Annotated in this window: 58 protein-coding genes (1 of these 58 only partly in view); 14 read left to right on the forward strand and 44 right to left on the reverse strand. The window is 59.7% G+C overall.

The features are described from left to right. Positions 1-56: 56 nt before the first annotated feature. The 16 genes from lipA to RAC79_RS02455 form a co-directional block, all read right to left on the reverse strand. On the reverse strand, positions 57-1,028 hold the full coding sequence (gene lipA / locus RAC79_RS02380; RefSeq protein ID WP_078053954.1) for a lipoyl synthase: 972 nt from the start codon (positions 1,026-1,028) through the stop codon (positions 57-59). Between the two features lie 103 nt (positions 1,029-1,131). Further along, on the reverse strand, positions 1,132-1,380 hold the full coding sequence (locus RAC79_RS02385; RefSeq protein ID WP_042619429.1) for a GlsB/YeaQ/YmgE family stress response membrane protein: 249 nt from the start codon (positions 1,378-1,380) through the stop codon (positions 1,132-1,134). 99 nt (positions 1,381-1,479) lie between these two features. Further along, positions 1,480-2,925, reverse strand: coding sequence for a dihydrolipoyl dehydrogenase (gene lpdA, locus RAC79_RS02390; protein WP_374996854.1), 1,446 nt, complete (start codon positions 2,923-2,925; stop codon positions 1,480-1,482). 56 nt (positions 2,926-2,981) lie between these two features. Beyond that, complete coding sequence (locus RAC79_RS02395) at positions 2,982-3,626, reverse strand: SGNH/GDSL hydrolase family protein (protein ID WP_142845823.1); 645 nt, start codon at positions 3,624-3,626, stop codon at positions 2,982-2,984. Positions 3,627-3,638: 12 nt separating this feature from the next. After that, positions 3,639-4,997, reverse strand: a complete 1,359-nt coding sequence (locus tag RAC79_RS02400; protein WP_142845822.1) for a pyruvate dehydrogenase complex dihydrolipoamide acetyltransferase — start codon at positions 4,995-4,997, stop codon at positions 3,639-3,641. Between the two features lie 14 nt (positions 4,998-5,011). After that, complete coding sequence (locus RAC79_RS02405; RefSeq protein ID WP_142845821.1) at positions 5,012-6,433, reverse strand: pyruvate dehydrogenase complex E1 component subunit beta; 1,422 nt, start codon at positions 6,431-6,433, stop codon at positions 5,012-5,014. A gap of 17 nt (positions 6,434-6,450) precedes the next feature. Next, the gene (pdhA, locus tag RAC79_RS02410; protein WP_065653902.1) at positions 6,451-7,494 is read right to left on the reverse strand and encodes a pyruvate dehydrogenase (acetyl-transferring) E1 component subunit alpha; all 1,044 of its coding nucleotides are present in this window, start codon (positions 7,492-7,494) and stop codon (positions 6,451-6,453) included. A 153-nt stretch (positions 7,495-7,647) separates the two neighbouring features. Then, a complete protein-coding gene (locus RAC79_RS02415; protein ID WP_003502598.1) occupies positions 7,648-7,965 on the reverse strand; it encodes a septum formation initiator family protein in 318 nt (105 codons plus the stop codon). Between the two features lie 339 nt (positions 7,966-8,304). Continuing rightward, positions 8,305-9,579: a phosphopyruvate hydratase gene (eno, locus tag RAC79_RS02420; protein ID WP_174039117.1), complete on the reverse strand. Its 1,275-nt coding sequence runs from the start codon at positions 9,577-9,579 to the stop codon at positions 8,305-8,307. 149 nt (positions 9,580-9,728) lie between these two features. Next, entirely contained in the window at positions 9,729-10,574 is an 846-nt protein-coding gene (gene kdsA, locus RAC79_RS02425; protein ID WP_080856313.1) for a 3-deoxy-8-phosphooctulonate synthase, read from the reverse strand. After that, a complete protein-coding gene (locus tag RAC79_RS02430) occupies positions 10,574-11,443 on the reverse strand; it encodes a VOC family protein (protein WP_174039116.1) in 870 nt (289 codons plus the stop codon). The genes kdsA and RAC79_RS02430 overlap by 1 nt, the downstream gene beginning before the upstream one ends. Positions 11,444-11,547: 104 nt before the next feature. Beyond that, positions 11,548-11,985 (reverse strand): RpiB/LacA/LacB family sugar-phosphate isomerase, encoded by a 438-nt coding sequence (locus RAC79_RS02435; protein WP_080856311.1) that lies wholly within the window; start codon positions 11,983-11,985, stop codon positions 11,548-11,550. Positions 11,986-12,045: 60 nt separating this feature from the next. Continuing rightward, positions 12,046-12,690, reverse strand: a complete 645-nt coding sequence (gene dhaL / locus RAC79_RS02440; RefSeq protein ID WP_142845817.1) for a dihydroxyacetone kinase subunit DhaL — start codon at positions 12,688-12,690, stop codon at positions 12,046-12,048. A gap of 11 nt (positions 12,691-12,701) precedes the next feature. Next, a complete protein-coding gene (locus tag RAC79_RS02445) occupies positions 12,702-13,694 on the reverse strand; it encodes a dihydroxyacetone kinase subunit DhaK (RefSeq protein ID WP_125146998.1) in 993 nt (330 codons plus the stop codon). A gap of 21 nt (positions 13,695-13,715) precedes the next feature. Further along, positions 13,716-14,594 carry a sugar phosphate isomerase/epimerase gene (locus RAC79_RS02450; protein WP_174039115.1) on the reverse strand — a complete coding sequence of 293 codons (879 nt, stop codon included), beginning with the start codon at positions 14,592-14,594 and terminating at the stop codon, positions 13,716-13,718. 151 nt (positions 14,595-14,745) lie between these two features. Then, positions 14,746-15,633, reverse strand: coding sequence for a LysR substrate-binding domain-containing protein (locus tag RAC79_RS02455; protein ID WP_174039114.1), 888 nt, complete (start codon positions 15,631-15,633; stop codon positions 14,746-14,748). Between the two features lie 169 nt (positions 15,634-15,802). Between RAC79_RS02455 and RAC79_RS02460 the strand changes: the two genes are divergently transcribed. The 8 genes from RAC79_RS02460 to RAC79_RS02495 all read left to right on the forward strand — a co-directional run bounded on the left by RAC79_RS02460 (position 15,803) and on the right by RAC79_RS02495 (position 23,485). Further along, the gene (locus tag RAC79_RS02460; RefSeq protein ID WP_035262426.1) at positions 15,803-16,564 is read left to right on the forward strand and encodes an SDR family NAD(P)-dependent oxidoreductase; all 762 of its coding nucleotides are present in this window, start codon (positions 15,803-15,805) and stop codon (positions 16,562-16,564) included. Positions 16,565-16,623: 59 nt separating this feature from the next. Continuing rightward, complete coding sequence (locus RAC79_RS02465) at positions 16,624-17,496, forward strand: transketolase (protein WP_125147001.1); 873 nt, start codon at positions 16,624-16,626, stop codon at positions 17,494-17,496. After that, the gene (locus tag RAC79_RS02470; RefSeq protein WP_142845814.1) at positions 17,493-18,524 is read left to right on the forward strand and encodes a transketolase family protein; all 1,032 of its coding nucleotides are present in this window, start codon (positions 17,493-17,495) and stop codon (positions 18,522-18,524) included. The genes RAC79_RS02465 and RAC79_RS02470 overlap by 4 nt, the downstream gene beginning before the upstream one ends. Positions 18,525-18,646: 122 nt before the next feature. After that, complete coding sequence (locus RAC79_RS02475) at positions 18,647-19,654, forward strand: TRAP transporter substrate-binding protein (protein ID WP_142845813.1); 1,008 nt, start codon at positions 18,647-18,649, stop codon at positions 19,652-19,654. 120 nt (positions 19,655-19,774) lie between these two features. Beyond that, positions 19,775-20,308 (forward strand): TRAP transporter small permease, encoded by a 534-nt coding sequence (locus tag RAC79_RS02480; RefSeq protein ID WP_142845812.1) that lies wholly within the window; start codon positions 19,775-19,777, stop codon positions 20,306-20,308. Continuing rightward, positions 20,305-21,564 (forward strand): TRAP transporter large permease subunit, encoded by a 1,260-nt coding sequence (locus tag RAC79_RS02485; RefSeq protein WP_080856302.1) that lies wholly within the window; start codon positions 20,305-20,307, stop codon positions 21,562-21,564. Before RAC79_RS02480 ends, RAC79_RS02485 begins: the two co-directional genes overlap by 4 nt. A gap of 246 nt (positions 21,565-21,810) precedes the next feature. Then, positions 21,811-22,533 (forward strand): transcriptional repressor LexA, encoded by a 723-nt coding sequence (gene lexA / locus RAC79_RS02490; protein ID WP_080856301.1) that lies wholly within the window; start codon positions 21,811-21,813, stop codon positions 22,531-22,533. 274 nt (positions 22,534-22,807) lie between these two features. Continuing rightward, the gene (locus RAC79_RS02495) at positions 22,808-23,485 is read left to right on the forward strand and encodes a glutathione S-transferase family protein (RefSeq protein ID WP_142845811.1); all 678 of its coding nucleotides are present in this window, start codon (positions 22,808-22,810) and stop codon (positions 23,483-23,485) included. Positions 23,486-23,505: 20 nt separating this feature from the next. On the opposite strand, the gene RAC79_RS02500 is transcribed toward RAC79_RS02495, so the two are convergent. After that, a complete protein-coding gene (locus RAC79_RS02500; RefSeq protein ID WP_174039125.1) occupies positions 23,506-25,935 on the reverse strand; it encodes a ComEC/Rec2 family competence protein in 2,430 nt (809 codons plus the stop codon). Between the two features lie 307 nt (positions 25,936-26,242). Here RAC79_RS02500 and gltA point away from each other — a divergent pair, with 307 nt between their 5' ends. Beyond that, positions 26,243-27,532 carry a citrate synthase gene (gene gltA, locus RAC79_RS02505; RefSeq protein WP_003502585.1) on the forward strand — a complete coding sequence of 430 codons (1,290 nt, stop codon included), beginning with the start codon at positions 26,243-26,245 and terminating at the stop codon, positions 27,530-27,532. A 76-nt stretch (positions 27,533-27,608) separates the two neighbouring features. On the opposite strand, the gene RAC79_RS02510 is transcribed toward gltA, so the two are convergent. From RAC79_RS02510 to RAC79_RS02605, 20 genes are all read right to left on the reverse strand, one after another. Continuing rightward, positions 27,609-28,343 carry an amino acid ABC transporter ATP-binding protein gene (locus RAC79_RS02510; protein WP_065653920.1) on the reverse strand — a complete coding sequence of 245 codons (735 nt, stop codon included), beginning with the start codon at positions 28,341-28,343 and terminating at the stop codon, positions 27,609-27,611. Beyond that, positions 28,321-28,980 carry an amino acid ABC transporter permease gene (locus RAC79_RS02515; protein WP_174039113.1) on the reverse strand — a complete coding sequence of 220 codons (660 nt, stop codon included), beginning with the start codon at positions 28,978-28,980 and terminating at the stop codon, positions 28,321-28,323. The genes RAC79_RS02510 and RAC79_RS02515 overlap by 23 nt, the downstream gene beginning before the upstream one ends. Continuing rightward, the gene (locus RAC79_RS02520; RefSeq protein WP_110759803.1) at positions 28,977-29,648 is read right to left on the reverse strand and encodes an amino acid ABC transporter permease; all 672 of its coding nucleotides are present in this window, start codon (positions 29,646-29,648) and stop codon (positions 28,977-28,979) included. The genes RAC79_RS02515 and RAC79_RS02520 overlap by 4 nt, the downstream gene beginning before the upstream one ends. Before the next feature lie 82 nt (positions 29,649-29,730). Next, entirely contained in the window at positions 29,731-30,516 is a 786-nt protein-coding gene (locus RAC79_RS02525; protein WP_174039112.1) for a transporter substrate-binding domain-containing protein, read from the reverse strand. A gap of 6 nt (positions 30,517-30,522) precedes the next feature. Continuing rightward, positions 30,523-31,233, reverse strand: a complete 711-nt coding sequence (locus tag RAC79_RS02530; protein ID WP_080856296.1) for a GntR family transcriptional regulator — start codon at positions 31,231-31,233, stop codon at positions 30,523-30,525. A 163-nt stretch (positions 31,234-31,396) separates the two neighbouring features. After that, complete coding sequence (gene lpxB / locus RAC79_RS02535; RefSeq protein WP_065653923.1) at positions 31,397-32,581, reverse strand: lipid-A-disaccharide synthase; 1,185 nt, start codon at positions 32,579-32,581, stop codon at positions 31,397-31,399. Continuing rightward, positions 32,578-33,444: an LpxI family protein gene (locus RAC79_RS02540; RefSeq protein WP_174039111.1), complete on the reverse strand. Its 867-nt coding sequence runs from the start codon at positions 33,442-33,444 to the stop codon at positions 32,578-32,580. Before RAC79_RS02540 ends, lpxB begins: the two co-directional genes overlap by 4 nt. Positions 33,445-33,447: 3 nt before the next feature. After that, a complete protein-coding gene (lpxA, locus tag RAC79_RS02545) occupies positions 33,448-34,263 on the reverse strand; it encodes an acyl-ACP--UDP-N-acetylglucosamine O-acyltransferase (protein ID WP_003521399.1) in 816 nt (271 codons plus the stop codon). Further along, on the reverse strand, positions 34,260-34,727 hold the full coding sequence (gene fabZ, locus RAC79_RS02550) for a 3-hydroxyacyl-ACP dehydratase FabZ (RefSeq protein ID WP_003521400.1): 468 nt from the start codon (positions 34,725-34,727) through the stop codon (positions 34,260-34,262). Before fabZ ends, lpxA begins: the two co-directional genes overlap by 4 nt. Next, complete coding sequence (gene lpxD / locus RAC79_RS02555; protein ID WP_174039110.1) at positions 34,720-35,787, reverse strand: UDP-3-O-(3-hydroxymyristoyl)glucosamine N-acyltransferase; 1,068 nt, start codon at positions 35,785-35,787, stop codon at positions 34,720-34,722. Before lpxD ends, fabZ begins: the two co-directional genes overlap by 8 nt. Positions 35,788-35,836: 49 nt before the next feature. After that, positions 35,837-38,161, reverse strand: coding sequence for an outer membrane protein assembly factor BamA (gene bamA, locus RAC79_RS02560; protein ID WP_065653926.1), 2,325 nt, complete (start codon positions 38,159-38,161; stop codon positions 35,837-35,839). A 199-nt stretch (positions 38,162-38,360) separates the two neighbouring features. Next, the gene (gene rseP, locus RAC79_RS02565) at positions 38,361-39,482 is read right to left on the reverse strand and encodes an RIP metalloprotease RseP (RefSeq protein ID WP_003521404.1); all 1,122 of its coding nucleotides are present in this window, start codon (positions 39,480-39,482) and stop codon (positions 38,361-38,363) included. 49 nt (positions 39,483-39,531) lie between these two features. Further along, positions 39,532-40,365, reverse strand: coding sequence for a phosphatidate cytidylyltransferase (locus RAC79_RS02570; RefSeq protein WP_003521405.1), 834 nt, complete (start codon positions 40,363-40,365; stop codon positions 39,532-39,534). Then, positions 40,365-41,108 (reverse strand): isoprenyl transferase, encoded by a 744-nt coding sequence (locus RAC79_RS02575; protein ID WP_065653927.1) that lies wholly within the window; start codon positions 41,106-41,108, stop codon positions 40,365-40,367. Before RAC79_RS02575 ends, RAC79_RS02570 begins: the two co-directional genes overlap by 1 nt. A 65-nt stretch (positions 41,109-41,173) precedes the next feature. After that, positions 41,174-41,731, reverse strand: a complete 558-nt coding sequence (gene frr, locus RAC79_RS02580) for a ribosome recycling factor (RefSeq protein WP_003521407.1) — start codon at positions 41,729-41,731, stop codon at positions 41,174-41,176. A 63-nt stretch (positions 41,732-41,794) separates the two neighbouring features. After that, on the reverse strand, positions 41,795-42,517 hold the full coding sequence (gene pyrH / locus RAC79_RS02585) for a UMP kinase (protein ID WP_003502561.1): 723 nt from the start codon (positions 42,515-42,517) through the stop codon (positions 41,795-41,797). A 97-nt stretch (positions 42,518-42,614) separates the two neighbouring features. Continuing rightward, the gene (gene tsf, locus RAC79_RS02590) at positions 42,615-43,541 is read right to left on the reverse strand and encodes a translation elongation factor Ts (RefSeq protein ID WP_003521408.1); all 927 of its coding nucleotides are present in this window, start codon (positions 43,539-43,541) and stop codon (positions 42,615-42,617) included. A gap of 358 nt (positions 43,542-43,899) precedes the next feature. Next, positions 43,900-44,667, reverse strand: coding sequence for a 30S ribosomal protein S2 (rpsB, locus tag RAC79_RS02595; RefSeq protein ID WP_003496241.1), 768 nt, complete (start codon positions 44,665-44,667; stop codon positions 43,900-43,902). Positions 44,668-44,673: 6 nt separating this feature from the next. Next, complete coding sequence (locus tag RAC79_RS02600) at positions 44,674-44,799, reverse strand: hypothetical protein (RefSeq protein ID WP_003512833.1); 126 nt, start codon at positions 44,797-44,799, stop codon at positions 44,674-44,676. A 60-nt stretch (positions 44,800-44,859) separates the two neighbouring features. Continuing rightward, positions 44,860-45,702, reverse strand: coding sequence for a cell envelope integrity EipB family protein (locus tag RAC79_RS02605; RefSeq protein ID WP_003521409.1), 843 nt, complete (start codon positions 45,700-45,702; stop codon positions 44,860-44,862). Between the two features lie 116 nt (positions 45,703-45,818). Between RAC79_RS02605 and RAC79_RS02610 the strand changes: the two genes are divergently transcribed. From RAC79_RS02610 to RAC79_RS02625, 4 genes are read left to right on the forward strand one after another with little or no spacing between them, the layout of a single operon-like run. After that, entirely contained in the window at positions 45,819-46,289 is a 471-nt protein-coding gene (locus RAC79_RS02610) for a RidA family protein (RefSeq protein WP_065653929.1), read from the forward strand. Beyond that, a complete protein-coding gene (locus tag RAC79_RS02615) occupies positions 46,286-47,026 on the forward strand; it encodes a glycerophosphodiester phosphodiesterase (protein WP_174039108.1) in 741 nt (246 codons plus the stop codon). The genes RAC79_RS02610 and RAC79_RS02615 overlap by 4 nt, the downstream gene beginning before the upstream one ends. Beyond that, entirely contained in the window at positions 47,023-48,216 is a 1,194-nt protein-coding gene (locus tag RAC79_RS02620) for a GNAT family N-acetyltransferase (RefSeq protein ID WP_174039107.1), read from the forward strand. Before RAC79_RS02615 ends, RAC79_RS02620 begins: the two co-directional genes overlap by 4 nt. A 22-nt stretch (positions 48,217-48,238) precedes the next feature. After that, the gene (locus RAC79_RS02625) at positions 48,239-48,670 is read left to right on the forward strand and encodes an HIT family protein (RefSeq protein ID WP_174039106.1); all 432 of its coding nucleotides are present in this window, start codon (positions 48,239-48,241) and stop codon (positions 48,668-48,670) included. Between the two features lie 219 nt (positions 48,671-48,889). Here the strand turns inward: RAC79_RS02625 and RAC79_RS02630 are convergent, their stop codons facing one another. Further along, positions 48,890-49,741: a DUF1989 domain-containing protein gene (locus RAC79_RS02630; RefSeq protein ID WP_174039105.1), complete on the reverse strand. Its 852-nt coding sequence runs from the start codon at positions 49,739-49,741 to the stop codon at positions 48,890-48,892. 110 nt (positions 49,742-49,851) lie between these two features. On the opposite strand from RAC79_RS02630, the gene RAC79_RS02635 reads away from it, so the two are divergent. Continuing rightward, the gene (locus tag RAC79_RS02635) at positions 49,852-50,742 is read left to right on the forward strand and encodes a LysR family transcriptional regulator (protein ID WP_174039104.1); all 891 of its coding nucleotides are present in this window, start codon (positions 49,852-49,854) and stop codon (positions 50,740-50,742) included. On the opposite strand, the gene RAC79_RS02640 is transcribed toward RAC79_RS02635, so the two are convergent. The 6 genes from RAC79_RS02640 to cckA all read right to left on the reverse strand — a co-directional run. After that, positions 50,721-51,668, reverse strand: coding sequence for a phosphatase PAP2 family protein (locus RAC79_RS02640; protein ID WP_174039103.1), 948 nt, complete (start codon positions 51,666-51,668; stop codon positions 50,721-50,723). The genes RAC79_RS02635 and RAC79_RS02640 overlap by 22 nt on opposite strands. Positions 51,669-51,738: 70 nt before the next feature. Next, the gene (locus RAC79_RS02645) at positions 51,739-52,083 is read right to left on the reverse strand and encodes an AzlD domain-containing protein (RefSeq protein ID WP_161987961.1); all 345 of its coding nucleotides are present in this window, start codon (positions 52,081-52,083) and stop codon (positions 51,739-51,741) included. Beyond that, a complete protein-coding gene (locus RAC79_RS02650; protein WP_174044241.1) occupies positions 52,080-52,838 on the reverse strand; it encodes an AzlC family ABC transporter permease in 759 nt (252 codons plus the stop codon). Before RAC79_RS02650 ends, RAC79_RS02645 begins: the two co-directional genes overlap by 4 nt. Before the next feature lie 169 nt (positions 52,839-53,007). Then, on the reverse strand, positions 53,008-55,521 hold the full coding sequence (clpA, locus tag RAC79_RS02655) for an ATP-dependent Clp protease ATP-binding subunit ClpA (protein WP_174039101.1): 2,514 nt from the start codon (positions 55,519-55,521) through the stop codon (positions 53,008-53,010). Positions 55,522-55,531: 10 nt separating this feature from the next. Further along, positions 55,532-55,888, reverse strand: a complete 357-nt coding sequence (gene clpS, locus RAC79_RS02660) for an ATP-dependent Clp protease adapter ClpS (protein ID WP_003521420.1) — start codon at positions 55,886-55,888, stop codon at positions 55,532-55,534. A 282-nt stretch (positions 55,889-56,170) separates the two neighbouring features. Further along, positions 56,171-56,229 carry the final stretch of a cell cycle histidine kinase CckA gene (gene cckA, locus RAC79_RS02665; RefSeq protein WP_174039100.1) on the reverse strand. 2,527 nt of this gene lie beyond the right edge of the window, so only the last 59 of its 2,586 coding nucleotides appear in the window; the start codon falls outside the window, past its right edge; its stop codon occupies positions 56,171-56,173.

Consider the following 56,229-nt stretch of genomic DNA (forward strand, 5'->3'; position numbering starts at 1 on the left):
GTGGAGAGAGCGTATATCGCCCGATGCAGCAACCTATGTTGCCGAACCTTTGTCCCTTACTCCGCAGCTGCCAGCAGCTTCTTTTCGCGGGCCGCACGCAGGCGCTCGAAATCGTCTCCGGCATGGTGCGAGGAGCGGGTCAGCGGGCTCGACGACACCATCAGGAAGCCCTTGGTGTAAGCCACCGTCTCATAGGACTTGAACTCTTCCGGCGTCACGAAGGCCTCGACCTTGTGGTGCTTGCGGGTCGGCTGCAGATACTGACCGATGGTCAGGAAGTCCACATCGGCGCTGCGCAGGTCGTCCATCAGCTGCAGCACTTCGTTGCGCTCTTCACCGAGACCGACCATGATGCCCGACTTGGTGAACATGGTGGGATCGAGTTCCTTCACCCGCTGCAAGAGGCGCACGGAGTGGAAATAGCGCGCGCCGGGGCGAACCGTGAGGTAATTGCCCGGAACGGTTTCCATATTGTGGTTGAAGACATCGGGCTTGGCGGCCACGACACGCTCCAGCGCGCCGGGCTTCTTCAGGAAGTCGGGCGTGAGGATTTCGATGGTCGTCGTCGGAGAAGCGGCGCGGATCGCCCAGATCACCTTTTCGAAATGTTCAGCACCGCCATCGGCGAGATCGTCACGGTCAACCGAAGTGATGACGACGTGAGAAAGGCCCATCTGCTTGACGGCCTTGGCGACGTTCTCCGGCTCGTTCATATCCAGCGGATTGGGCTTGCCGGTCGCGACATTGCAGAAGGCGCAGGCGCGGGTGCAGATTTCACCCATGATCATGAAGGTCGCGTGCTTCTTGTCCCAGCACTCGCCGATATTCGGACAGCCGGCTTCCTCGCACACCGTCACCAGCTTGTGCGAACGCACCAGTTCACGCGTCTCGTGATAGCCCTTGGAGGTCGGCGCCTTGACGCGGATCCATTCCGGCTTGCGCATGACCTCGGTATCGGGCTTATGCGCCTTTTCCGGGTGGCGAATGCGCTTTTCGTCGGACGACGTCCTGTCGAGAATAGTGACCATTAAAAACCTGCTTCCATCGCCCCTGGCGACCTAAACATCTGTTGGCCCGATGCTTTAGAACAATTCCAGAAAAAGCGTAAGCCCCTTCCGGCCACGAAGCCTGTCAGCGCCGTACTAGCTTCGCCAGAAACAGCAAAAGGCTGGCGCCGAGGAACGAGGTGACGAAATAGCCGAGCCTGCTGTCCTGCACGAAAACATCGAAGGTTCGCAGCACGGCGACAGCGACCACCGAACCGACAATGCCAAGGACGATGTTCATGAAAATGCCGAAGCGCATATCCATGAGCTTGCCCGCAAGCCAGCCGGCGAGACCGCCGATGATGATTGCTGCAATCCAGCCTACACTTTCCATTCCCACGCTCCCTGAAAGAACCAGCCCCTTTTAAGGAGCCTGCATCGAGACATATGGGACACCCGGCATGGTTAGACAATGCCGGGTATCACGGAGCACTTATGCGTTCAGCACACGCCCATAGGCGTCAAGCACGCTTTCTTTCATCGATTCCGAAATGGTCGGATGCGGGAAGATCGTGTGCATCAGGTCTTCTTCAGTGGTCTCGAGGTTCATCGCAACAACGAAGCCCTGAATGAGTTCGGTCACTTCCGCACCGACCATATGCGCGCCAAGCAGCTCACCCGTCTTCTTGTCGAAGATGGTCTTGACCATGCCCTGATCTTCGCCGAGCGCAACCGCCTTGCCGTTTGCCGCAAAGGAGAAGCGGCCAACGCGGATGTCGCGACCCTGCTCCTTGGCCTTGGCTTCGGTCAGGCCCACCGAGGCGACCTGCGGATTGCAATAGGTGCAGCCCGGAATCTTGAGCTTGTCCATCGGATGCACATTCGGCAGACCGGCGATCTTTTCGACGCAGATGACAGCTTCGTGCTCGGCCTTGTGGGCGAGCAGCGGCGGGCCGGCGACATCACCGATGGCGTAGATGCCAGGCACGTTGGTCTTGCCGTAACCGTCGATGACGATGAAGCCGCGATCGGTCTTCACGCCAGCAGCCTCAAGGCCGATACCTTCGATATTGGCGACGACGCCGACAGCCGAGATCATGCGATCAGCCGTGATCTTTTCAGAAGAACCGTCCTTCTTCTCAAGCGTCGCGGTAATGGAGTTCGCGCCTTTCTCAACCTTGGAAACCTTGGTTTCAAGGTGAATTTTCATGCCCTGCTTTTCGAGCTGCTTCTTGGCGAAGGTGGAGATTTCCGCATCCTCGACCGGCATGACCTGGCTCATGATCTCGACGACGGTGACGTCGACGCCCACGGTGCGGTAGAAGCTGGCGAATTCGATGCCGATGGCGCCCGAGCCCATGACGAGCAGGGACTTCGGCAGTTCTTCGGGCTTCATTGCCTCGAAATAGGTCCAGATCAGCTTGCCATCGGGCTCGATGCCGGGCAGCGCGCGCGGGCGGGCGCCTGTGGCGACGATGATGTGCTTGGCAGTGTAGGTGCCCTCGCCGAGCGTGTTCTTCGGCACGGGACCCTGCGGCTGAACCACCGGCTTGGTGGACTTGCCGACAACGATTTCGCCCGGCTTGGTGATCTTTGCTTCACCCCAGATGATGTCGACCTTGTTCTTTTTGAACAGGAAACCGACGCCATTGTTCATGCGCGCTGCAATGCCGCGCGAGCGCGCCACGATTGCCTTGACGTCAGGCTTGATCGAGCCTTCCAGCGTCAGGCCGTAATCCTTGGCGTGGGTGGCGGTGTGCATGACATCGGCGGTGCGCAGCAGGGCCTTCGTGGGAATGCAGCCCCAGTTGGAGCAGATACCGGCCAGATGCTCGCGCTCCACGACGGCAACCTTCATGCCGAGCTGGGCTGCGCGGATCGCGGCTATGTAACCGCCCGGTCCCGAACCGATGATGATGACGTCATAAGATTGAGCCATTGTTTTCCTGCCTTGTCCTATCGGGTCGCGAGCAGCGCCACGACCGGGAATTGTTCTTAAAGTCCGAGCATCATGCGGACGACGGGCTCCAGCCCGCGCCCGATGGCCCGCGTGTTTTCAGCATCGAGATGAACGCCATCCACCGGCGTCGTGCGCGCCACGGAGCCCGCATCGAAAAAGCCGCAATCGAGCTCGTCGGCCAGATCCCGATAAACGGACGCCAGCATTGCCGATTCATCGATCGCATCACGAAAGATCGCGCCCATGAAAGGATTTGCCGTCTCGCAAAGCTGCGGCGGAGCGACGATCAGCACATCGGGCGCTTCCCAGTCCGGCACCTGCCAGATGTGGTTGCGCGTGAGCTTCACCAGCCGCTCGACGCCCTTCATGGCAACAATCGCCGACCCATGGATCGCCGGTTTCATGTCGTTGGTGCCAAGCATGATAATCACCAGATCAAGAGGCGCATGGCTGTGCAACAACGTCGGAAGAATCCGCGCACCGTTGCGGTCGCAATCCGCGGTATTGTCGTCATAGGCGGTGGTGCGACCGCCAAGACCTTCGTGGATGACATGCACGTCAGGGCCAAGCGCCTTTTGCAAGACGCTCGGCCAGAGATCGTCATGGCTATGCCGGCCACCCGTTTCCGCGTTCGATCCCCATGTCAGGGAATCGCCAAAGCAGAGGACCGACTTCACCATGTCACTCTCCGATCAAACCAGCATGCCCATCGGGTTTTCGATGTAGCGCTTGAAGGCGCCGATCAGTTCGGCTCCGAGCGCGCCATCGACGCAACGATGGTCGGTGGAGAGCGTGACGGTCATGACGTTAGCGATCTTGATCTCGCCGTTCTTGACGACCGCGCGTTCTTCACCCGCGCCGACTGCCAGAATGGTGGCATGCGGCGGGTTGATGACGGCGGAGAAGCTCTTGACGCCCATCATGCCCATGTTGGACACGGCGGTCGTGCCGCCCTGATATTCCTCGGGCTTCAGCTTGCGCTCCTTGGCGCGCTTGCCGTAGTCCTTCATCTCGTTGGAGATGGTGGAGAGCGACTTCTCTTCCGCCTTGCGGATGATCGGCGTGATCAGGCCACCCGGAATGGAAACGGCAACGCCGACATCCGAATGCTTGTGCTTGACCATGGCGCTTTCCGTCCAGGAGACGTTGGCGTCAGGCACGTCACGAAGCGCCAGCGCCAGCGCCTTGATGACCATATCGTTGACCGACAGCTTGTAGGCTGGCTTGCCGTCCTTTTCAGGGGCAGCGGCGTTAAGCTGGGCACGCAGCGCCAGAAGCGTATCCAGTTCGCAATCGACAGAAACGTAGAAATGCGGAACGGTCTGCTTTGATTCAACCAGACGCTTGGCAATCACCTTGCGCATGCCGTCATGCGGCACGAGCTCGTAAGAACCCTGTTCGAACAGCTTGAGAACGGCTTCGTCCGACTGGCCCTTAGCGAGGGCCGGAGCCGGTGCGCCTGCGGATGCGGCAGCAGCTGGTGCGGCCTTCGCACCGCCGGAAGCGGCAGCCTTTTCCACGTCGGTCTTGACGATACGGCCATGCGGGCCGGAACCGGAGACGGCCGTGAGGTCGAGACCGGCTTCCTTGGCGAGACGACGTGCCAACGGCGAAGCGAAGATGCGCTCGCCGGACTTTGCGACCGGAGCCGGCGTGGACGATGCGACAGCCTGATCGGCCACGGGCTTTTCAGCATTGGCCGGGGCAGGTTCTTCCTTCGGCGCTTCAGCCTTTGCAGCTTCCTGCTTCGGAGCCTCGGCCTTCGCGGGAGCGGCAGCGCCGCCCTTTGCCGCCTCGGCAACATCCTCGCCATCGGCGGCGAGGATTGCAATGAGGGCGTTGACCTTGACGGCTTCCGTGCCGGCCGGAACGACCAGCTTGGCAACGGTGCCTTCGTCGACGGCTTCCACTTCCATGGTCGCCTTGTCGGTCTCGATCTCGGCGATCACGTCACCGGGAGCGACCTTGTCGCCTTCCTTGACCAGCCACTTGGCCAGATTGCCCTCTTCCATCGTAGGAGAAAGGGCAGGCATGGTGATGTTTATCGGCATCGAAACGCCTCCCCTTACTTGTAGCAGACGGTTTTGACGGCCTGAACGACTTCATCGACGTTGGGCAGAGCCAGCTTTTCGAGGTTTGCCGCGTAAGGCATCGGAACGTCCTTGCCGGCAATCGTCAGGATTGGCGCATCGAGATAGTCGAAAGCGGCGCGCATCACCTGGTTGGCGATGAAGTCACCGACCGATGACTGCGGGAAACCTTCCTCGACGGTGACCAGACGACCGGTCTTCTTGACCGATTCGATGACGGTGGGCAGATCCATCGGACGGATGGTGCGCAGGTCGATCAGTTCGACATCGATGCCGAGCTTTTCGAGTTCCGCAACGGCCTTGATGGCATAGGTCATGCCAATGCCGAAGGAAACGATGGTCGCATCCTTGCCCTTGCGGTGAATGCGCGCCTTGCCGATAGGCAGCACGAAATCATCGAGCTTCGGCACTTCGAAGCTCTGGCCGTAGAGAATTTCATTCTCGAGGAAGATGACCGGGTTCGGATCGCGGATAGCCGCCTTCAGCAGACCCTTGGCGTCGGCTGCCGTGTAAGGCATGACCACCTTGAGGCCCGGAATATGGCTGTACCATGCGGCGTAACATTGCGAATGCTGTGCGCCGACGCGGGCAGCGGCACCCGAGGGGCCACGGAACACCATCGGCGCGCCCATCTGGCCACCCGACATGTAAAGCGTCTTCGCCGCCGAGTTGACGATCTGGTCGATCGCCTGCATGGCAAAGTTGAAGGTCATGAATTCGACGATAGGCCGCAGGCCCGTCATCGCCGCACCGACGCCGATACCGGCAAAGCCATGCTCGGTGATCGGGGTGTCGATAACGCGACGCTCGCCGAATTCCTGCAGCAACCCTTGAGTGATCTTGTAGGCGCCCTGATATTCGGCGACTTCTTCACCCATGACGAAGACTTTTTCGTCGGCGCGCATTTCTTCGGCCATGGCGTCGCGCAGCGCTTCACGCACCGTCGTCATCACCATTTCCGTGCCTGCCGGAATATCCGGATCGGCTGCGGCTTCGATCTTCGGTGCTGCCGGAACCTTGGCGGCTTCCTTGGCAGCGCTCGGCTCCTCGGTCGCTTCGCGGGTCTTGCCGCCGGCCGCATCCGAATCGGAATTTGCGGCTTCGGCCTTCGGCTCTTCTTTCTTCGCGGAGGAAGAAATGTCGTCGGCGCTTTCGCCGTCCTGAAGGAGAACGGCGATTGCCGTGTTGACCTTGACGCCTTCGGTGCCAGCCTCGATCAGCAGCTTGCCGATGACGCCTTCATCCACAGCTTCCACTTCCATGGTCGCCTTGTCGGTCTCGATCTCGGCGATCACGTCACCGGATGTAACCTTGTCGCCTTCCTTTTTAAGCCATTTGGAAAGCGTGCCTTCCTCCATGGTCGGAGAAAGGGCGGGCATAAGAATTTCTACTGGCATTGGTTTCCCTTTCCCGATCAGAGCAGAATGTCGGTGTAAAGCTCGGATACATCCGGCTCTGGGTCGTTCTGGGCGAAGTCGGCGCTATCGGCAACGATATCACGGACATCCTTGTCGATGGCCTTGAGTTCGTCTTCGCTTGCCCAGCCCTGCTCCAGAAGCCGTGCCTTGACCTGCTCGATCGGGTCATGTTCGGAGCGCATCTTCTGCACTTCATCCTTGGAACGGTATTTCGCCGGGTCGGACATGGAGTGACCACGGTAACGGTAGGTCAGCATTTCCAGAATGATCGGACCCTTGCCGGAGCGGCAATGTTCCAGTGCCTGGTCGGCTGCGGCCTTGACGGCGCGCACATCCATGCCATCCACCTGAACGCCGGGAATTCCGAAGGACTGGCCACGCAGCGAATAGTTCGACTGGGCCGTGGCGCGGGCGGTCGAGGTGCCCATGGCGTAACGGTTGTTTTCAACGATATAGATGATCGGCAGTTTCCAGAGAGCAGCCATGTTGAAGCTCTCATAGACCTGGCCCTGGTTGGCCGCGCCATCGCCGAAATAGGTCACGGAGACATTGTCGTTGCCGCGATATTTGTTGGCGAAAGCAAGACCGGTTCCAAGCGAAACCTGAGCGCCGACGATGCCGTGGCCGCCATAGAAATGCTTCTCCTTGGAGAACATGTGCATGGAGCCGCCCTTGCCTTTCGACAGACCGCCGCGGCGGCCGGTCAATTCGGCCATGACGCCACGCGCGCTCATGCCCAGAGCCAGCATGTGGCCATGGTCGCGATAGGCGGTGATGACCTGATCGCCTTCCTTCTGCGACATCTGCATGCCGACAACAACGGCTTCCTGACCGATGTAGAGGTGACAGAAACCACCGATAAAGCCCATACCGTAGAGCTGGCCGGCCTTTTCCTCGAAGCGGCGGATGAGCAGCATTTCACGGTAAGCGTGAAGTTCGTCTTCCTTGGAGAAGTCGGGGCTGTTCTTGCCGGTGAATTCGGTTGCAGCCTTTGCCGTGGTCTTGCGGCCGGATACGGTCGCTGATTTTCGCGGCGCCATTCATCCCTCCCTGAGTTGCCATTTGAATGGATAGAGTGGCGCGTACCATATGCAAGAAAATGCCATGCAGCAATGCTTTAAACGCATGGCACATATTCACGCTAAGATGCTGTGAATAAATCAGAAATGTTAAATTAACTTGATTCAGGTTAATCAGAAATATGTGTTCATGATGACGATTTCGTCCGTGCGGGACATATTCAGCTGGTAACGGGAAATCTCGTCGATCATGTCCCGCTCCAGCGAGCCATCGCTCATCAATTCCACCTGCCGCTCCAGCGCCACACGCGCCTGCGTCAGCTTTGCAAGCTCCGCAGTGCGGGTGATACGCTGCCGCTCCAGCCGCTCCGTCGCCTGCAGGCCGAAGTCGCCATGGATGGAATGATAGCCGAAATAGGAAAGAAAAGCGATCGTGATGGCCGGAACGATCAAACGGCCGAATCGTCTCTTTTTATGATGTCTGGTCCACATGCCGGAGAGAAGCCTTAAAACGCATAACGTGAGTTTCGAGACTAAGGCGGATTGTTTAACTATCCGTTGACCTTAACGGGCGATTGGCAAATGGGCATTAAAAAGCCCGCCGAAAGGCGGGCTGGATTGGCAAAGACGCTAAAAGAACGCTCGTCATGCCGGACTTGATCCGGCATCCAGCCACAGCGCGTCTGCGCTGTGAGAAGAGTCTTTCGCGATCAAGGACTTGATCGCGCTGGACCCCGGATCAAGTCCGGGGTGACGGAGTGCGGACCATACCACTCGCCGCTTAAACGAGCCCGACAGGCAGCGGGCCACATCAAGAAACCCGAACGCGAATTAACCGCGCAGGATCGAACGGCCAGCGTAGGCAGCCTGCGGGCCCAGCATTTCCTCGATGCGGATCAGCTGGTTGTACTTTGCGAGCCGGTCGGAACGGGCAAGCGAGCCGGTCTTGATCTGACCGCAGTTCGTCGCAACAGCGAGATCGGCGATGGTGGAATCTTCCGTTTCGCCCGAACGGTGCGACATGACGGCGGTGTAACCGGCCTTGTGCGCTGTCTCGACCGCATCCAGCGTCTCGGAGAGCGAACCGATCTGGTTGACCTTGACGAGGATGGAGTTTGCAACGCCCATCTTGATGCCGTCGCGAAGACGCGCGGAGTTGGTGACGAAGAGATCGTCGCCGACCAGCTGGCACTTGTTGCCGATGAGATCGGTCAGCGTCTTCCAGCCTTCCCAGTCGTCTTCGGCCATGCCGTCTTCGATGGAAATGATCGGGTACTTGGCGACGAGTTCCGCCAGATATTCCGCCATTGCGCCCGATTCCAGCGTGCGGCCTTCGCCTTCGAGAACGTATTTGCCGTTCTTGAAGAATTCCGTCGATGCACAGTCGAGGCCGACATACATGTCTTCGCCCGGACGGTAACCGGCCTTTTCGATCGACTTCATGATGAAATCGAGCGCAGCAGGGGCGCTTTCGAGGCCCGGTGCAAAGCCACCTTCATCACCGACATTGGTGTTGTGGCCCTGTGCGGACAGTTCTTTCTTCAGCGTGTGGAACACTTCAGAACCCATGCGCACGGCTTCGCGGATGTTTTCCGCGCCGACCGGCAGGATCATGAATTCCTGGAAGTCGATGGGGTTATCGGCATGCGCGCCGCCATTGATGATGTTCATCATCGGAACCGGCAGAAGATGTGCGTTCGGGCCGCCGACATAACGGTAAAGCGGCAGGCCGGAAGCTTCGGCGGCAGCCTTGGCGACAGCGAGCGATACGCCGAGAATGGCGTTGGCGCCGATGCGCGACTTGTTCGGCGTGCCGTCGAGCGCGATCATCATCTGGTCGATCTGGATCTGGTTCTCGGCATCGAAACCGCCGATGGCGTCGAAGATTTCCGTATTGACGGCTTCGACCGCCTTTTCCACGCCCTTGCCGAGATAACGCTTGCCGCCATCGCGCAGCTCAACCGCCTCATGCGCGCCGGTGGAGGCGCCCGAAGGGACGGCGGCGCGGCCCATGGAGCCGTCTTCGAGGTAAACATCGACTTCAACGGTCGGGTTGCCGCGGCTGTCGAGGATTTCGCGCGCGATGATATCGGTAATGGCAGTCATGGTCTCTCCCTTGGGAATGGAACAGATATTTTCCGTAGCCTGTCTTAGACGATGGCGAAGAAATTACAATGACGACGGGCGGCAGAAACGGCCCGCCCGCCATTAAAATCGATTGGCACAAACAGTGCCCGCCGTAACGCCCCCGCGCCTCAGGCTTTGGTGATGGCGTCGAAAGCAAGCAGCTTTTCGAGCAGTTTGGGCATGTCCTTCAGATGAACCATGTTGGGGCCGTCGGACGGCGCATTGTCCGGGTCCTCATGGGTTTCGATGAAGAGCCCGGCGACACCGACAGCAACCGCCGCCCGCGCGAGCGTCTCGACGAATTCGCGCTGGCCGCCCGTGGAACCGCCCTGCCCGCCCGGCTGCTGAACCGAATGCGTGGCGTCAAAGACAACAGGCGCGCCGAGCGAAGCCATGATCGGCAGCGAGCGCATGTCGGAAACAAGCGTGTTGTAACCGAAGGAGGCGCCGCGCTCGCACAGAAGCACATTCGGATTGCCGCTCTCATTCAGCTTGGCCAGCACGTTCTTCATGTCCCAGGGGGCGAGAAACTGGCCCTTCTTGACGTTGATAACGCGGCCGGTTTTCGCGGCGGCGACGAGAAGATCGGTCTGGCGGCTGAGAAAGGCCGGGATTTGCAGCACATCCACCACTTCGGACACGATGGCGCATTGTTCTTCGGTGTGAATGTCGGTCAGAACAGGAAAGCCGAATTCCTTCTTGAGATCGGCGAAAACCTGCATAGCGCTGTCAAGGCCGATGCCGCGTTTGCCGGAAAGCGACGTACGGTTCGCCTTGTCGAAGGACGACTTATAAACGAGCCCGATCCCCAGCTTGTCGCAAAGCTCCTTCAGGACACCGGCGATCATGAAAGCATGTTCCCGGCTTTCCATCTGGCAGGGGCCGGCAATCAGAGAAAATCGCTCGCTGTTGGAAAAGGAAACCGAATTGGCGCCGTCGCCGGCGGTGACTTTGAGATTGTTCGTAACGCTCATCATTTTTCCTCGAAGGCGAATGCAACGCCCTGACCGGGCGCGGCGGACACCACAAGACGGCCGTCCGCTTCTGCGCTGGAGACGCCATTAGCAGCAAGCACCGCTTCTGTCACGGCAAGATCGTCAACGGAAAAGACGATGCCTGCGCCGTGCAGGCCATTCGGAGAATTGGGCAGGCTTTCGCTGAAGGCCGGTTTCTGGTTCAGCCTGATGTGCGCGTTGCCGGTCGCAAAAATAATATCTCCATCTGGAGACATCTCCTCCTCACAGGCAAATACCGTTTCGATCAGACGGACCGCGTTCTGATCGCCGCCAGAAAACAGAACGATCTCGCTGAGACCGGAAGCGCCATTGGCGTGGCGCTCCAGCGCCGCCCGGTCACTCGGCAAAGCCAGCAATCGCTGGCAACTGAACAGAAAGAAATCCGAAGCCGCGCCGCTCGCTGCGAATGCCAGCCGGAATGCCGCCTCACTCTGTGAGCCGTCCGGCATCCGCACGGGCCGTGAAAATTCAAAGATATCGCCTGCCGAGAAGCCGGATGCGGAAAACCTGTCATGATCGGCAATGGCGCTTTCGCTTCTTGCCACCAGTGCCGAAAAACCGTCCTCGCCATGACGCTGCCGAAAGGCCCGATCCCTACCGGTGAACACGTCGCCCCTGTTCACCGAGTCATTATATTTAGCCGGGTCAGCAATGGCGAGCGGTTCCAGATAGGTGCCGTCCGCGAAGAAAACGCAGGCATTCTGCGTGCCGAAGGGATGGAGGGCCTCCGGAGCGACGGTGAAGCCGAGAAGCTCAAGGCGGTCTTTCGCCACGGCAAGAGACTGTACCGGCAAAACGAGATGATCGACACTATTTCGGTTCGCCATTTTCGAGCCCCTGTGCTGCGGGTTTGCGCGTGACAAAAGCACAGATGACGCCAGCAATGCAAACGATCAGCTTCGCCGGGCCGGTCTCGTCACGCACCTATGGCTTACCGGCATGCATCGAGACGGTTGATCGCCTCCACGTTTTTCGCCGAAGACCCTTTCGGATCGAATTCCGATGCCAGCCAGGTGTCGACGATGGCTTTCGCCAGTTCCGGTCCGATCACGCGGGCGCCCATGGTAATGATCTGAGCGTTGTTGGATTTCGCCGCGCGTTCGGCGGAATACGTATCATGGGTCAAGGCGGCGCGGATGCCGGGCACCTTGTTGGCGGAGATGCAGACGCCGATGCCGGTTCCGCAAAACAAGAGGCCGCGATCAAATTCACCGGCGATGATGCTGCCGGCCACGGCTTCGGCCAGATCGGCATAAAATCCGTCCTGGCTTCGATCCACGACGGTCAGCCCTTGCCTGCTGGAAAGATGGGCGAGCACCGCATCCAGCAGGGGTTTTCCGGCGCTGTCAGCGCCCGCGACAATTCTCATTTCGGTGTCTCCCGTTATTCGCGTGCGAGCCTCGTGGGCTTCAGCCGACATGTCATGTTTTCAAGATTGCAATCTGGCCTGTGCGCCTTCGGCAAGGCTGCGCAGGATGAGCGCGCAGGAGGTGGCGCCCGCATCGAGAACACCAAGCGAGCGCTCGCCAAGACGGCTGGCGCGGCCGATCTTCGCCACGAGATTGATGGTCGAATCCCTGCCGGTTTCGGCGGCAGCGACAAGGGCTGCGGCAGCATCGTGGAATGACGCGCCCGAGGCGGTGGCGGTGTCGAATGCCGTCACGGCCGGCACCAGCGTATCCAGCAGCGTCTTGTCGCCCACCTTGGCCGAACCGATGGAACTGACGCCTTCGAGGCCGGCATGCAGCATTCTGCTGAAGGACGGCGCATCGATAACCTCGGCATTTTCGATCTTCTCGGCGAATTCCGTAAACATCACCCCATAAAGAGGCCCCATGGAACCGCCGATTTCCGTCATCAGGATCGTGCCGAGCGTATCGAGCGCCTTGGCAAGCGAGGCGTCCTGCCCTCTCAGCCGGTCTGCCGCCATGCCGAATCCCTTGGCCATGTTCACGCCATGGTCGCCATCGCCGATCTTGCCGTCGATCTCGCTGAGATAGGCGCGGTTTTCGATGATGCTTTCGGCCATGGACAGAACGATGTCGCCGGCCTTGGCGTTCTGAAAAGACTGCATGAATTTTCTCCTCACAGCATAACGGTGCAAAGCGCTTCGGCATCGAGCAGCGGTTTCAGCTCGTCATCCAGCGCCATCACGGTCAAAGTCGCGCCCACCATCTCAAGCGACGTGAAATAGTTGCCGATATAGGTTTTGTGGATTTTCAGGCCACGCGCCGAAATCTCGGATTCTATCGTGTCGTTGAGGATGTAGAGTTCGTTGACCGGCGTCGCGCCAAGGCCGGAGACCAGCACCGCCACCTCGCTGCCGGCCGGCAGGTTGTGATCATCGAGCACGATCTTGCACATGTCCTTCGCCACATCAGCGGCGGATTTCAGCTTCTCGACGCGAACGCCGGGTTCGCCATGGTGGCCTATGCCCACTTCCATCGTGCCCGGTTCGATCTGGAAGTTGGGATGGCCGACCGCCGGCAGGGTGCAGGGGCCGAGACCGACGCCGATGGAGCGGCAATTATCGATGGCCTTCTGGGCGGTGGCCCGCACCTCCTCCAGCGAAGCGCCGCTTGCCGCCTTGGCGCCGCCGATCTTCCACATGAAGATTTCGCCGGCGACACCGCGGCGTTTCTCACGCTCCTCGGGGGCTGCGGAACACACATCGTCATTGGCGACGACGGTGGCGATCTCGATGCCGTCTTTGGCGGCGAGTTTTGTCGCCATCTTCACATTCATATTGTCGCCGGCATAATTGCCGTAGAGCACGATCACACCCCTGCCGCCATTGGCCTCGCGGATGGCGTCGTGAAAGCTCTTGGCCGTGGGTGATGAAAACAATTCGCCGACGGCGACGGCATCCAGCATGTTGCGGCCGGTGTAGCCGATAAAGGCCGGCTCATGGCCCGAGCCGCCGCCCGTGACAACACCGACCTTGCCGGCGACCGGCGCGCCCCTGGCAACGACGACACGCGGATTGTCCGCAAGGCGCACGATGTCGGGATGGGCCTTGACGAAGCCTTTCACCGTATCCTCGACCACCTCGTCGGGATTATTCACAAATCTCTGCATTACTCTCCTCCTTTATGCCGTCTACGCGCCAGCCCCTGCCGAGCTTGCGGCTCCGCCCCCGGCCAATCCTCTTTTGACTGCGTCAAGCGAAGCCGTCAGCGCCTGCTCTATTTCCCGAAGTGATGCAGGGCTGATGCGCCTTACCGGCTGGGCATCCGCGCGACGGTGCAGGCGGGCTGGAAACTCGATGCTGATCGGCATCTCCGGCTTTTTGGCAATCTCACCGAGCAGCTTGTGGCAATCGATATCGCCTTCGCCCACCGGCACGAAAAACCAGCCTTCCGGCGTTCGTTTCACGTCCTTGATATGCGCGTGGACCGAGGCAGGCAGCGCCGCCACCGCGTCATCGGCAAAATTTTTGAGTTGCGGACGATGGGACGCGGTATTGGCCGCGTCATAATTCAGCCCCAGCCATGGGGAGCCGAAACGACGCGTGAGCGCGACGCCCTCCTGCGCGATGTTGAAAAGGTTGTCGCTGCCATCGCCGGGATTTTCCAGCCCGATCACGATGCCGAAGGCCTCAGCACAACGCAGAAGCACTTCGATATTGCGCAGGAACCGGTCTTCGCGTTGCCGGGCCGAGGCATTTGTGGCGATAACCCTCGCGCCGATTCCCGCTGCAAAAGCCATTCTGCCGGTGAAAATTTCTACGGAATCGTCCAGTCCAAGATCGATATGCGACGACATGGCATGGCAGCCCAGCCCGGCATCATCAAGCGACCGGCGCCATGACGCCATTTCAGCCGGCAGGAACGCGCTTTCATCAAATTGTTCGGTGTAACCGACGATAAAGGCAGGCTCCACATGGCGAAAACCGATCCTGGCGATGCTCTCCAGCATCTCCTCGCGCCCATAGCCGTCATATGGCGCGCCGGACGCCGATATGATGCGATCTTTCATGCAATCCTCCCCTTGAGCCGCATCCGAAGGGACGATGCCGATCACGCTGCAACCTCATTATTCCGACCGGAAAATGACGGAGAGCTCCGCTCGTGAGCAAGCGGAAAAAATTAACGCGCCAGTGAATTCAATTCACGTAACAATCGCATTCCTATTCAAACGCAGGATCCTGAAGGTCTTCGATCAGCCAGTCGGCAAACCGTCTTGCCAGTCTGCGCTGGCTGCCGGATTTGGGATAGGCGAGATAATGGCCGACATAGTGGAGGTCCTGCGTCGCGCCGCTCAGGGGCGCGACCAGCCGCCCGGATTTTATCTCGCGATGGGCAAGCCGTGTCGATTCCAGCGCCACGCCGACGCCATTGGCGGCGGCATCGATCGCCAGGAAACTGCGGTCGAAACTCATGGCCTGAATGGGCGGCTTGCCGAGCCCATTAGCCTCGAACCAGTCCGGCCATTGCAGACGTTTGTTATCGCTTCGAATAAGCAATTGACGGTTCAAATCGCGGGGTGTCCTTATCTCGTCCGCGAGCGCCGGCGAGCACAGCGGTGTGACACGTTCTCTGCCCAGCGGAATGATGATGAGATCGTCTCCCTGCGGTTCGCCATAGATGATATCGGCATCGAATTCACCATCGACGAAACGCACATAGGCGGTGCTGGCCGCCAGCCGCACCTCGATCCCCGGATTGGCGTTCAAGAATTGCGGCAGGCGCGGCGACAATACCTGCGCCGCATAGCTCGGCGCGCAATGCAGGCGCAGAAGATGGGAGCGGTTGGAGGAGACCACCTCGATGCCCTGCCGCAACTCCTCGAAGGCGTTCGATGCATGTGCCAGAAGCGTCTGCCCCGCCGCCGTCAGGCGCACGGTTCGCGTGGTGCGCTCGAAAAGCGGCGTACCGAGCACCCTTTCGAGCTTGACGATGGCATGGCTGACGGCGCTCGCCGACAGGTTGAGCTCATCGGCAGCGGCCCGGAATGAGCCGAGCCGGGCGGCGGATTCGAAGGCGCGGATGGAGGTGAGTGAAATGCCGTTCAACATTCGATTACTGAAGCAGATTCATGAGATGATGTAAACTTCGCGTTTGAAGCGCCCTCTGCCCATCTGCAATATCGAGGCTGCATTCGTCGCAGGACGGGATGCGGCGGCAGGTCGGGAGCACCGCCGTCAAGCGTATGAAGCCGGCCCGCCCGGCTTGGGAGGATTGCTTATGTTGTTGAATGGAAAGACCGCGGTTATTTCAGGCGCCGCCAGCAAACGCGGCATCGGCCGCGCCACGGCGGAACTTTTCGCCCGCCACGGCGCCCGCGTCGCCATCGTGGATCTGGATGAAGCCGGCAGCATCGAAGCTGCGGCCTCGCTTGAAAAAGTGGATGGCGGCGAGCATCTCGGGGTCGGCGGCAATGTGGCGGATCGCGCCTCCTGCGAGGCGGCCGCGCAAAAAGTCATCGCCGCTTTCGGCAAGATCGATATCCTCATCAATAATGCCGGCATTACCCAGCCGGTGAAGACGCTCGACATTACCGGCGCAGACTGGCAGCGCATCGTCGATGTCAACATGACCGGTGTGCTGAATTTCAGCCAGGCCTTCATTCCCAATATGCGCGACAATGGCGGCGGCTCGATTGCCTGCATGTCGTCCGTCTCCGCGCAACGTGGCGGCGGCATTTTCGGCGGGCCGCATTATTCGGCGGCCAAGGCGGGCGTTCTGGGTCTCGCAAAGGCCATGGCGCGTGAATTCGGCCCCGACGGCATTCGCGTCAACTCCGTCACTCCCGGCCTGATCCAGACCGACATTACCGGCGGCAAGCTGACCGACGATATGCGCCGCGACATTCTCAAGGGCATTCCGCTAAACCGTCTCGGCGACGCCATCGATGTCGCCAATATCTATCTCTTCCTCGCCTCGGATCTCTCCTCGTACGTCACCGGCGCGGTTGTCGACGTGAATGGCGGAATGCTCATTCACTGACAAAGCCCTTTCGAAGCCGGAAAATCGGCTTCGATTTTTCTGACCGGGAGGAGGAAACCATGGCTCAGGCGTATTCGGACACAGATGCAACGAAGGAAGCGGCGCTGGCGAATGTATCGCTGGCGGAACGCGCCTGGCGGATCCGGCGCAACGCCCTTTTGATGGGTGAGGTGCAGGGCCAGGGTTATGTAGGCCAGGCGCTCGGCATTGCCGATGTTCTGGCGGTGGCCTGGTTTCACACCATGCGTTACCGGGCGGACGATCCGCATTGGGAAGGCCGCGACCGGTTTCTGCTTTCCATCGGCCATTATGCGATTGCACTTTACGCAGCGCTCATCGAGGCGGGCATCATTCCGGAAGATGAGCTTGAGACCTATGGCTGCGACGGATCGCGCCTGCCCATGTCCGGCATGGCCTCCTATACGCCGGGCATGGAAATCACCGGCGGATCGCTCGGCCATGGGCTTGGCATAGCGGTCGGAATGGCTCTTGGCCTCAAGCGCAAGAATTCCGACCGGTTCATCATCAACCTGATGTCGGATGGCGAGTTGGGCGAAGGTTCCACCTGGGAGGCCGCCATGGGCGCATCCCATCACAGGCTCGGCAATCTCATCAATCTTGTGGATTTCAACAATCAGCAGGCGGACGGCCCTTCCCGCGAGATGCTGTCCTCCGAACCTGTGGACGCCAAATTCGCGGCCTTCGGCTGGCATGTGCAGCGCGTGGACGGCAACGATATCGACAAGGTTCGCGAGGCCTTCGATATCGCAATGTCACTTACCGATGACAGGCCGCGCGCCATCATTTTCGATACCCGGATGGGCCGCGGCGTGCCCTTTCTCGAAAACCGCGAAATCACCCATTTCATTCGCGTGGAAGCGCATGAATGGAAACTGGCGCTCGACGCCCTTGAGGAAGGACGGCCGCAATGAGTACAGCAGCCCCGCAGAAGCGCCTCACCACATCGGCGATGATCGCCTCCATCGCCGCCGAAGGCCAGCCGACACGGCCTGCTCCCTTCGGTCACGCCCTTGTTCAGCTGGCGAAGGAACGGGAGGATATTGTCGGCCTCACTGCCGATCTCGGCAAATATACCGACCTGCATATTTTCGCCAAAGCCTTTCCCGAGCGCTTTTATCAGATGGGCATGGCCGAGCAGCTCCTGATGAGCACTGCGGCCGGTCTGGCGCGCGAAGGTTTCGTGCCCTTTGCGACCACCTATGCGGTCTTCGCCGCCCGCCGCGCTTATGATTTCATCGCCATGGCGATTGCCGAGGAAAACCTGCCGGTGAAGATCGTCTGCGCCCTGCCCGGCCTGACGACGGGCTACGGCCCCAGCCATCAGGCGACCGACGATCTGGCGATTTTTCGCGCGCTGCCGAACATGACGATCATCGACCCGTGCGATGCGACCGACATAGAAGGCGCGGTGCCAGCCATCACGGATTTTAACGGCCCCGTTTATATGCGCCTGCTGCGCGGCCAGGTGCCGGTGGTGCTCGAAGAATATGGCTATCGGTTCGAACTCGGCAAGGCGAAGCTTATCCGCGATGGTGCGCAGGTTCTTTTCATATCGTCCGGCATATTGACGATGCGGGTTCTCGAAGCGGCTGCCCTGCTTGAGAAGGAGGGCGTCGGCTGCGCCGTGTTGCATTCCCCCACCATCAAGCCGCTTGATACCGCCTCGATCTTCGCGGAAGTGGACCGGGCGGATCGTCTGGTCATCGTGGCGGAAAACCACAGCGAAATCGGCGGGCTTGGAGAGGCCGTGGCGATGGCGCTGATGAAAAGCGGCCGGGTGCCGCGCCTGCGGCAGATCGCCCTGCCCGATGCTTTTCTGGATGCAGGCGCGCTGCCCACCCTGCATGACCGCTACGGCATCTCCACGGCGATGATCGTGGCGCGCGCAAGGGCGTGGCTGGAGAATGAAAATTTTGAAGTACCGCACGGTTCGGTCTAAAGGCTGAAGCTCAGACATGGTGCGGAATCAGCCCGGGGGGAGCCGGCGGTTTCAAGGGAGTGGAGCGCGTTATCCGCGTGGTCGGACAACGCCGAGAGTGTTTAAATCCAGGGAGGAGAAAAATGAGTATTTCCATCAACAGGCGTATGTTCCTGACCGGTACCGGACTGGCGCTGGCTGCGCCGGCCGTTCTGACGACGGCCCGCAACGCCCGGGCCGCCACGACGCTGACGCTCGGCCATGGGGCTGCGCCGGGCAATCCGCGCACGCTGGCGGCCGCGAAATTCGCGGAACTCGTTGCCCAGAAAACCGAAGGCCGCGTGGCGATCAATGTCGCCGGTTCGGAAACGCTTGGCAGCGACGCCGCCATGCTGACCAGCCTGCGCACCGGGGCGCTGGATTTCACCGCCAACAGCCAGGGTCCGGTTTCGAGCGTTGTTCCTGAACTTGCGGCGCTCGGCCTGCCCTTCCTGTTCAGCAACGCCGATCAGGCGATCAAGGTACTCGAGGGCGATGTCGGCGCATCGCTCGATGCGCGTTTCCAGAAGGTCGGCATCGTGCCGCTCGACTGGTGGGACAACGGCATCCGCCATGTCTCCAACTCCAAACACGCCATCACCAAGCCGCAGGACGTCGCGGGCCTGAAAATCCGCACGCCGGCCGACCCGATGACCATGGATATTTTCAAGGCGCTGGATGCGGCGACGGTTCAGATCGCGTTTGGCGAACTCTACATCGCGCTTCAGCAGGGCGTCGTTGACGGGCAGGAAAATCCGCTCGTGAATATCGAAAGCTCCAAGCTTTACGAGGTCAACAAACATATCAGCCTCACCGCCCATAAATGGGAGTCCACCCCGTTCCTGATGTCCAAATTCGCCGAGGGGCGGCTGGGCAAGGATTTTGAGGCGGTCAAGGCGGCTGCGAAGGAGGCAGGCGCGCTTCAGCGCAAACTCTCGGCGGAAAAGGCAAGCGCGTCTCTGGCTGCCTTCAAGGCCAATGCCGCCATCGAGGTGGTGGAAGACATCGACCACGCGGCTTTCGCGAAAGCGACCGCGCAGGTGCTGGAGACATGGAAGCAGAAGCCCTTCGGCGATTTCGTCGCCGAGCTGGAAAAGGCTGCCAAGGGCTGATGATCAGGACGCCGGGTCGGTTCATGCCCCCCGGCCTCGCCTTCATGTCCACCGACAGGATCGGCGGGAGCCTCGCTCACGCCGACATTCATACGGTTTCAGTTTTCAGGAGATGCGCCAATGCTCGAAGGAGCCTTGTCCGCCGCCAATCGCGTTGACAGTTTCATCGCCATCCTCTGCCGCATCATCATCGTGGCAACCGGCATTCTGCTCACGGTCATCATGACGGCAAACGTCATCGTCCGCTATCTATCGACTTCCGGCGGGTTGGACTTTGCGGAAGAACTGCCAACCATGCTGTTTCCATGGTTCATCGTCGCCGGCATTACCCTTGCCGCGCAGAGCGGCGCGCATATGGCGGTTGAATGGATCTATGACAAGTTCGACGAACGCGGCAAGGTGGCGGTTCTGCTGTTCGCCAATCTCGTGACGGTCGCAAGTTTCGTCATTCTCGCGCAGCAGGCGCTTGTCGTCGCCGAGATCGCCGGCGCGGAAATCAGCCCTGTGCTGCAATTGCCCAATAGCATCGGATATTATTCCATCGCCTTCGGCGCGGCACTGGTCTCGGTCACGACCGCAACGGCAAGCCTGCGCATTCTCTCCAGCGGCTGGCATGCCCGCCCGCACGGTGCAACCGAGGAGATGCCGCTATGACCATCGTGATGATCATTGCATTTTGTATTCTCATGATGATTGCGGTTCCGGTCGGTTATGCGCTGATCATCTCTGCCGGCGTCGCCGTGCTGTGGAACGGTTATGTGCCGCTTTCGATCGTGGCGCAGCAGGTGTACGACCAGACGCAGTCTTTCCCGATGCTGGCGCTGCCGTTCTTCATGCTCGCGGGCACGCTGATGCTCGGCGGCAAACTCGGAACCCAGCTTCTGGAACTCGCCTCCAAGGCCATGCAGCGCTGGCGCGGCGGCCCGCTTTCCACCACCGTCATTTCGTCGGTCGTGTTCGGTGGCGTGTCCGGCTCCGCGGTCGCCAATGCGAGCGCACTCGGTTCGGTGCTCATTCCATGGCAAAAGCGCCAGGGTTACCCCGCTCCCCTCTGCGCGGCCAACAATGCCACTTCAGCGGTCATCGACGTACTCATTCCGCCGTCGATCCCGATGATCCTCTATTCATTGGTCAGCGGTGTCAGCATCGCCAATCTGTTCATCGCGGGCATTCTGCCGGGCCTGCTTATGGCCGCCGGTTTCATCTTCGTCTGCTGGGCCATTGCCGTGCGGCGTGGTTATGCGGTGCGTGACGAAAGCACCCGCAAGCGCGATCTGGCGCTACTTGCGTTCCGCAGCCTGCCGGCGATCCTCCTGCCGATCCTGATCATCCTCGGCCTCCGCTTCGGCTTTGCAACGCCAACCGAAGTGGCCGTTCTTTCCGTCGTCTATTCGCTCGTGCTCAGCATCTTCTTTTATCGCGATCTGACGTGGAAGCGTTTCTGCGACAATTTCGTCGAAGCTGGTTCCGCAACCGGCGTCGTCATGCTGGTCATCATGGGCAGTGCGGCGGTGGGCTGGGTGCTGACCTTCGATCAGGCGCCCCAGCATTTCGCCACCTGGGTGGCCGAGAATATCTCCAACCCGATCCTGATCATTCTCATGATGAACATCCTGATGCTGATCATCGGCATGCCGCTCGATCTGCCGCCGTCGATCCTGCTGCTCGGACCGATCTTCGTGCCGCTTGCGGATATGATCGGGCTCGACCGGGTGCAGCTCGGCATGATGATGGTCATCAATCTCGGTATCGGGCTCTATACGCCACCGATCGGCACCACGCTCTTCATCTCGTCCTCCATAGCCAGAGCGCCGCTCGGCGCGACGACGAGGGAATTGTGGCCGTTCTTCACCATGGCGATGCTGCTCCTCATCGCGGTCAGCTTCATTCCTGCGCTCACGATCTACTGATATAAGAGCCGTAGCAAACGGCAGCCAGAAACCACCGGCCGGGTCTCTCCGATCGGTGGTTCCTGGTATTCAAGATGCGGCACACATCGTTAGATCTGCTTTGTTGATAGTTTCGACGATCAAATCACGATCTGCGATGCACCCTTCACGAAATTTTAGGGGATTGCGGAACACATATGGAACATATAGTGTTCGTTCTGTATTTGTTTCGCGACTTCAACGACGATTCTCAAGGGTGTTTTCCTCATGCTCACGCGCAAACAGCAGGAATTGCTTCTCTTCATTCATGAAAGAATGAAAGAGTCCGGCGTGCCGCCCTCCTTCGATGAAATGAAGGACGCACTCGATCTTGCATCCAAATCCGGCATCCACCGGCTGATCACCGCACTCGAGGAGCGCGGCTTCATTCGCCGGCTACCTAACAGGGCGCGGGCGCTGGAAGTGATCAAATTGCCTGAGGCCTATGCGCCGGGTGCAAGGCCGCAGCGCGGCTTCTCGCCGAGCGTCATCGAAGGCAGCCTTGGCAAACCGAAGACGCCGGAGCCGGCCCCTGCCCCCAAGGCGCCCACCAATGATTTCGCCGGCGCCGCCACCGTGCCGGTCATGGGCCGCATCGCCGCCGGTGTGCCGATTTCCGCCATCCAGAACAACACCCATGATGTGGCCGTCCCGGTCGACATGCTCGGCTCGGGCGAACATTACGCTCTTGAGGTCAAGGGCGACTCGATGATCGAAGCCGGCATTTTTGATGGCGATACCGTCATCATCCGCAACGGCAACACGGCCAATCCGGGCGATATCGTCGTAGCACTGGTGGATGATGAAGAAGCGACCCTGAAGCGTTTCCGCCGCAAGGGAGCCTCCATCGCTCTCGAAGCCGCCAACCCCGCCTATGAGACCCGCATCTTCGGACCGGACCGGGTGAAAATCCAGGGCAAGCTCGTGGGGCTGATCCGCCGTTACCATTAATTGGCAGCCCGCCTTTTTTCGCCAGGGGCGTCATCGAGAAGATGACGCTCCCTTTGAGGCATCTTGGCTTGTTCCCTGGAACAATGCGGCCCTGCGGAAGTAAAGAGAGGGGGTGTTTCGCCCTCATCTCCGGGCGGTGACGTGGACATGCCTCCTTCTCCCTTCCCTCACCTTCCCATTCATCAACGCGGCTTATGGGAGCCATGGATTATTTGCAATATTCCAAAGGCCATCCGCCGGTATAGAAATGCGCGTCATATCGGGGAAACACATCATGTACGATCTTTATATCGCCAACAAGAATTACTCCTCATGGTCGCTGCGGCCCTGGGTGTTGATGCGCACGCTCGGCATCGCCTTCGATGAAAAACTCGTTCCCTTCGGAGAAGGCGTTTCCTTCTCCACCTTCTCGCCGACGGGCAAGGTGCCCTGCCTTGTCGATGAGGGCGTGACGGTTTGGGAATCGCTGTCGATCGCCGAGTATCTGGCGGAAAGACACCAGGGCGTCTGGGCGAGCGACAAGCAGGCACGGGCCTGGTCACGTTCGGCGGCGAGCGAAATGCATGCGGGCTTTTCCTCGCTGCGCAATCTCTACCCGATGTCGGTCGGCATTCGCGTAAAGCCGAAGGGTGGCGATACCGGGCTTGCGGCCGATATAAAGCGCATCGATACGCTGTGGAGCGAAGGCCTCGCGAAATTCGGCGGGCCTTTTCTTGCCGGCCAGAAATTCACGATGGTCGATGCCTTCTTCTGCCCGGTGGCATTTCGTTTCCAGACTTATGGCGCGGAACTTTCGCCCGCGGCGAAAGCCTATTGCGACCGGCTGCTCGCCCTTCCCGCCATGCGCGAATGGTACGAGGCCGGACTGAAGGAAGTCTGGCGCGATGCGGCGCATGAAGAGGAAATTAGCGGGATCGGCGAATTGACCGCGGATCTGCGCATCAAGCCCTGACGGTCCATGCCGGCGGCACTTTATTGCGATGCCGCCAGCAACCGCATGACGGCATCAGGCACGTCGTGATCGAAACGTCCGCTTTTCCAGTCGTAATAGCGATGTTCGCTCCAGGGCCTGTCCATTCCGGCGATTGCGGCGCGCAGCCTGCCGACGACCGCTGCCTGCTCGTTGCCGGCAAAGTCCATTTCCAGCGAACCGGTCCGTCGCAGGATATCCCGGTTCAGCAGAAGTGCACCCGAGCGGCATTGGGAGAAGGACGTTCTGCGGGAGACGATAACGATATCGGCGATATCGCAAGCCTTTCCGGCAAAGCGGCCATCTTCCAGAACGATGATCCATTCGCCGCTTCCCGCGCGCGCAACGCACCATGTGCCTTTGCTGCAGGTGAAAACACCGGGCTCGGCGTCTCTCAGGGCCGCCGTCATCTGCCGTGCAACCGCGCTCATCTCTTGCGGATCAAGCTTCGCCTTCGGGGCCAAAGCCACGGTGTTTGCCGTTGCCTCGGTCTTTAGAAGGACCGGCGGCACAGGCTGCTCCGGTAAAAGCAGCGCCCTTTGCCATTGGCCATAAACGAAACCCTGCGGCTGAGCCTTCGTCGTATAGGCTTTGCCGTCCTCCAGCAGCGCCACCAGCTCGCCATCCTCATGAACAAGCAAATCGGGCGGATCGCGATAGGCCGTGGCGGCCGACAGGCCAAAGGCAAGGAACAGAAACGGCATGCCCAGAAGCGCAAGCCGGCTGCGCAGCAATGTCAACATTAGAAAGCCAGCCGAGGCGAGCCCCAGAAACCACCCGTGCGGCCGGCCCGTCGCAGCGCTTCCGCCCCAGGACGCCACCTCCTGCGCAACCTCGATGACGAGGGCCATGCCGTACCCCATGACTTTCAGAAATGGCGCGTCCAGCCCGAAAGGCATCAGCAGCATGGCGAAAAGGCCGAAAGGCATGACAATCAGCGACATCAGCGGCATGGCAGCCAGATTGGCGAAAAGTCCATAGGTGGTGACACGCTGAAAATGCTCGGCCGAATAGATTGCCGTCGAAAGACCGCCGATCAGCGACGTCGTGATGACACCGCCAACGATGGCGCCCGCCGTTTGTGCCACCGTCATCCATGCCGGTTTGCGCCCGATAAACAGACGCTCGCGATCGATACGCCAGCGGCTCCAGGCGGCATAGGAGGCGACGAGCGCGATGGTCGCGGCAAAAGACATCTGGAAGCTCGGACCCATGATTTCCGAGGGCGAAAAAGCGAGAATGACCAAAGCGGAAAGCGCAACATTCCTGAGGCTGAGCGAGGGTTGATCGAACAGTACCGCGATCAGCATCACCGACATCATCAGCCAGGCGCGCTCGGCGGAAACGGCGAAACCTGAAATCAGATAATAGGCAAGCGTCATCAAGAGCGCGGCGAAAGCCGAAATCTTCTTCACGGGCCAGCGCTGCGCAAATGCCGGAAAAAGGCTGAAGGCAAGCCTCAGCCCCACGAAGAATATGCCCGACGCCAGCGCCATGTTGAGCCCGGATATGGCGACGATATGGGCAAGGCCGGAGAGCCGCAACGCTTCCATCGTTTCGGCGGATATGGCCTGTCTCTCATCGGTGACGATGGAGGCGGCAAAGGCGCCGGCATCGCCGCCGATGGTGTTGCGGATGCGCTCGGCAATGGCGGTGCGAAGGCCATAGAGCCGCATGTCGGCCCATTCCAGCCAGCCCGTCTTCGCGTCGATGCCGGGTGGAGTTACCGTCTGTGGCGGCTTATAGAAGAATCCGGTCGCGCCTATGCCCCTGAAATAGGAGGCGAAGGCGAAATCGTTGAGCCCAGGCAGGGCCGGGCCGGATGGCGGCGAAAGCCGCGCCTTGCCACGAATGGTCGCGCCGAGCGCGGCGGGCTCGCCTCCCCCACGTGACAGGAGCGAGACCTTCCCCGGCGGGCGTGACAATCCCGGCGCTTCCGTTGCGGTGAGTTGCACCACATATCGCCAGTCCCCGCGCGCATCCACCTCCCTTCGGGTCACCGTGCCGGTGATGGTGGTGGTGACGGGCGTATCCAGCACCACTGTTCCCGCACGCCACGTTTCGACCCCGGCGAAAAGCATGCCCAGCAAAAGCAGCGCGAGAAGGCCACAGGCCGTGGCTGCAAAGCCCGAGCGATATTTCGCGAAAAACGCCAGACCGGTGGCGATAAGACATGTGATCGCCAGAACGGAGAATGAAGGCGAGGTGTTGAGGGAAAACCAGAGGATCGCACCGCAGCCGATGAAAACCGGAACGAAAAGAAAATCGTGGCCGAATGCGCGCTCCTCGGCGACGCATACGGCGATTTTTTGGGAGGCGACAGCTCGCAGGTTCGGCTTGCCGACAAGTGTGGGCAGATCATAAGCCACAAGATCGCCGGCACGGTGAACGGGAAACAGGATTTCCGCCGTGCCGGGCAAATCGCCCTGCATCGTTTCGGCATATCTGAAATGCTGTTTTTCCCCTTGACCGAGCAATCCGCGCCGCGCCCCTGCCGCACCGGGAACAGGTTTGCAGGCGGATGCGAGGGATTGCAATCCTTTCCTTTAACCCTGCGTTGACTGAGATTGAATTGCCATCGCCGGGAAAGACGAAAGCAAGGCAATTGCGTTTGCCGCAATGCACAATTTGACCTTTGGATAGCTTGGCATCTGCGCAAGGATCATATAGCTAATCGGTAGACGCTTAACCGCGGGGCGTGTCTCAACGCCCCCACCCGCATGTTTTCGGAGGATCAGTATGACGGAAAAAAGCGCTACAGTGACACTTGGCGAAAAACAGGTCGAACTCCCGGTCAGGGAAGGCACGATCGGACCAAGCGTCGTCGATATCGCCACGCTGTACAAGCACACGGGCTCTTTCACTTACGACCCGGGTTTCACGTCGACGGCCTCCTGCGAATCCAAGATCACCTATATTGACGGTGACGAAGGCGTTCTCCTGCATCGTGGTTTCCCCATCGAGCAGCTCGCCGAACAGGGCGACTTCCTGGAAACCTGCTATCTCCTGCTTTACGGCGAACTGCCGACCGCGGCTCAGAAGAAGGACTTCGACACCCGCGTCACGCGCCACACCATGGTGCATGAGCAGATGAGCCGCTTCTTCACCGGCTACCGACGTGATGCGCACCCGATGGCCGTCATGTGCGGCACGGTCGGCGCGCTCTCGGCCTTCTACCACGACTCGACCGACATCACCGATCCGCACCAGCGCATGGTCGCTTCGCTGCGCATGATCGCCAAGATGCCGACGATAGCCGCCATGGCCTACAAGTACCATATCGGCCAGCCCTTCGTTTACCCGAAGAACGACCTCGATTACGCCTCCAACTTCCTGCACATGTGCTTTGCCGTGCCTTGTGAGGACTACAAGGTCGATCCGGTTCTGGCCCGCGCCATGGACCGCATCTTCATCCTGCATGCCGATCACGAGCAGAACGCCTCCACCTCCACGGTGCGTCTTGCCGGTTCTTCGGGTGCGAACCCGTTCGCCTGTATCGCGGCCGGCATCGCCTGCCTCTGGGGCCCGGCTCACGGCGGCGCCAACGAAGCGGCGCTCAACATGCTCAACGAAATCGGCACGGTTGACCGAATTCCGGAATATATCGCCCGCGCCAAGGACAAGAACGACCCGTTCCGCCTGATGGGCTTTGGCCACCGCGTCTACAAGAACTACGACCCGCGCGCCAAGATCATGCAGAAGACGATGTACGAAGTGCTGGAAGCCACCGGCAACTCCGACGATCCGATCATGCAGGTCGCGCTGGAGCTGGAAAAGATCGCCCTTTCCGACCCCTACTTCGTCGAAAAGAAGCTCTACCCGAATGTCGACTTCTATTCGGGCATCACGCTGAAGGCGCTCGGCTTCCCCACGACCATGTTCACCGTTCTCTTCGCTCTTGCCCGCACCGTCGGCTGGATCGCACAGTGGAACGAAATGATCGAAGATCCGCAGCAGCGCATCGGCCGTCCGCGCCAGCTCTATACGGGCGCCGGCAAGCGCGACTACGTTCCGGTTTCCAAGCGCTAAGCCGCGAAACCCTATAAGATCAAAGGCCGGCAGGTTTTCACCCGCCGGCCTTTTTTGTTGGGCATCCGAATAGTTCTCAGTGGCGTGCCGCAACGCCCAGGAACTGCTTGAGTTCGGGTGTAGCGGGATTGGAAAACACCTCCTCCGGCGGGCCAATTTCATGCACCCTGCCCTCATGCATGAAGACGACGCGGGAGCAGACGTCGCGCGCAAACTTCATCTCATGCGTCACCATCAGGAGAGTCATGCCTTCACCGGCCAGTTCACGCACCACCGCCAGCACCTCCGAGACCAATTCGGGATCGAGTGCCGAGGTGATTTCATCGCAGAGCAGCGCAATCGGCTGCATGGCAAGCGCCCGGGCGATGGCGACGCGCTGCTGCTGGCCGCCGGACAATTCATCGGGATAGGCATCGAATTTATGCGCCAGCCCGACCCGTTCCAGCATCTTGCGGGCAACGGCTTCCGCTTCCGGCTTCGGCGTCTTCTTCACCACGGTCTGCGACAGCATGACGTTGCCTCCGACCGTCTGGTGCGGGAAGAGATTGAACTGCTGGAAGATCATGCCGACCTTCAGCCGCAGGGCTTTCAGATGCAGATCGTCTTCGAGAAGCTGCGCGCCGGCGACCGATATGGAACCGGCCGAAATCGTCTCCAGCCCGTTGATGCAGCGAAGCAGGGTCGATTTTCCCGATCCGCTTTTGCCGATGATGGCGATGACCTCACCGGGCTCCACATCGAGGTTGATGCCCTTCAGAACCTCGTTGCTGCCATAGCTTTTGCGGACTTCAGTGATTTCGATGAGCGACATTGAGCTTCCTTTCGAGGATCTGGCTGCTCTTAGACAGAGGCCAGCACAGCGCGAAATAGATGAGGGCGACGAGGCCATAAACGGTGAAGGGCTGGAAGGTGGCGTTGGTGACCACGGTGCCTGCCTTGGACAGTTCGACGAAACCGATGATCGAGGTTACGGCCGTTCCCTTGATGACCTGCACGAAGAAACCGACGGTTGGCGGAATGGCGACCCGCATGGCCTGCGGCAGGATGACGTAACGCATCTGCTGCAGACGCCCCATGGCAAGGCTTGCCGATGCCTCCCACTGGCCTTTGGCGACAGATTCAACGCAACCGCGCCAGATTTCGGTGAGGAAGGCAGCCGCCCACAGGATCAGCGTCAGGCCCGCCGCCAGCCAAGCCGGCACATCGATGCCGAACAGGCCGAGGCCGAAAAAGGCGATGAAGAGCTGCATCAAAAGCGGCGTACCCTGAAAAAGCTCGACATAATAGCGTGCGAAAGCCCGCATCGGTTTTTTCCGGGAAATGCGCATGAACAGCAGAAGCAGCGCCACCAAGCCGCCGCCGGCAAAGGAGACGAGCGAGAGCAACACCGTCCAGCGCGTGGCGAGCAGCAGGTTTCTGAGAATATCCCAGGTGGAGAATTCGATCATCGGACACTCCTGCGCGGAAAGATGAGGTTGCCGCCCATCACCAGCACCTGCCGGAGAAGGATGGCGAGCACGAGATAAATGACTGTGGAGACCATGTAGGCTTCGAAGGCGCGGAAGGTGCGCGACTGGATGAAATTGGCCGCGAAGGTCAAATCCTCGGCGGCGATCTGCGAGACGACCGACGATCCGAGCATGACGATCACCACCTGGGAGGAAAGCGCCGGCCAGATGCGTTGCAACGACGGCACCAGCACCACATGCCGGAAGGTTTCGAAACGGGTCATGGCAAGGCTTGCCCCGGCCTCGAACTGGCCCTTGGGCGTCGCCTGAATGCCGGCGCGGATGATTTCGCAGCTATAGGCCCCGAGATTGACCACCATGGCGATATTCGCCGCGCTCAGTTCCGACAATTGCAGGCCAAGCGACGGCAGGCCGAAAAAGATAAAAAACAATTGTATGAGGAATGGCGTGTTGCGAATGAGCTCCACATAGGTGGCGACCGGCGGCCGCAGCCATTTGGGCCCAAGCGCACGCACCCAGGCGCAGACAATGCCGAGGGCGATGCCGAGAACGCCGCCGATGGCAATCAATTCCAGCGTAACGGCGATGCCTTTGGCGATCTGCGGATAATAGTCGAGAAGCCATCCAAAATCGAATGTGTATTTCACCCGATGCTTCCTTTCGGCGAGGACAAACCATGCGCCGGTCCTGCCTCAAGGCGAGGCCGGCGCATGCGTTTTTCCGGGTTGCTCAGAGATCCTTGGGCAGGTCGGTTTTCAGCCATTTCTGCGCGATCGTGTTCAAGGAACCATCGGTCTTTGCGGTGGCGATGATGGCGTTGACCTTTTCAAGCAGCGCCGGCTGTTCCTTGTTCAGGCCGATATAGCAGGGCGAATTCTTGATCAGGAACTTCAGTTCGGGGCGCTTTGGCGGGTTCTTGGCGAGAATGGCGGCGGCCACGACATTGCCCGTGGCGACGGCTTCTACCTGGCCGGCGAGGAAGGCGGAGATCGTGCCGTTATTGTCCTCATAACGCTTGATGGTCGTATCGGCAGGCGCCACCTTCGTCAGCTCCAGATCCTCGACCGCGCCACGGGTGACGCCAATGGTCTTGCCGGACAAATCTTCCGCCTTGGTGACGGCAACCGAATCCGGCGCGAACACGCCGTTGAAGAAGGGCGCATAGGCGCTGGAGAAGTCGATGACCTTTTCACGGTCCGGGTTCTTGCCGAGGCTCGAAATCACGAGATCGACCTTGTTGGTCTGCAGATAGGGAACGCGGTTAGCGCTGGTGACCGGCACGAGTTCGACCTTCACGCCAAGCTTCTCGCCGATCAGATTGGCGACGTCGATATCATAGCCCTGCGGGGCCATATCCGTGCCGACGCTGCCGAAGGGTGGGAAATCCTGCGGGACGGCAACGCGGATCGTGCCGCGGGAGGTGATATCACCGAGCGCATCGGCAAAGGCTGCGGGCGAAAAACCGAGCGTTGCGGAAATCGCGGCAATGGCAAGCAATGAACGTCTGGAAATCATTGAGAATTACTCCTTGGGGCTTGAGGAAAGAGGCTGAAGTGAAAGGGAATTGCGAAGCTCGTAGAGCGGATCCGGCCTGCGGGTGAGATCGAGACCGGTTTCGACTTCGTCGAGATGGCGGATGGCGAGTTCGGCGGCGCCATGGAAATCGGCAGCCTTGATCGCTTCGAAGATACGGCAATGTCCGTCATGCGATTGCTGCGCATGGAAATCGGACTGATAGAGCATGGAGATGAGGATGGTTCTGGCCGTCAGGTCGCGCAGCGTTTCGACGATGATGTCGTTTCCAGCGATTTCGGCGATGCGGATGTGAAAATCGCCCATCAGGCAGGTCAGGCGCTGGCGGTCGCCTTTGGAAATCGCCGCCTTCTCCTCATCGAGATGATCGGCGAGGATGGCGATGCCTTCCGGGCTGACGCCGGAAAGATTGCGCAAGAGCCCATATTCGATGATGCGCCGCGCCTCATAGACCTTGATGGATTCTTCGGCGGAAGGCTCCACCACGAACCAGCCCCGGCGCGGGCTGACGGTGACGATGCCGCGCGTCTCCAGCCGCATCATCGCTTCGCGAATGCGCGTGCGCGACACGCTGAAGAGGCTGGCGAGCTGGTTCTCGCTGAGGCGGGTTCCCGGACGAATGCGCGCGGAAAGAATGCCGGAGATGATGGCGTCTTCTACCGCGCTCTGGGCGCTTTCTGATGTATGGCTATCTTGCATACAAGATTGAAAGCAAGAGGTGTGCCAGACGGAAATTTATGGGCCGGGAGCCGTCTGACGGTCAGCCGTTTGCCGCCCTAACGATCAAATGCAGTAAAATCGCGCCCTCGCCTGCCTGCATCGGCAGCAGGACGGCAGCCCGATGGAGAGAGTGCCTATATGATTATTGTGAGGGGCGAGCTTTGCTCTTCGTGACATCCAGAAGAATGCGCGCGCCGGTTTCGCCCGGAGGCACATCCGTGTGCAAACGCTGCTGCACGAGTGCATAACCTTCGAGCATTGCCTGCCGCTCGGTGGTGTCGGAAGACAGGCGCTCTGCCCAGCGCAGCATCGAACCTGCCCTTACCACCTCGTTGAAATATTCCGGCACGACGGCGTAATCGGCAATCAGGTTCGGCAGAGCGCCTGTCCAGGTCTTCACCCGCTTGCTCAGCATGGTGAAAATCCAGTCCGTCTTATAGACCGAGATCGTCGGAACGCCCGCTAGTGCGAGTTCCAGAATGACCGTGCCGGAAGCGGCAATCGCCGCATCGGCTTCAGCAAAGGCATTCCATTTGAAAGCGGAATCGATACCGATTTCGGGCCTGATATCCTCCGGCCATGACGCCGCCAGTTCGCGGATCCGTTTTTCCTGACGCGGCACGGTGGGCAACAGGAACCGCGTCGGACCGTTGCGCTCCACAAAAGCTCTCGCCGCCGCCTGAAACGGCTCCATCAACCGCGTCGTTTCCGTGGAACGCGACCCTGGCAGGAGAAGAATGGTCTTCGGTTCGCCATTCGCCGGCAGAGAACGTTCCGCCCGCTTTTGACGCACGGAGAGCACATCGGGGTCGACGCTGAGGCGATGACCGACAAAAGTTGTCGGCGGACCACCGAGACGGCGCATGGCTTCCGGCTCGAAGGGCAGCAGCGCCAGCACGTGATCGACATAGGAGAGCATCGCCGTGGCGCGATATTCCTTCCACGCCCAGACGCTGGGGCAGACGTAATTGACGACCGGCAGATGCGGCAATTGCTGCCGGACTTTTTTTGCAACGCGATGGGTGAAATCCGGGCTGTCGATGATCAGCAGAATATCGGGCTTTGCGGCGGCGATTGCCTGAGCGGTCTGGTTGATCCGCGCAATGAGCTTCGGCAGTTTTTTCAGAACCTGCGTGAAGCCCATGATGGAGAGTTCGGAATAGTCGAACAGGGAAACCAGTCCCTGCGCTTCCAGCGCTTCGCCGCCGACACCGACCAGCTCGACAGGCCCCGTATATTGAGCCTTAAGCGAGCGGATCAGATCCGCGCCTAAAAGATCGCCGGATACTTCCCCGGCTATGACCGCCACTTTTAATGCCGCCGTCATCCGATCATGTCTCCGCCAAGTGATGTATCGATGCCGCAGACGAATATGCCCGCCTCATCGGCCGCTTTCAACATCGCCTCGCGATCAAGCACCAGCGCCCGCCCGGCTTCGACGGCAATACCCGCCAGCCCGGCTTTTCGCGCATTCTCCACCGTTTCCACACCGATTGTCGGCAAGTCGGCGCGCACATCCTGCTGCGGCTTGCACAGCTTTACGAGCACACCCCTGCGGCGCGGGGATATCCGTCCTTCGGCGCGCAATGCCGCGACGCGCGCCAGCATGGCATCCGTGCCCTCGACGCCTTCCAGCGCGACAATGCGGCCGCCGACGGCGACGGCGCCCTGCCCCACATCGAGCTTGCCGAGTGCAAGCGCGGCCTCAGCCGCCTTGCGTATATCCCGCAGGTCATCCTCCGCAGGCTTTTGTGTACCGAAAGGGCCTATAGCGGCCAGCAGGCCGGGCGCGATCTCGTGAGCGCCGATGACTTTTGCGCCGAGCGTGCCGATGATCTTGATGACCATCTGCAGAACGGCGTCGTCGCCGCTCGACAGCAGCGTCCTGACAATGGACGGCAGTTTGAGCAGGATGCCGAGTGTGGGGCGGATCTCGCGCCATTCCGGCCGCCGCGCCACACCACCGGACAGCACGACGCGGTCTACCCGGTTTTCGCGCAGCAGACGGCCAAGCCCGGCGACATCGCCGACACTGATGACGGCATTGTCGAAACCGCTCCAGTCGAAACGGGAATCATCGCGCAGGCGCACGATGAAAGGGTTCTCGCCCATCTCACGGGCGGCGGCCGCCACATAAAAAGGCAGCTGGCCGCTGCCGGCCACAATGGCGAGACGCCCGCCGCCTGTCACGGCTCACTTGCCCCGGTTGGGCGAAGAGATCGCGCGGTCGCTATCCGCACCGATGAAATCGATGACTTCAAGCGCCTGCGGGCAATCCAGATAGTCGTTACGGTCGATGGCCGCCGCATTGCCGCGGATCGTGCCTTCGGCCTCGAAAATCGCCTTGTAGACGCGTCTGACCTTGTGAATATCGGCGCGCTCGATGCCGGCACGGGTCATGCCGACGACGTTCAGGCCGCCGAGGATGCCGGGATTGCCATTCAGCATGCCATAGGGAATGACATCGTAATTGACCGCCGAAAGTCCGCCGATAAAGGCCTGGCGGCCGATGCGCGTGAACTGGTGCACGGCGCAGCCACCGCCGAGAATAGCGCGGTCCTCAATGGTGACATGGCCCGCCAGCATCACATTGTTGGACAGCACGATGTGGCTGCCGAGGCGGCAATCATGCGCCACATGCGAATTGGCGAGGAAGAGATTATCGTCACCGATAATGGTCTTGCTGCTGCCATCGGAACTGCCGGCGTTCATCGTCACGCCTTCACGCATGATGCAGCGCTCACCGATCTCGAGGGTCGTTTCCGAACCGTCATGGCGAATTGCCTGCGGCGTGCCGCCGATGACCGCCATGGGATGGACAACCGAGCCACGGCCGATCACGGTCAGGCCGGAAACAACGGCGTGATTGTGCAGCTGAACATCGTCATGCAGCGTGACTTTCGCGCCGACATAGCTCAGCGCACCGATGACGACGTTTTCACCGATCACCGCGCCGTCTTCGATCACGGCGCTCGGGTGAATTCTGGCCGAGGCGGCAATCGTGCTCATTGCTGATCCTCGGGGATCATCATGGCGCCGACATCGGCCTCCGCCACCAGCGCGCCGTCCACCTTCGCTTCGCAATGGAATTTGAAGACATTACCGCGCTGGCGCTGCTTGACTACATGGATTTCCAGACGATCGCCAGGGATTACCGGTTTACGGAAACGCGCATTGTCGATTGTCATGAAGTAAACCAGGTGACCGCCCTCACCCTGGCTGCGAGCGCAGATCGCACCCGCCGTCTGGGCCATGGCTTCGACGATCAGAACGCCCGGCATGATTGGCCGGTCCGGGAAATGACCGGTGAAATGCGGTTCGTTGACGGTGACGTTCTTGATGCCAATCGCCGAGTTGTTACCGTCGATCTCGATGATCTTGTCGATCAGCAGGAATGGGTAACGATGCGGCAGAAGCTTCATGACTTCCAGAATGTCAGCCGCGCCGAGCGCCGTCTTCGTTTCTTCAGTCATTGTTTTTCTCTCCTGTTTTTTTATCACGCCCTTCAGCGCGCGCCAGAATTTCGGCCATGTCGCGCAGGAAATATTTCATCGGACGCGCGGGCGTGCCGCCATAACGGGCGCCTGCCGGAACGTCCGCCACAACGCCGCTCATCGCCGCGATCTGTACGCCGTCGCCAATGTTGATATGGCCATTGATGCCGGCCGCGCCGCCAATCATCACACCGTCGCCGATGCGGGTGCTGCCCGCAATGCCGACCTTGCTGACGATGCCGCAATGGCGGCCGATGCGGACGTTGTGGCCGATCTGGACCTGATTGTCGATCTTGGTACCTTCGCCGATGACCGTGTCATCCATGGTGCCGCGATCGATCGTGGTGTTGGCGCCAATCTCGACATTGTCCTGAATGATGACCCGGCCGATCTGCACGATCTTCAACATGCCGCGCGGACCGGGGGCATAACCGAAACCGTCCTGTCCGATGCGTGCGCCGTTATGGATAATCACATTATTACCGATAAGGGCTGCAAGAACGCTTGCGCCGCCGGCAATGGTGCAATCGCGTCCGATCTGCACATCCTGCCCGATGATGACGCCAGGGCCGATGCGCGTGCCCGCGCCGATATGGGCGCCGGCGCCAATCACGGCAAGAGACTCGACGATGACGCCCGCCTCCAGCTTCGCGGATGGATCGACATGCGCAGCGTGGGAAATTTCAGCTTCCATCCGCGCGATCGGACCCGGACGCATGGCGGAGGGATGCAGCAAGGCACCAACCTGCGCAAAAAGCGTATGCGGGTTTTTCGATATCAGCGCAGGGGTATGAGACGGAAGCATGTCTACAAGTGCGGCGTCACAAATGACGGCGCCAGCGTCGCAGGTCTGCAACTCATCGCGGCTCTTGCGCGAAAGAATATAGCAGAGCTGATCGGGTTTTGCCCGATAGACCGGCGCAACGGACCGAATGATCCGCTCTCCCGCCGCGTCATCAGACAGTTCCGCCCCAAAACGGTCTGCGATATCTTTCAATAGCAGTCCCTCGTGGGGCGGAAAAAAGGCGTTGTATTCCATCAGCCGGAAACTCCAGAACGTTCAAAGTTGCAGTTCTGGACTGCCGATATCAGAAAGTGTTGGACATGCCAAACCGGAAACGCTGTTCCTCGTCGTAGTCTTCCTTGGCGAAAGGCACGGCGTAGTCGACGCGGATCGGACCGAAGGGCGACGCCCACATCACGCCGATACCGGCGGATGCGCGGATGGAGTTGTCGTCCTTCACACCGGCGCTGTTGGCAACCTTGTTGCCATAGAGCGTGCCGGCATCCACGAAGCCAGCGAGGCGAAGGCCGAAATCTTCCGGAACGCCAGGCATCGGAGCAGTGACTTCAGCAGAAGCGGCGAAATAGGTGGTGCCGCCGATGGAGTCGGAACCGATGCGCGGACCGATACCGTCGTTCTTGAAGCCGCGAACCTGACGGCCACCGAACTTGAACTGATCGAATACCAGCAGATTGTCGCCTGTCGGCACCACGTGACCGGCCTGACCGGTCAGCGAGCCGATGACATCGTACTCATCGGAGAGCGTGTAGAAGAAGCGAGCCTTGGCGTAAATCTTGTAATATTCGGAATCGCCGCCGAGACCTGCAAATTCGTTCGTCAGAGCAGCCTGCCAGCCTTCGCGCGGCATGTTGCGGTCGTCGAGCGTATTGTAGTTCAGCGTGTTCGAAATGATGGACTGCGTCCAGTCACCGCCACGGATCAGGTCCTTGTAGGGAGCGGCAAGGTTGCTGCCGGTTTCCCAGTCGCCTTCGCCGTCATAATTGAGCTGCTTGTAGGTGTACTTGAACGTCGTTGAGAGGTCTTCGGTGATCGGCGCGGTCACGCGCAGCGAGAAGCCCTGCTCGTCGTAGTCATAATAGTCTTCGCTGCGGCTCTGGCTCTTGAACAGGTCGAAACCTGCGGCAAGACGGTAGCCGAGGAAATAGGGTTCCGTGAAGGACAGCGTATAGCTGCGCGCATCATCTTCACCCGCACCGGCGGCGAGACGGATGTACTGGCCGCGGCCGAGGAAGTTCTTCTCTTCGATGGAGGCTTCGAGCAGCACACCGTCGTTCTGCGAGTAGCCGGCGCCGATACCGAACGAACCCGTCGACTGATCTTCTACGTCAACAACGATAACGACGCGGTCAGGCGCGCTGCCGCCGGCGGTCGAAATATTGACCTTCGAGAAATAGCCGAGCGCTTCGAGACGGCGCTTTGCAGCCGTGATGACCGTCTGGTTGAATGCATCGCCTTCGGAAATATCGAACTCGCGACGAATGACGTAGTCACGCGTACGGGTGTTGCCGCGGATTTCGATACGCTCGACATAGGCGCGCTCGCCCTGATCGACGATATAGGTCACACCGATGGTGTTGCCAGCCATGTCGCGGTCGCCGCGCGGCGTTACGCGGGCAAAGGGATAACCTTCGCCGGCCACGCGCTTGGAAATCGCTTCCATGCTCTGCTGAACTTCCTTGGCGCTGTAGCTTCCGCCCTGGTGGGTTTCCACGAGGCCCTGAAGTTCCGAACCATCGACGCCCGGAACGGTCGATTCGACCGCGACGTTGCCGAAGTTGTAACGCTGACCTTCATCGACCGTGATGGAGATGGTGTATTCGTTCTTAGACTCGTCCAGCACAGCCTCGGAGGACACGACACGGAAGTCGGCATAACCGCGGTTGTAATAGAACTGGCGCAGCGCCTCTTCGTCGGCGCGCAGCTTGTCCTCGTTATAGACGTCCTTACGCGTCAGGAACGACAGCATGTTGGACTTCTTGGTGTTGATAACGGCGGCCAGACGGCCATCGCTATAGGCATTGTTGCCAATGAAATCGATGCGGCCGATCTTCGTGCGCTCGCCTTCATTGATGACGAAAGCAATGTTCACACGGCCCTGACCGACGGAAACGGTCTGCGTGGTGACTTCAACATCGCTACGGCCGATGGCGGCGTAGGCTTCCTTGATGCGGGCAATATCCGCAGTCACGATGGCCTGATTGAACGGGCCGAGGGACTGGGTCTGCACGACGCCGGCGAGCTTGTCGTCCTTGATCTTGCGGTTACCGTTGAAGACCACCTGGTTGACGAGCTGGTTTTCATTGACGGTCACGACCAGCGTGCTGCCGGAAACGCGCATGGAAACATTCGAGAAGTAACCGGTGGCGTAAAGACGCTTCACCGATTCATCGATGTCCGAATTGGAAAAGTTCTTACCCGGCGCAATGGTGATGTTGGAACGCACGGAGTCCGCACCGGACCGGTCGGCCCCGCGAACATCGATCCTGCTGATGACGGCCGCATTTGCAGCGCCAGCAGAGGCAAGCACGCCAAGGCCCGCAACCGAAGCAACACCGGCAGACAGAGCAACCGCCGACACAGCGTTCAAAAATCTTGAACCAGCCTTCATTTCAATTCTTACCTTTTTACGTTGTCCCTCAGCGGGCGGAACCCGACTCCGGCCATGTGCGTCGTTTTACCTGCTTTTCCCCTACAAGCAAGCGCGAACGTTAAATTCTGTTTACTTCGTGCTCCAGAGTGGCTCATTCGCCACTTCGGCATAAAAACAAGGTAAACAAACAACTAACAAAACCGTTAAAACACAATCCTCAGCCGATCAAGCTGCTGATATCATTCCATGTTGCAAAAACCATAAGACCCAAAATCATCATCATCCCGATACGGAACGCGACTTCCTGCGCGCCCGCACCAAGCGGCCTGCCACGAATGGCCTCGATGGCGTAGAACACCAGATGCCCGCCGTCCAGAACCGGCACAGGCATCAGGTTCAAAAGACCGATGGAGACGGAAAGAACGGCGGCAAGCTGGATAACGGCGGAAATGCCGAGCGTCGCCATCTGGCCGGACGCCTGCGCCACACGCACCGGACCGCCAAGCTGATCGGCATTCATGCGCCCTGTCACGAGATTGCCGATATAGTTGAATGTTCCGGTAATGACGTGGCCAGTTTCCCGCACGCCTTCGACCAGCGCCTCGGACGGCGAATATTCGATATGGCGGAAATTGCCGCTGGTCTGGTCGGTGACGATGCCGATAATGCCCATTTCCAGCTTGTTGCCGAACTGGTCTGTGGTTTCGGTGCGAGTCGGGACCATCGGCAGCTTCAGCTCCTCGCCCGCCCTTTCGACCGTCACCGTGATCGGCGTGCCCGGCCGGATGCCGACGTAACGGCGGACATCCTCGAAGGTCATCACTTTTTCGCCATCGATCGCGATGAGCCGGTCGCCGGGCTGCACGCCGGCGGCAGCCGCCGCGCTGTTTTCACGGACTTCCGCCACGACCGGATCGGCGATCATGCGGCCGTAAATGCCGAAGAGCACCGCGAAGATGAGAATGGCAAGAATGAAATTGGCGATCGGGCCTGCGGCAACCGTGGCCGCCCTTTTCCACAGCTTTGCGCCGGAAAGCGTCTGCGCCCTCTCCTCCAGAGACATATGCGACAGGCCGGAACTATCCGGCTTGCTCGCCGCATCCTCATCGCCGAAGAACTTGACGTAACCGCCGAGCGGGATCGCCGAAATCTTCCATCGCGTGCCGCGTTTGTCGGTGAAGCCGATCAGTTCCGGGCCGAAGCCGATGGAGAATGCCGTGGAACGGATGCCGCACCAGCGACCGACCAGATAATGGCCCATTTCATGGACAAAAACGAGCAGCGACAGCACCAGGATGAAAGGCACGATATAGCCGGTCAGAAAGCCGGTCGCCGCCATTACTGTGTTCATGACAATCTGCCCTTTGTGTCGTGACCTTTCGCGCCGCTCAGAAACCCGGCAACAGACCGCCGCCCGATCCGGGCACGTCGCCGGTTGCCGCCGCATGCACGAAAGCAATGAGGAATACCGTAAAGCAGGCGAAAACAAGACCGTCGACACGGTCCATGAAGCCGCCATGGCCCGGAATGAGATGACTGGAATCCTTGACCTGGAAACGCCGCTTCACGAAGGATTCGAAGAGATCGCCGATCTGGCTGAACACCGAGAGGATAAGGGCGAGCCCAAGCACCAGCACGCTGATCCTGCCGTGATAGGCCATGGACACCGCACCGCCGCCGATCACGGCCGCCACCGCCCCGCCGATCGCGCCGGACCAGGTCTTGCCGGGCGAGATCGAAGGCGCAAGCTTCGGCCCGCCAATGGCGCGTCCGACGAAATAGGCGAGAATATCCGTCGACCAGACAACGGCGAAGATAAACAGGATGGACACGAAGCCGGTCAGCTCGTCACCACGGATGGCTGCCAGCGATATGCCGCTCAGGCCCGCATAAAAAATGCCGCCCACCAGCCACCAGTTTCTGCCGCGCAAAATTGGAAACAGCGCCGCCGTCAGCGTGAAGCCGGATAAGAGCGGCAAATCGAGCGAGGATTCGCCGAATATCGTATTGCCGGCGATGACGGCGACCGCGAACCAGCCCCAGGCATTGCCGGTCGAATTGGTTTCAGACAGCCGGGTAATCGTCGACCATTCATAATAGATGAGGATCGCCAGAAGGCCCGCGACGATGCGGAACAGAATGCCGCCATACCAGGTCGCGGCCAGAATGACCGCCGCCATGACGATTGCGGACACGATCCGCAGTCTGAGTTCACGGCTCATCAGGCGCCTGCCACGGCAACCTGCTCGGTGAGTGCACCGAAGCGGCGGTCACGCGTTGCATATTGCTCGATTGCGGAGAAGAATCGCTGGCGGTCGAAGTCCGGCCAATATTCGGGAACGAACAGGAACTCGGAATAAGCGGCCTGCCAGAGCAGGAAGTTCGACAGGCGCTCTTCGCCGCTGGTGCGGATGATGAGATCCGGATCGGGCATACCCGACGTGTCGAGTCTGGCCGAAATCATCTCCGGCGTAATGGATTCGGCATTAAGCCGGCCTTCGGCGACATCGCGCGCTATCGCCGCTGTCGCACGCGCAATCTCGTCGCGGCTTCCGTAGTTGAAGGCGATCACCAGCGTCAGCTTGGTATTGCCCGCCGTCATCTGCTCCGCCTCTTCGAGGAGAGAGCGTATGTCATGCTTCAGCCCCTGCCGGTCGCCGATGATCCGCACGCGAACATTTTCGCGGTGCAGTTCCGCAAGGTCACGCCGGATGAAGGCTTTCAAAAGCCCCATCAGATCGCTCACCTCGGATTCGGGCCTACGCCAGTTTTCCGACGAGAAGGCAAAGAGCGTGAGATAGCGTATTCCGCAATCGCCGGCCGCGCGCACGGTCTCGCGCACGGCCTCCACACCGCGGCGATGCCCCATCACGCGCGGAAGACCGCGCTGCTTTGCCCAGCGTCCATTGCCATCCATGATGATGGCGACGTGCTCGGGTATGGAGGAACGTGTCGTCGTCGGCATATCGATCCAGTAACAGGGCAGCGCGGAATTAAAACGAATAAAATACAGGTCTATCGCGAACGATATCAGACCTGCATGATTTCCTTTTCCTTCTCGGCAAGCAAGCGGTCAATTTCCGAAATCGTGTCATCGGTCATTTTCTGAACCTTTTCCGACTGTCCACGGCTTTCGTCCTGACCGATGTCACCGTCCTTTTCGGCTTTTTTCAGACCATCCATGCCATCACGACGCACATGGCGAATCGCCACCTTGGACTTTTCGGCATAATCGTGGGCGACCTTGACGAGCGATTTGCGGCGCTCCTCGTTGAGTTCAGGCAGAGGAATGCGCAGGTTCTGGCCGTCGACGATGGGGTTGAGGCCGAGATTGGATTCGCGGATCGCACGGTCGACGGCGTTGACCATCGACTTGTCCCAGATGTTGACGCCGAGCATGCGCGGCTCCGGAACGGTGATGTTTGCGACCTGATTGAGCGGCACGCGCGAGCCGTAGGCCTCAATGGTCACCGGATCGAGAATATTGGCCGAAGCACGGCCGGTGCGAAGCGATGCGATATCGCTCTTGAATGCATTGATGGCGCCGTCCATACGGCGCTTGATATCGTTGAGGTCAACACCACTCATCTTGATACTCCATCTTGTCGGCCAAGCCGGCCGTAATCGCCCCTTGAGGCGGCATCGTTTTGATTATTTGTCGTGCACGATGGTCTTGCGGCCGCCGCCGGTCAATATCTGCGCAAAACCGCCCTTCTCGTGGATCGAGAAAACAATAATCGGAATGTGGTTTTCGCGGGCAAGCGCAACGGCGGCGATATCCATGACCGCCAGGCCCTTGCCGAGCACTTCGCTATGGGTCAATTCGTCGAAACGGGTCGCCGTCGGGTCCTTCTTCGGGTCGGCGGAATAGATGCCATCCACCTGCGTGCCCTTGAAGATCGCTTCTGCGCCCATTTCCGCAGCGCGCAAGGCTGCGGCAGAATCAGTGGTGAAGAAGGGGTTGCCCGTACCGCCAGCGAAGATCACCACACGCCCCTGCGCGAGATGATGGAGCGCCGCGCGCTGCGAGAAGCTCTCACAGATTTCAGGCATGGCGATTGCGGAGAGAACGACGGTGTCGATGCTGAGCTTTCGCAGCGAGGTCGCGAGCGCCAGCGCGTTGATGACGGTCGCCAGCATACCCATATGGTCGCCGGTCACGCGGTCGCCGCCCTTGGAGGCCACGGCAACGCCGCGGAAAATATTGCCGCCGCCGACGACAACGCCGACTTCGACGCCCATCGCCCTCGCCTCGGCGATATCGGAAGCGATGCGATCAGCCACCGCCACATCGATACCGAAACCCTGATCGCCCATGAGGGCTTCGCCGGAAGCCTTGAGAAGAACGCGTTTGTAGATCGGCTTGGAAGACATCATGACTCCTCGGAAATGTAACCGAAACGCGGATACACGAAGGGCACCGCGTTGTCACGCGATGCCCTCCCGTTTTCCCAAGATTGGGTAAATATAATCAGCCCTTGGCGACGGCTGCGACTTCGGCTGCGAAATCGCTTTCTTCCTTCTCGACGCCATCGCCGAGCAGCAGGCGAACCATGCCCGTCACTTCGATGGAAGCACCGGCTTCCTTTTCGGCTTCCTTGACAGCAGCGCCGACAGTCAGGTCCGGGTTGATGACGAAAGCCTGCGACAGAAGGGCGACTTCTTCGAAGAACTTGCGCATACGGCCATCGACCATCTTTTCGATGATGGCTTCCGGCTTGCCGGATTCGCGGGCCTGTTCGATGAAGACGTTGCGCTCGCGCTCGGCAACGGCGGCGTCGACTTCTTCAGCGCGGATGGCGAGCGGGTTGGTCGCAGCGATGTGCATGGCAACCTGACGGCCGATGGAGTTCAGAACGGCCTTGTCGCCTTCCGACTTCAGGGCAACGAGAACGCCGAGCTTGCCGATGCCGTCGCCGGCAGCATTGTGGATGTAGGTCGCAACAACACCGTGCGGAACTTCGAGCGCTGCCGAGCGGCGGAGCGTCATGTTCTCACCGATGGTGGCAATCGCGTCCTTGATGCTGTCGGCAACGGACTTGCCGGTTGCCGGATAGGTAGCAGCGGAAACAGCGTCAACGGTGCCGTTGGTGGTGAGGGCAACCTGGGCGATACCGCGGATGAGATCCTGGAACGCATCGTTACGGGCAACGAAGTCGGTTTCGGAGTTCAGCTCAACGACGACAGCCTTGTGACCCATGGTAGCGACGCCGACCAGACCTTCGGCAGCCGTGCGGCCGGACTTCTTGTCGGCCTTTGCGATGCCCTTGGCGCGCAGCCAGTCGATCGCCGCTTCCATGTCGCCATTGGTCTCAGCAAGAGCCTTCTTGCAGTCCATCATGCCTGCGCCAGACTTTTCGCGCAGTTCCTTCACCATTGCGGCTGTGATTTCGGTCATTGTGTGCCTCTTATCGGTTCGATCGGTCAGCCGGCGGAATTTGCCGTGCCGAAGTTCTGGGTGATGACTGTACCCGGCCGCACACCCTTTGAAACCGAAGAGGATTTCAGGAAAGGGGCATGCGCATTCCCAAGTGCTGCGGCGTCTCCATGCATCGAGATGATGGGTGCCGCTGAAGTATGACAGCGTTATGAAGACTGCCTTCCGTTTCAACCGCATCGGACGCCAGCGATTTCATAAAAACGTGGCGGAGCGCTTTAAACGAACAAGGCCGTCAACCCATTGAAGGTCTTTGACGGCCTTGTCATATCCTGGTCGAGGAGACGGCGACCGAGATCGCCGCCAGACAGGGCCTATATCAGGCGCCAGCCTCGTCTTCGAGAGCGGGCTCGATCGGAGCTTCTTCCGAAGCGCCGATGTCGCGACCGGAAGCGCCCTGCTGACGGGCAATACCGTCGATGGCAGCGCGGGCGATCAGGTCGCAGTAAAGCGAGATGGCGCGCGACGCATCGTCGTTACCCGGGATCGGGTAGTCGATGTGGTCCGGATCGCAGTTGCTGTCGATGATAGCAACGACCGGAATGCCAAGACGCTTGGCTTCTTCGATCGCGATCTTTTCCTTATTGGTGTCGATGATGAACATCAGGTCCGGAACGCCGCCCATATCGCGGATACCGCCGAGAGCCTTTTCAAGCTTTTCGCGTTCGCGCTCGAGGTTCAGGCGTTCCTTCTTGGAGTAGCCGGAAGCTTCCGAGTTCAGGATCTCGTCGACCTTGCGCAGGCGCTGGATCGAGTTGGAGATGGTCTTCCAGTTGGTCATCATGCCGCCGAGCCAGCGGGAGTTGACGTAGTACTGGGCCGAACGCTTTGCGCTGTCGGCGATGATTTCCGACGCCTGGCGCTTGGTGCCAACGAACAGAACGCGGCCGCCACGGGCAACGGTGTCGGACACGACCTGAAGGGCGCGCGACAGCATCGGGACGGTCTGAGCCAGGTCGATGATGTGGATGTTGTTACGGTCGCCGAAGATGTACGGCTTCATCTTCGGGTTCCAGCGGTGCGTCTGGTGGCCGAAGTGAACACCAGCTTCCAGAAGCTGGCGCATAGAAAAATCGGGCAATGCCATGCCTTGTTACTCCTTTTCCGGTTTAACCCCCGCGAAACGAACAGCGCCGATTTTCATCGACACCACCGGGCGGAACGGACCGGATTTCTCCCGGAACATCCCAAGCTTCGCGTGTGGAATGGTGAGCCGCATACAGTCGCCCGCACGAAAATGCAAGCATTTATGCGAAAAAACAGCAGAAACAGCCGCGTTTCAGCGGACAGGCTTGTTTTCGCAGGTTTCGGGCTTGAGAATATCGAGCTTCGCAAGCTTTCCCGTCAGAACGAAATCGCCGTAATCCATCGTCAGATCGCGGGTGATTCCGTTTTCGTAAAGCTTGAACGACATACGGTAGATCGGCAAAGCGTCGGTGCCGGTCTTGTCGTTGTAATAGGCGATCGTTACCGGCCAGAATGCCGCCTTGGCGAATTCGCCCGCCTTGCCGGCGTCGGCATCGCCATCCTTCGGCATCTGCGACTTGCCGACGAGCGTGGAGGTGATCAGGCTTTCATCGCCATCGTCCGAACCGTCGAATATCCGGGATTCGAAGATGCGCTTTCCCTGTTTCGCATGTTCGATGACCTGAAACATGTGCTGCGTCGGGAATTCGCTGGCGACGAGACTGACCTGGCGGGCATCCGGGCGGGTCAGATCGACCTTCACGCCATCGGTACCGTCGGTCGCGGCGCCCTGCACTTCCTTGTCCAGCTTGTCGTCGGTGTAGGACTTGGTCTCAAAGGTGAATTTCTTGGCCGTCAGATCCTCGAAGGTCGTGGTCTGCTGGTCGGTCATGCGCACGGCATCGCCGGTGTTGATCTGCGTCACGAAACGGAAATCCGTCTTGTAGCCCTGACAGGCCGAGCCCGTGAATTCATAGACCATGCGGCCCGTCATGCCCTCGATGCCGGATCGATCGGACGCATCCTTGAGTTCGAGATCGTAGACGGCGCGGTGGGCGACGAGATCGGGAACCGTGACCGGCAAGGCATTGGCAGCGTTCGACAGGCCGGTCATAAGCCCTGTTGCGGCAACGAAACCAAGCGTCCTGACAAACATGCAATATCTCCTGTTGGACTCGCCGCTCATATTGTACAAGCAACCGCCCGGCTTTTGGATCAACATCTTCTGAATGCCGGATTCTTGAAGGATTTACAACAAAACCGGAGACGAAAATGTCGGACGTCATCGAAGGCCGCCTCAAGGAACTTGGCTTTACGCTCCCCGTAGCCGCAGCACCAGCCGCAAACTACGTTCCATTCACCATCAGCGGCAATCTGCTTTATGTATCGGGTCAACTGCCGATGGAATCGGGCAAGATTGCGGTGACGGGCCTCGTTGGCCGCGATGTCGACGTGCCAGGCGCCCAGCGCGCGGCCGAATTATGCGCCGTCAACATTCTCGCACAGGTCAAGGCCGCTTTGAATGGCGATCTCTCGAAAATCCGCCGTGTCGTCAAGCTGAATGGCTTTGTTGCGTCGGTTCCGGAGTTCGTGGAACAGCACCTCGTCATCAACGGTGCTTCCAACCTCATTGCCAATGTTCTCGGTGAGCCCGGCAAACACGCCCGCGCCGCCGTCGGCATGGCCTGCCTGCCCTTCAATGCCGCCGTCGAAATAGACGCCATCGTGGAAATCGACGTATGACGCTGAAACTCTCCTGGCTGACAGCTCAGCCCGTCGCCCATCGCGGTTATCACGATCTCAATAAGGCGGTCTGGGAAAATACGCTTTCCGCCTTTTCCCGCGCCATCGAAGCCGGTTTCGCCATCGAATGCGACGTGCAGCTGGCAGCCGACAGTGTGCCGGTGATTTTTCACGACGACGACATGGCCCGCCTGACCAGCATCAAGGGCGATGTGCGCGAACGCACATCCGCCGAGCTGTCGCTTCTTGCCGTCGGCCAGACCGGGGACCGGGTCCCTACCCTCAAGCAGCTTCTCACGCTCTGCGCCGGCAAGGTGCCGCTGGTCATTGAGCTGAAAGGCCGCGCCGGTGAAGGCGTCGACGACGGTTTTGCCGAGGCGGTGCTGGAAGACCTTGAGGACTACAAGGGCCATGTGGCGCTGATGAGCTTCGACCACCATCTGCTGAAGGATTTGAAGGCGGCCGGCTCGCCCTGGCCGCTGGGCCTGACGGCCGAAGGCGACAAGCCGGAAGACTTCTTCAAACATGACGAAGCGATGCAGCTCGGGCTCGATTTTATCTCCTATCATTGGGGTCATCTGCCCAACAGCTTCATCGAGGCGCAAAGAAAACTTGGCCTTCCGGTGATTACCTGGACGGTCAGGGATGAAAATGCGCGCGAGACTACCTATAAATATGCGGACCAGATGACATTCGAAGGTTTCGACCCGAGAGAGAACCCGTCCGCCACGGCATGACAGAAGACTATTCCATTCGCGTTGCGCAATCCTTCAGGGATATCGATCCGGAAAGCTGGAAACGGCTTTCCGGAACCTCGCGCAATACGTCAGGAAAAATCTACAACCCGTTTATTTCCCATGAATTTTTATCATCCATGGAAGAATCGGGATCGGCGACAGCGAAAACCGGCTGGCTGGGGCACCATCTGCTTCTCGAAAACGCCTCCGGAGCTCTGGTCGGCGCGGTGCCCGCCTATTTGAAGAACCACAGCAAGGGCGAATATGTTTTCGACCACGGCTGGGCGGATGCTTTCGAGCGGGCCGGCGGGCATTATTATCCGAAACTGCAATGCTCGGTCCCTTTCACGCCGGCAACCGGACCACGGTTGCTCGTCTGCGAAAACGAGGACGAGACACGTTTCAAAACGCTCCTGGCCTCCGGTCTCGCGCAGGTGACGGAAAAGATCGGCGTCTCGTCGACACATGTCACTTTTCTGGAAGAGAACGATCTCTCCACTCTTCTGCCCCGCGATTTCCTGCACAGGACCGACCAGCAGTTCCACTTCATCAATAACGGCTATCGCAACCACGATGATTTTCTTGACGCCCTTTCCTCGCGCAAGCGCAAGGGCCTGAAAAAGGAACGCCGCGCCGCACTCGAAAACGGCATCGAGATCGACTGGCTGACGGGAAGCGACCTGACCGAGGATATCTGGGACCAGTTCTTCGCCTTCTATATGGATACCGGCAGCCGTAAATGGGGCCGGCCCTATCTGACGCGGGAATTTTATTCGCTGATCGGCGAGCGCATGGCCGATGATGTGCTGCTGGTGATGGCGAAACGCGAGGGACGTTATATTGCCGGTGCGATCAATTTCATCGGCTCGGACGCGCTTTATGGCCGCCACTGGGGCTGTATCGAGGATCACCCCTTTCTGCATTTCGAGGTTTGCTATCATCAGGCCATCGATTTCGCGCTTTCCAGGGGACTGAAACGGGTGGAAGCCGGCGCTCAGGGCGAACACAAGCTGGCGCGCGGTTACATGCCCGTCACCACCCACTCGGCGCATTTCATTGTCCATCCGGGCCTGCGCCGCGCCATTGCCGATTATCTTCAGCGCGAGCGCGAGGAAGTCGAGCATATCGGCGATTATCTCGATGAACACACGCCCTTCCGCAAGGGCGAGAGACAGGAACCGGACGTATAGTCCGCCATGAGGAGAGATCACGATGACGGCCAGCGCCTATGACGACAACAATATCTTCGCAAAAATCCTGCGCGGCGAAATTCCGAGCCACAAGCTTTACGAGGACGAGCACACGCTAGCCTTCATGGATGTGATGCCGCAGGCCCCCGGCCATCTGCTGGTCGTTCCGAAAACCGGTTCACGCAACCTGCTCGATGCTGACCCTGAAGTGCTGGCGAGGACCATTCCCGTGGTGCAGAAACTGGCCGTGGCGGCCAAGGAAGCCTTCGATGCCGATGGCGTCTTCATCGCGCAGTTCAACGAGCCGGCGGCTGGCCAGACCGTTTTTCACCTGCATTTCCACGTCATTCCGCGCAAGGAAGGTGAGCCGCTCAAGCCGCATTCCGGCGTGATGGCCGATGGCGAGGTATTGAAAGCCCACGCGGATAAGATAAAGGCCGCGCTTGCTTCGTGATGGCTGCCTCGCATGCGACGTCATCCTCGGCCTTGTGCCACTGCTGTCCGGTTTAAATTTGGTGGACATGGCGCACGGTGTTGATTCTACTCGTATTCGAGCGTTTGGCGACGATCTCGGACACGAAAGAGGAGCAACACCGTGCGCCATGTCCACCAAATTTAAACCGGACAGCAGTGGGCTTGTCCCGAGCATGACGGAGGAAAGGTTTCGGACTGATCATTCCGGAGAACGGTAAGCATTCCTCTCCGGCCATGGCCAGCCCTCAAGCACCGTCATATCGGGCCGGAATATTTCCACCTTCAGCGGATAACAGGCCGCCGTATCGCTCGAATGCGTGGCGCTGCAATCACCGCCCGGGCAGGCGGAAAGCGCGCCGATAAGATCGATCTCGGCAAAAAGCTCCAGATAATCACCAGACCGCACCGGGCTCGCCTTCATGAAATATTGGTGTGTGTCGCGGGTGAAACCCGTGCACATGAAGACGTTGAGGACGTCATGCACATGCGGCTCCGCCTGCCGGAATGACAGGCCCCTGGCGGAGGCCAGCGCATTGGTTAGATTGGAATGGCAGCAATGGTGGTAATCGCCGCCGCTCAGCAGCTTGTTGGTATAGGGATCGCAGCGTGTGCCGATCACGTCATGCACACTGCCGCCGTCTTCGTCGAAGCCATACCATGATAGCGTATCATGCGTGATCGTCGCCATCGGCCGCAGGGACGGCAGGTTGCTCCACAGTCGGTTGCCGATCGAAACATGGGTGGCGTGCAGGGCGCGGGTCTTGCCGCTAAAAAACCGCTCGGTCAGATCATGGGCGTTCCAGAGGTTCAGGTCTCCGACCTGCGGACCTTCAACGCTTACGATGCGAAAGAAGTGCCCCTTTGGCACATGAAAAGTGCGACCGTCACGCGGCGGCACGATGACCTCATCGATCTTTTCCATGCTTCGTTTGGCTTCTTCCAGACGCGCGAGGTCTGGCATCTCAAGCGTCCCGTTCGGATAAACGACAACAGGACGGACGGCGCGACGTGCGGCGGCGTCGACAGGTTCGGCAGCGGGCATGGGGGTCATGAAATCCTCGGGCAATCAAAATCTTGAGGCGAAATTGCGCCATGTGTGCCCGCCTGACAAGACGGGTTTTTCTTGCGCTCAGGCCAAGTCTTACTTACCCTTGAGACACCATGAAATTACCGCCGCTCACCACCCTCCGCGCATTCGAAGCTGCAGCCAGAAGAACGAGTTTTTCTCTGGCTGCGCAGGAACTCGGCATGACGGCAACCGCCGTCAGCCAGCATGTGCGCAACCTCGAGGCCTGGCTCGGTGTGGCGCTGTTCGAGCGGCACGCGCGGGGCGTGAGACTTACTCCAGCCGGAAAGGAATTCGGCACGACGGTTTCGACCGCCCTACGCCAGATCGCTTCTGGCGCCGCCCAGATCCGTCAGAGCCATGACCGCATGACTGTCCGCCTTGCCAGCCTGCCCTCGGTCGTAGCGCATTTTCTGACGCCCCGCCTGCCCCGCTTTCGGGCGCTTTACCCCGATATACAGGTATCCATCAGCTATTCCGGCGCGCATCACGCAATACCGGCCGATCTCATCATAGGACACGGCATCGCCTCTGGGGAAAATGCGGTTGCGCTTTTCAGCGCGGAGACGCGGCCGACATGCGCGCCGGGCTACGTCGCTAAATTCGGTCCTTTCGACAATGTTGACAGCCTGTTACGAGCGGAATTGCTACATGACGACACCGAGGCGGCCTGGCAGAACTGGTTCGCAACGGCCGGCCTCTCCCTGCCAAAAACCACCGGCCCCATCTTTGCGGATTTCAATCTGCTCGTAACCGCCCTCAAGGCCGGGCAAGGTATCGGCCTTTGCCCGACAGCACTTCTTGGTGACGAGATCGCCCATGGTCAATTGACCGTGCTTTCCGACCAGGCGGCCGATACGGACAAATATTACTGGCTGATCGAATCGGAAGAAATGACCGCGCCGGCCTATATCCTATCGGACTGGCTGGTTGCGGAAGCCCACGGCCGCGAAACCCGTGGCAACTACTCCGCCGCGACGATCTGAGCGGGAGAGGTTGCCTCCCCGACCCGTTTCCTTGCCGAATGCCAGTCAAGCAGGCGGGCCGAGGCGGCGCAGACAATGGCAAATGCGACGAGGCCGCCGAATACATCGGAAAGATGATGTCCGCCCTGAACGAGAACGGCCAATAACATCACGAGATTCAGCGGCAAGATTATCGCTATCACCAGCGGGTGTCGTGGCACAAACCTGACGGACATCGCCGCCATGAAGATGTGAAACGAGGGGAATCCTATCAGCCCCAGCACGTTTCTGGGTGTGAGATAACTCACGCCCTCCTGCCCCAACCGCATCAATTCCCGCCCGTAAGCCGGATCGACCGCCAATGGAATTGTCTGCGCAACCCACTGCGGTAGCTCATGATAGGCTTTAGCGCCATAAGTCGGGAAAAATATCCAGAAGGTGATACTGACCATTGCGCCAATCACGCCTGTAACGAGAAAATGGTGCAACACCCTGTCTTTACCGGTGAAACCCAGCGTGATGATGATGAGCAAAAGCTGGGGCAAAGAGGTCGCATAAACCATGAATAGAATTTTGCCGATCCAAGGATATGTGGCCGCCCAGATAACAACATCCGGCCAGCTATACCCAAACATCGCATCGACACGGAAAAGCAGGTGATCGATCGCCGGGAAAGCAACAGGCAGGAACATGTAGTTGAAAACCGAGGCGACGAGCGTGAACAGGATGAACAGCCCGCCCGCAATCAAGGCGGCGGCGATGCGAAGATCACGTCCGCTTTTGCGATAGAATTGTCCGAGAGCGAAAACGCCCGCACCCGCCAGCGCGCATAGAAGATACCCTGCGTAGTCGACTTGAATGCCTTTGGCCGCAATCAATACCGCATCAACAACGAATAATATGGCGATAATGCCAAGTACAAAACGCTCTGCCGCAAAGAGTCGCATTGAATTGCTGCCCCTGTTTCAATCAGCGGCAAAGTAGGGCAACGGCCTTAATATTCGGATAAAGCGTGTACTAGAAACCGAGCGCGAACAACCCACCCGCCAGAAGCAGGATCGGCACAGCCACGCCGACGATGACCCGCTGGCCTGCCATCAGAAAAGCGATGAAACCGAGTGTGGCGGCGCCGATGCGCAGCCACAGGGGGGATGCTTCCAGCGTTCCGGTTGGAAAGACGATCAGCTTGGCGGTGACGGCCATGACGAGTGCGGTGGCGACTGCCCTTACCCAGTGCAGCGCTTCGGAATCCTCCTTCAGGCGGTTACCGGCGAGAACGCCGAGCCAGCGCCAGAGATCGGTCGCCAGCCAGCCGGCAATCGCGATGAAGAGATAAGGCGCCCACCAATGTTCGGTCATCATGGTTCGCTCTCCGGTGAGACGGGTTTTATCCGACGGCGGAACACGAGGCGGTCGATCAGATAGGCCCCCGTGCCCCCGCCTATCCCGGCATAGAGAATATCGAATTCCGGTGCGATGACCGCGAAGGCCGGTCCGGCGATAACACCGATGACGAAGGCGACCTTGACAACGGAATGACGGGCCGAAGCCCAGATCGATGCCACGAAATAGACCGGCGTGAGAAAAAACAGCACGCCGGCGACAAGCGGCGGAAAGGCGGCGACAACGCCGTAACACAGGCCGACGATGATGGCATTGACCACGGTGAGCGTCATGCCGAAACCGGCGAACCAGGCGGCGCGTGCTTCGCGCGGCACCTTGGAAAGATTTTGCGTGGCAAAAACCCAGGCCGTGATTGCGACGAAGTGGGAGAGAAACAGCAAGATCCATGTCGGCGTCTTCGCGCCGCGCATTTCTGGCACGATGGAGGCGACCATCGGCATCATCCGGACCGAGGACAGCGTCACCGCCAGAAAGCAGGCGGCAAGATTGGCGCCGCCGACCATGGAGCCGATCAGGATCATCTTGGCCGGCAGGGCCCAGATCATCAGCGTCATGAACACGGCTTCACCGCGCGCGACACCGGATTCCAGCGCGAAGGCGCTAAAACCGACGAAAGATGTCATCAGAATGAGCGAGGGCAGCGAAAATATGCCCCGCATTCCCCGGAAAAACCAGCCGCTCAGGGGGATGGTATCGCTGTCGGCAGTCTGCATTGCTGACCCACTTGTGCATGTCACCCGAGACTGTGCCGCAGCTTCGGGGTAACGTCATGCATAAACAAAAAATGAAACGCGCCGGAGGTATCAGGGAAAACGCGACGCGCTTCATACATGAAAATGCCGGGCTTTCGCCCGGCATCGGTTTATCGGTCGAAGACCTTGGTCATTTCTTCTTCGGCACTTTCGGCACCGCATTGGTCTTGCGCCGCGGCTTGCCGTCCCCGTCCGACTTGTCGGCCTCGGCAACAAGGACATCCGCCTCTTCATTGGCCTTCGCCGCCTTGGAAGCGGGTTTCGTTTTGGCCTTCGCCTTGCCGGGCGATTTGGCCGCCTTCAGTTCGGCCTCCGGCTGCGGCTTCACGGGTGCCGTCTCCGGCAGGACCTCGAGTATGAGACCATCGGAGCCGTCATCCTTCTTGCCGACGGTGACGCTGACGACGCCGCCCTTCTTGAGCTTGCCAAAGAGGATTTCGTTGGCGAGCGGCTTCTTGATGTTTTCCTGGATCACGCGCGACAGAGGACGGGCGCCCATCTTCTCGTCGTAACCCTTCTCCGCCAGCCAGGAGATCGCATCTTCATGCAGATCGAAAGTGACGTTGCGTTCGGAGAGCTGGGTTTCCAGCTGCATGACGAACTTCTGCACGACCTTGTGGATGACAGCGGTCGGCAGCGGCGAGAACGGAATGATCGCGTCCAGACGGTTGCGGAACTCCGGCGTGAACAGGCGGTTGATTGCCTCTTCATCTTCACCCGTACGGCGCGAAGAACCGAAACCGATGGCGGATTTCGCCATTTCGGATGCACCCGCATTCGTCGTCATGATGAGGATGACGTTGCGGAAGTCGATCTTCTTGCCGTTATGGTCGGTCAGCGAGCCGTGGTCCATCACCTGCAACAGGATGTTGTAGATATCCGGATGCGCCTTTTCGATTTCGTCCAGCAGCACCACGGAATGCGGATGCTGGTCGACTCCGTCGGTCAACAGACCGCCTTGATCGAAGCCGACATAACCGGGAGGTGCGCCGAGCAGGCGCGACACGGTATGACGCTCCATATATTCCGACATGTCGAAGCGCAGCATCTCGACGCCGAGCGAGGCGGCAAGCTGCTTGGCCACTTCCGTCTTGCCCACGCCCGTCGGGCCGGAGAAGACATAGGAGCCAATCGGCTTGTTCGGTTCGCGCAGGCCCGCACGCGCCAGCTTGATGGCCGTGGCAAGCGCCTCGATGGCGATGTCCTGACCATAAACGACCGAGCGCAGTTCCTTTTCAAGGTTGGCGAGAACCATCTCGTCATCCTTGGAGACCGTCTTCGGGGGAATGCGGGCCATCGTCGCGATGGTGGCCTCGATTTCCCGCTCGGTGATCAGCTTGCGGCGCTTGGAGGCCGGCAGCAGCATCTGCGCCGCACCGGTCTCGTCGATCACGTCGATCGCCTTGTCCGGCAGCTTGCGGTCGGAAATGTAGCGGGCCGACAGCTCGACAGCAGCCTTGATCGCCTCGTTGGAATATCTGAGGTGGTGGTAGTCCTCGAAATAGGGCTTCAGCCCCTTCATGATCGCGATGGCGTCATCGATGGACGGCTCGTTGACGTCGATCTTCTGGAAACGGCGCACAAGCGCGCGATCCTTTTCGAAGAATTGCCGATATTCCTTATAGGTGGTCGAGCCGATGCAGCGGATCGCGCCCGAAGACAAAGCAGGCTTCAAGAGGTTCGATGCATCCATCGCGCCACCCGAGGTCGCGCCCGCACCGATGACGGTGTGGATTTCATCGATGAACAGAACCGCGCCCGGATATTCTTCGAGCTCCTTGACGACCTGCTTCAACCGCTCTTCGAAATCGCCGCGATAGCGGGTTCCGGCCAGCAGCGTACCCATGTCGAGCGAGAAGATGGTGTCATTGGCGAGCGCCTCCGGCACCTTGCCTTCGACGATACGCTTGGCGAGACCTTCGGCAATCGCCGTCTTGCCCACGCCCGGATCGCCCACATAAAGCGGGTTGTTCTTGGAGCGGCGGCAGAGGATCTGGATGGTGCGGTTGACCTCGTCGTGGCGGCCGATCAGCGGATCGATCTTGCCGTTTTTCGCCTTTTCATTGAGGTTGATGCAGTAAGCCTTCAGCGCATCCTGCTGCTTCTTGGCGGACGATCCGTCTTCCTCGGGATTGCTGCGGCTCGCCTTGTTTTCGCTTTCCGGTTCATCGGCACCGCGCGGCGTGCGCGTCTGCGACGTGCCGGGGCGCTTACCGATGCCGTGGGAGATGTAGTTGACCGCGTCGTAACGGGTCATCTCCTGCTCCTGCAGGAAATAGGCGGCGTGGCTTTCGCGCTCGGCGAAAATGGCCACAAGCACGTTCGCGCCGGTCACTTCCTCGCGGCCGGACGATTGAACATGGATGACGGCCCGCTGGATAACCCGCTGGAAGCCGGATGTGGGTTTGGAATCCTCGTCATAACCCGTGACGAGGTTCGTCAGTTCATTGTCGACGTAATCGCTGACAGTCTTGCGAAGCGCATCGAGATCGACATTGCAGGCGCCCATGACGGCTGCGGCATCCGCGTCGTCGATCAGCGCCAGAAGGAGATGTTCCAGCGTCGCATATTCGTGGTGACGCTCATTTGCAAAGGTCAGTGCCTGGTGCAGCGCCTTCTCGAGACTTGGGGAAAAAGTTGGCACGTTGCGATCCTCATTTCTTTTCCATGACGCATTGCAGCGGATGCTGGTGCTGTCGGGCGAAATCCATGACCTGGCTTACTTTCGTCTCTGCGACCTCATATGTAAACACCCCGCATTCGCCCACGCCGTGCTGGTGCACGTGCAGCATGATGCGGGTTGCCGCTTCGCGATCCTTCTGGAAAAAACGCTCCAGAATGTGGATGACGAATTCCATGGGAGTGTAGTCGTCATTCAGTAAAAGAACACGGTACAAATTCGGTCTTTTTGTTTTTGGCTTGACGCGGGTGATAACAGACGTTCCGCGGTTGGTGCCGCCGCCGTCTTCCCCTTCGCCCTCGCCCTGCATGTAGATCGGCCTAGCGATCATCTTTCATCATTCTCCAAACCGTTCTCAAACCGACAGTTCTTTGCCAGGAGGGAGAACTTCGCCTCTTCATATCTAGGTCGTTAAGACGCGATTTTAAGCCCCTTGCGAAACGGTGCAATCACTATTGCGTTTGCGAAGAGGCAAACCTCGGGAAAAGTGCGGATATGGAGGCAGCCAGGGCGCAGGAAGACACGGACCCGCAGTAGCGGCGCATTTTTCAGGCCGGATGCAATGGATGCGACAGGTCGCGGCGCAGCCGAATCCGGTTCGCCGCCGCCCGCCTTATTCCTTGTCGTCGAGCATTTCGCGAACGGCGATGGCGAGCTGCTTGAGCGAGAAGG

Origin of the sequence: Agrobacterium sp. LR_9, from assembly GCF_041954855.1 — a bacterium.
Lineage (GTDB): Bacteria > Pseudomonadota > Alphaproteobacteria > Rhizobiales > Rhizobiaceae > Agrobacterium > Agrobacterium leguminum.

What these genes read in the sequence shown, in the direction of transcription:
- lipA (WP_078053954.1), bottom strand. Translation starts at nt 1,028, where the DNA reads ATGGTCACTATTCTCGACAGGACGTCGTCCGACGAAAAGCGCATTCGC.
- RAC79_RS02385 (WP_042619429.1), bottom strand. Translation starts at nt 1,380, where the DNA reads ATGGAAAGTGTAGGCTGGATTGCAGCAATCATCATCGGCGGTCTCGCC.
- lpdA (WP_374996854.1), bottom strand. Translation starts at nt 2,925, where the DNA reads ATGGCTCAATCTTATGACGTCATCATCATCGGTTCGGGACCGGGCGGT.
- RAC79_RS02395 (WP_142845823.1), bottom strand. Translation starts at nt 3,626, where the DNA reads ATGGTGAAGTCGGTCCTCTGCTTTGGCGATTCCCTGACATGGGGATCG.
- RAC79_RS02400 (WP_142845822.1), bottom strand. Translation starts at nt 4,997, where the DNA reads ATGCCGATAAACATCACCATGCCTGCCCTTTCTCCTACGATGGAAGAG.
- RAC79_RS02405 (WP_142845821.1), bottom strand. Translation starts at nt 6,433, where the DNA reads ATGCCAGTAGAAATTCTTATGCCCGCCCTTTCTCCGACCATGGAGGAA.
- pdhA (WP_065653902.1), bottom strand. Translation starts at nt 7,494, where the DNA reads ATGGCGCCGCGAAAATCAGCGACCGTATCCGGCCGCAAGACCACGGCA.
- RAC79_RS02415 (WP_003502598.1), bottom strand. Translation starts at nt 7,965, where the DNA reads ATGTGGACCAGACATCATAAAAAGAGACGATTCGGCCGTTTGATCGTT.
- eno (WP_174039117.1), bottom strand. Translation starts at nt 9,579, where the DNA reads ATGACTGCCATTACCGATATCATCGCGCGCGAAATCCTCGACAGCCGC.
- kdsA (WP_080856313.1), bottom strand. Translation starts at nt 10,574, where the DNA reads ATGAGCGTTACGAACAATCTCAAAGTCACCGCCGGCGACGGCGCCAAT.
- RAC79_RS02430 (WP_174039116.1), bottom strand. Translation starts at nt 11,443, where the DNA reads ATGGCGAACCGAAATAGTGTCGATCATCTCGTTTTGCCGGTACAGTCT.
- RAC79_RS02435 (WP_080856311.1), bottom strand. Translation starts at nt 11,985, where the DNA reads ATGAGAATTGTCGCGGGCGCTGACAGCGCCGGAAAACCCCTGCTGGAT.
- dhaL (WP_142845817.1), bottom strand. Translation starts at nt 12,690, where the DNA reads ATGCAGTCTTTTCAGAACGCCAAGGCCGGCGACATCGTTCTGTCCATG.
- RAC79_RS02445 (WP_125146998.1), bottom strand. Translation starts at nt 13,694, where the DNA reads ATGCAGAGATTTGTGAATAATCCCGACGAGGTGGTCGAGGATACGGTG.
- RAC79_RS02450 (WP_174039115.1), bottom strand. Translation starts at nt 14,594, where the DNA reads ATGAAAGATCGCATCATATCGGCGTCCGGCGCGCCATATGACGGCTAT.
- RAC79_RS02455 (WP_174039114.1), bottom strand. Translation starts at nt 15,633, where the DNA reads ATGTTGAACGGCATTTCACTCACCTCCATCCGCGCCTTCGAATCCGCC.
- RAC79_RS02460 (WP_035262426.1), top strand. Translation starts at nt 15,803, where the DNA reads ATGTTGTTGAATGGAAAGACCGCGGTTATTTCAGGCGCCGCCAGCAAA.
- RAC79_RS02465 (WP_125147001.1), top strand. Translation starts at nt 16,624, where the DNA reads ATGGCTCAGGCGTATTCGGACACAGATGCAACGAAGGAAGCGGCGCTG.
- RAC79_RS02470 (WP_142845814.1), top strand. Translation starts at nt 17,493, where the DNA reads ATGAGTACAGCAGCCCCGCAGAAGCGCCTCACCACATCGGCGATGATC.
- RAC79_RS02475 (WP_142845813.1), top strand. Translation starts at nt 18,647, where the DNA reads ATGAGTATTTCCATCAACAGGCGTATGTTCCTGACCGGTACCGGACTG.
- RAC79_RS02480 (WP_142845812.1), top strand. Translation starts at nt 19,775, where the DNA reads ATGCTCGAAGGAGCCTTGTCCGCCGCCAATCGCGTTGACAGTTTCATC.
- RAC79_RS02485 (WP_080856302.1), top strand. Translation starts at nt 20,305, where the DNA reads ATGACCATCGTGATGATCATTGCATTTTGTATTCTCATGATGATTGCG.
- lexA (WP_080856301.1), top strand. Translation starts at nt 21,811, where the DNA reads ATGCTCACGCGCAAACAGCAGGAATTGCTTCTCTTCATTCATGAAAGA.
- RAC79_RS02495 (WP_142845811.1), top strand. Translation starts at nt 22,808, where the DNA reads ATGTACGATCTTTATATCGCCAACAAGAATTACTCCTCATGGTCGCTG.
- RAC79_RS02500 (WP_174039125.1), bottom strand. Translation starts at nt 25,935, where the DNA reads ATGCAGGGCGATTTGCCCGGCACGGCGGAAATCCTGTTTCCCGTTCAC.
- gltA (WP_003502585.1), top strand. Translation starts at nt 26,243, where the DNA reads ATGACGGAAAAAAGCGCTACAGTGACACTTGGCGAAAAACAGGTCGAA.
- RAC79_RS02510 (WP_065653920.1), bottom strand. Translation starts at nt 28,343, where the DNA reads ATGTCGCTCATCGAAATCACTGAAGTCCGCAAAAGCTATGGCAGCAAC.
- RAC79_RS02515 (WP_174039113.1), bottom strand. Translation starts at nt 28,980, where the DNA reads ATGATCGAATTCTCCACCTGGGATATTCTCAGAAACCTGCTGCTCGCC.
- RAC79_RS02525 (WP_174039112.1), bottom strand. Translation starts at nt 30,516, where the DNA reads ATGATTTCCAGACGTTCATTGCTTGCCATTGCCGCGATTTCCGCAACG.
- RAC79_RS02530 (WP_080856296.1), bottom strand. Translation starts at nt 31,233, where the DNA reads ATGCAAGATAGCCATACATCAGAAAGCGCCCAGAGCGCGGTAGAAGAC.
- lpxB (WP_065653923.1), bottom strand. Translation starts at nt 32,581, where the DNA reads ATGACGGCGGCATTAAAAGTGGCGGTCATAGCCGGGGAAGTATCCGGC.
- lpxA (WP_003521399.1), bottom strand. Translation starts at nt 34,263, where the DNA reads ATGAGCACGATTGCCGCCTCGGCCAGAATTCACCCGAGCGCCGTGATC.
- fabZ (WP_003521400.1), bottom strand. Translation starts at nt 34,727, where the DNA reads ATGACTGAAGAAACGAAGACGGCGCTCGGCGCGGCTGACATTCTGGAA.
- lpxD (WP_174039110.1), bottom strand. Translation starts at nt 35,787, where the DNA reads ATGGAATACAACGCCTTTTTTCCGCCCCACGAGGGACTGCTATTGAAA.
- bamA (WP_065653926.1), bottom strand. Translation starts at nt 38,161, where the DNA reads ATGAAGGCTGGTTCAAGATTTTTGAACGCTGTGTCGGCGGTTGCTCTG.
- rseP (WP_003521404.1), bottom strand. Translation starts at nt 39,482, where the DNA reads ATGGCGGCGACCGGCTTTCTGACCGGCTATATCGTGCCTTTCATCCTG.
- RAC79_RS02570 (WP_003521405.1), bottom strand. Translation starts at nt 40,365, where the DNA reads ATGAGCCGTGAACTCAGACTGCGGATCGTGTCCGCAATCGTCATGGCG.
- RAC79_RS02575 (WP_065653927.1), bottom strand. Translation starts at nt 41,108, where the DNA reads ATGCCGACGACGACACGTTCCTCCATACCCGAGCACGTCGCCATCATC.
- frr (WP_003521407.1), bottom strand. Translation starts at nt 41,731, where the DNA reads ATGAGTGGTGTTGACCTCAACGATATCAAGCGCCGTATGGACGGCGCC.
- pyrH (WP_003502561.1), bottom strand. Translation starts at nt 42,517, where the DNA reads ATGTCTTCCAAGCCGATCTACAAACGCGTTCTTCTCAAGGCTTCCGGC.
- tsf (WP_003521408.1), bottom strand. Translation starts at nt 43,541, where the DNA reads ATGACCGAAATCACAGCCGCAATGGTGAAGGAACTGCGCGAAAAGTCT.
- rpsB (WP_003496241.1), bottom strand. Translation starts at nt 44,667, where the DNA reads ATGGCATTGCCCGATTTTTCTATGCGCCAGCTTCTGGAAGCTGGTGTT.
- RAC79_RS02600 (WP_003512833.1), bottom strand. Translation starts at nt 44,799, where the DNA reads ATGCGGCTCACCATTCCACACGCGAAGCTTGGGATGTTCCGGGAGAAA.
- RAC79_RS02605 (WP_003521409.1), bottom strand. Translation starts at nt 45,702, where the DNA reads ATGTTTGTCAGGACGCTTGGTTTCGTTGCCGCAACAGGGCTTATGACC.
- RAC79_RS02610 (WP_065653929.1), top strand. Translation starts at nt 45,819, where the DNA reads ATGTCGGACGTCATCGAAGGCCGCCTCAAGGAACTTGGCTTTACGCTC.
- RAC79_RS02615 (WP_174039108.1), top strand. Translation starts at nt 46,286, where the DNA reads ATGACGCTGAAACTCTCCTGGCTGACAGCTCAGCCCGTCGCCCATCGC.
- RAC79_RS02620 (WP_174039107.1), top strand. Translation starts at nt 47,023, where the DNA reads ATGACAGAAGACTATTCCATTCGCGTTGCGCAATCCTTCAGGGATATC.
- RAC79_RS02625 (WP_174039106.1), top strand. Translation starts at nt 48,239, where the DNA reads ATGACGGCCAGCGCCTATGACGACAACAATATCTTCGCAAAAATCCTG.
- RAC79_RS02630 (WP_174039105.1), bottom strand. Translation starts at nt 49,741, where the DNA reads ATGACCCCCATGCCCGCTGCCGAACCTGTCGACGCCGCCGCACGTCGC.
- RAC79_RS02635 (WP_174039104.1), top strand. Translation starts at nt 49,852, where the DNA reads ATGAAATTACCGCCGCTCACCACCCTCCGCGCATTCGAAGCTGCAGCC.
- RAC79_RS02640 (WP_174039103.1), bottom strand. Translation starts at nt 51,668, where the DNA reads ATGCGACTCTTTGCGGCAGAGCGTTTTGTACTTGGCATTATCGCCATA.
- RAC79_RS02645 (WP_161987961.1), bottom strand. Translation starts at nt 52,083, where the DNA reads ATGATGACCGAACATTGGTGGGCGCCTTATCTCTTCATCGCGATTGCC.
- RAC79_RS02650 (WP_174044241.1), bottom strand. Translation starts at nt 52,838, where the DNA reads ATGCAGACTGCCGACAGCGATACCATCCCCCTGAGCGGCTGGTTTTTC.
- clpS (WP_003521420.1), bottom strand. Translation starts at nt 55,888, where the DNA reads ATGATCGCTAGGCCGATCTACATGCAGGGCGAGGGCGAAGGGGAAGAC.